Annotated in this window: 39 protein-coding genes and 3 tRNA genes (1 of these 42 running past the window's edge); 27 read left to right on the top strand and 15 right to left on the bottom strand. The window is 46.6% G+C overall.

Annotated elements, in window-relative coordinates; translation table 11 throughout:
* From AC5JLP_RS13150 to AC5JLP_RS13105, 10 genes are all read left to right on the top strand, one after another.
* Positions 1–424: the 3' portion of a phage tail protein gene (locus tag AC5JLP_RS13150; protein ID WP_496068365.1), read on the top strand. Its footprint begins 65 nt before the window's first position; 424 of the gene's 489 nt are visible here — the last part of the coding sequence; the start codon falls outside the window, past its left edge; its stop codon occupies positions 422–424.
* Positions 421–741 carry a hypothetical protein gene (locus AC5JLP_RS13145; RefSeq protein WP_496068364.1) on the top strand — a complete coding sequence of 107 codons (321 nt, stop codon included), beginning with the start codon at positions 421–423 and terminating at the stop codon, positions 739–741. The genes AC5JLP_RS13150 and AC5JLP_RS13145 overlap by 4 nt, the downstream gene beginning before the upstream one ends.
* Positions 742–747: 6 nt before the next feature.
* Positions 748–1,128, top strand: a complete 381-nt coding sequence (locus tag AC5JLP_RS13140) for a phage tail assembly protein (protein ID WP_496068363.1) — start codon at positions 748–750, stop codon at positions 1,126–1,128.
* Between the two features lie 5 nt (positions 1,129–1,133).
* Positions 1,134–1,262, top strand: a complete 129-nt coding sequence (locus AC5JLP_RS13135) for a DUF6760 family protein (RefSeq protein WP_496068362.1) — start codon at positions 1,134–1,136, stop codon at positions 1,260–1,262.
* Between the two features lie 21 nt (positions 1,263–1,283).
* Positions 1,284–1,481: a hypothetical protein gene (locus AC5JLP_RS13130; RefSeq protein ID WP_496068361.1), complete on the top strand. Its 198-nt coding sequence runs from the start codon at positions 1,284–1,286 to the stop codon at positions 1,479–1,481.
* A complete protein-coding gene (locus AC5JLP_RS13125) occupies positions 1,481–2,011 on the top strand; it encodes a phage tail protein (protein ID WP_496068360.1) in 531 nt (176 codons plus the stop codon). Before AC5JLP_RS13130 ends, AC5JLP_RS13125 begins: the two co-directional genes overlap by 1 nt.
* 102 nt (positions 2,012–2,113) lie before the next feature.
* The gene (locus tag AC5JLP_RS13120; protein ID WP_496068359.1) at positions 2,114–7,795 is read left to right on the top strand and encodes a hypothetical protein; all 5,682 of its coding nucleotides are present in this window, start codon (positions 2,114–2,116) and stop codon (positions 7,793–7,795) included.
* 249 nt (positions 7,796–8,044) lie between these two features.
* A complete protein-coding gene (locus AC5JLP_RS13115; RefSeq protein ID WP_496068358.1) occupies positions 8,045–8,566 on the top strand; it encodes a CIS tube protein in 522 nt (173 codons plus the stop codon).
* 23 nt (positions 8,567–8,589) lie between these two features.
* Positions 8,590–10,572, top strand: a complete 1,983-nt coding sequence (locus AC5JLP_RS13110; RefSeq protein WP_496068357.1) for a VgrG-related protein — start codon at positions 8,590–8,592, stop codon at positions 10,570–10,572.
* A gap of 32 nt (positions 10,573–10,604) precedes the next feature.
* Complete coding sequence (locus AC5JLP_RS13105; protein ID WP_496068356.1) at positions 10,605–11,000, top strand: DUF4280 domain-containing protein; 396 nt, start codon at positions 10,605–10,607, stop codon at positions 10,998–11,000.
* Between the two features lie 204 nt (positions 11,001–11,204).
* On the opposite strand, the gene AC5JLP_RS13100 is transcribed toward AC5JLP_RS13105, so the two are convergent.
* From AC5JLP_RS13100 to AC5JLP_RS13090, 3 genes are all read right to left on the bottom strand, one after another.
* Complete coding sequence (locus AC5JLP_RS13100; protein WP_496068355.1) at positions 11,205–11,375, bottom strand: hypothetical protein; 171 nt, start codon at positions 11,373–11,375, stop codon at positions 11,205–11,207.
* A 1,327-nt stretch (positions 11,376–12,702) separates the two neighbouring features.
* A complete protein-coding gene (locus AC5JLP_RS13095) occupies positions 12,703–14,400 on the bottom strand; it encodes a HAMP domain-containing sensor histidine kinase (protein ID WP_496068354.1) in 1,698 nt (565 codons plus the stop codon).
* Between the two features lie 853 nt (positions 14,401–15,253).
* Positions 15,254–15,327 (bottom strand) — tRNA-Asp (locus AC5JLP_RS13090).
* A gap of 116 nt (positions 15,328–15,443) precedes the next feature.
* Between AC5JLP_RS13090 and AC5JLP_RS13085 the strand changes: the two genes are divergently transcribed.
* Both AC5JLP_RS13085 and AC5JLP_RS13080 read left to right on the top strand, forming a co-directional pair.
* The gene (locus AC5JLP_RS13085; protein WP_496068353.1) at positions 15,444–16,586 is read left to right on the top strand and encodes a site-specific integrase; all 1,143 of its coding nucleotides are present in this window, start codon (positions 15,444–15,446) and stop codon (positions 16,584–16,586) included.
* A gap of 1,533 nt (positions 16,587–18,119) precedes the next feature.
* A complete protein-coding gene (locus AC5JLP_RS13080; RefSeq protein ID WP_496068352.1) occupies positions 18,120–19,277 on the top strand; it encodes a VapE domain-containing protein in 1,158 nt (385 codons plus the stop codon).
* A 237-nt stretch (positions 19,278–19,514) separates the two neighbouring features.
* Here the strand turns inward: AC5JLP_RS13080 and AC5JLP_RS13075 are convergent, their stop codons facing one another.
* Both AC5JLP_RS13075 and AC5JLP_RS13070 read right to left on the bottom strand, forming a co-directional pair.
* Positions 19,515–20,873 carry a hypothetical protein gene (locus tag AC5JLP_RS13075; protein ID WP_496068351.1) on the bottom strand — a complete coding sequence of 453 codons (1,359 nt, stop codon included), beginning with the start codon at positions 20,871–20,873 and terminating at the stop codon, positions 19,515–19,517.
* Positions 20,874–21,029: 156 nt separating this feature from the next.
* On the bottom strand, positions 21,030–22,253 hold the full coding sequence (locus AC5JLP_RS13070) for a hypothetical protein (RefSeq protein ID WP_496068350.1): 1,224 nt from the start codon (positions 22,251–22,253) through the stop codon (positions 21,030–21,032).
* Between the two features lie 521 nt (positions 22,254–22,774).
* On the opposite strand from AC5JLP_RS13070, the gene AC5JLP_RS13065 reads away from it, so the two are divergent.
* The gene (locus AC5JLP_RS13065; RefSeq protein WP_496068349.1) at positions 22,775–23,347 is read left to right on the top strand and encodes a hypothetical protein; all 573 of its coding nucleotides are present in this window, start codon (positions 22,775–22,777) and stop codon (positions 23,345–23,347) included.
* Positions 23,348–23,401: 54 nt separating this feature from the next.
* Here AC5JLP_RS13065 and AC5JLP_RS13060 read toward each other — a convergent pair whose 3' ends face one another.
* Both AC5JLP_RS13060 and AC5JLP_RS13055 read right to left on the bottom strand, forming a co-directional pair.
* The gene (locus tag AC5JLP_RS13060; RefSeq protein ID WP_496068383.1) at positions 23,402–23,608 is read right to left on the bottom strand and encodes a hypothetical protein; all 207 of its coding nucleotides are present in this window, start codon (positions 23,606–23,608) and stop codon (positions 23,402–23,404) included.
* An 855-nt stretch (positions 23,609–24,463) separates the two neighbouring features.
* Positions 24,464–24,537 (bottom strand) — tRNA-Asp (locus tag AC5JLP_RS13055).
* Between the two features lie 149 nt (positions 24,538–24,686).
* Between AC5JLP_RS13055 and AC5JLP_RS13050 the strand changes: the two genes are divergently transcribed.
* Positions 24,687–25,187, top strand: coding sequence for a GNAT family N-acetyltransferase (locus tag AC5JLP_RS13050; RefSeq protein WP_496068348.1), 501 nt, complete (start codon positions 24,687–24,689; stop codon positions 25,185–25,187).
* A 239-nt stretch (positions 25,188–25,426) separates the two neighbouring features.
* Positions 25,427–30,073 (top strand): CHAT domain-containing protein, encoded by a 4,647-nt coding sequence (locus AC5JLP_RS13045; protein WP_496068347.1) that lies wholly within the window; start codon positions 25,427–25,429, stop codon positions 30,071–30,073.
* A 459-nt stretch (positions 30,074–30,532) separates the two neighbouring features.
* On the opposite strand, the gene AC5JLP_RS13040 is transcribed toward AC5JLP_RS13045, so the two are convergent.
* Both AC5JLP_RS13040 and AC5JLP_RS13035 read right to left on the bottom strand, forming a co-directional pair.
* Positions 30,533–30,958, bottom strand: a complete 426-nt coding sequence (locus AC5JLP_RS13040) for a hypothetical protein (protein WP_496068346.1) — start codon at positions 30,956–30,958, stop codon at positions 30,533–30,535.
* Positions 30,959–31,051: 93 nt separating this feature from the next.
* Positions 31,052–31,414 (bottom strand): hypothetical protein, encoded by a 363-nt coding sequence (locus tag AC5JLP_RS13035; RefSeq protein ID WP_496068345.1) that lies wholly within the window; start codon positions 31,412–31,414, stop codon positions 31,052–31,054.
* A 193-nt stretch (positions 31,415–31,607) separates the two neighbouring features.
* On the opposite strand from AC5JLP_RS13035, the gene AC5JLP_RS13030 reads away from it, so the two are divergent.
* A tRNA-Cys gene (locus AC5JLP_RS13030) sits at positions 31,608–31,678 on the top strand.
* A 507-nt stretch (positions 31,679–32,185) separates the two neighbouring features.
* Here the strand turns inward: AC5JLP_RS13030 and AC5JLP_RS13025 are convergent.
* Together AC5JLP_RS13025 and cas12k are read right to left on the bottom strand one after the other, a co-directional pair.
* Positions 32,186–32,854: a TnsB C-terminal domain-containing protein gene (locus AC5JLP_RS13025; protein ID WP_496068344.1), complete on the bottom strand. Its 669-nt coding sequence runs from the start codon at positions 32,852–32,854 to the stop codon at positions 32,186–32,188.
* A 1,537-nt stretch (positions 32,855–34,391) separates the two neighbouring features.
* Positions 34,392–36,992 (bottom strand): type V CRISPR-associated protein Cas12k, encoded by a 2,601-nt coding sequence (gene cas12k, locus AC5JLP_RS13020; protein WP_496068343.1) that lies wholly within the window; start codon positions 36,990–36,992, stop codon positions 34,392–34,394.
* 1,075 nt (positions 36,993–38,067) lie between these two features.
* Here cas12k and AC5JLP_RS13015 point away from each other — a divergent pair.
* Entirely contained in the window at positions 38,068–38,718 is a 651-nt protein-coding gene (locus AC5JLP_RS13015; protein ID WP_496068342.1) for an XRE family transcriptional regulator, read from the top strand.
* 19 nt (positions 38,719–38,737) lie between these two features.
* Here AC5JLP_RS13015 and AC5JLP_RS13010 read toward each other — a convergent pair whose 3' ends face one another.
* Positions 38,738–39,751 carry a tyrosine-type recombinase/integrase gene (locus AC5JLP_RS13010; protein WP_496068341.1) on the bottom strand — a complete coding sequence of 338 codons (1,014 nt, stop codon included), beginning with the start codon at positions 39,749–39,751 and terminating at the stop codon, positions 38,738–38,740.
* Positions 39,752–40,318: 567 nt separating this feature from the next.
* Between AC5JLP_RS13010 and AC5JLP_RS13005 the strand changes: the two genes are divergently transcribed.
* The 5 genes from AC5JLP_RS13005 (at position 40,319) to AC5JLP_RS12985 (ending at position 47,581) form a co-directional block, all read left to right on the top strand.
* Positions 40,319–40,849: a hypothetical protein gene (locus AC5JLP_RS13005; RefSeq protein ID WP_496068340.1), complete on the top strand. Its 531-nt coding sequence runs from the start codon at positions 40,319–40,321 to the stop codon at positions 40,847–40,849.
* Between the two features lie 8 nt (positions 40,850–40,857).
* Complete coding sequence (locus AC5JLP_RS13000; protein ID WP_496068339.1) at positions 40,858–41,529, top strand: hypothetical protein; 672 nt, start codon at positions 40,858–40,860, stop codon at positions 41,527–41,529.
* A 262-nt stretch (positions 41,530–41,791) separates the two neighbouring features.
* Positions 41,792–44,458 (top strand): NACHT domain-containing protein, encoded by a 2,667-nt coding sequence (locus AC5JLP_RS12995; protein ID WP_496068338.1) that lies wholly within the window; start codon positions 41,792–41,794, stop codon positions 44,456–44,458.
* Between the two features lie 10 nt (positions 44,459–44,468).
* On the top strand, positions 44,469–45,293 hold the full coding sequence (locus AC5JLP_RS12990) for a hypothetical protein (protein WP_496068337.1): 825 nt from the start codon (positions 44,469–44,471) through the stop codon (positions 45,291–45,293).
* Between the two features lie 23 nt (positions 45,294–45,316).
* The gene (locus tag AC5JLP_RS12985) at positions 45,317–47,581 is read left to right on the top strand and encodes an NACHT domain-containing protein (RefSeq protein ID WP_496068336.1); all 2,265 of its coding nucleotides are present in this window, start codon (positions 45,317–45,319) and stop codon (positions 47,579–47,581) included.
* 13 nt (positions 47,582–47,594) lie between these two features.
* On the opposite strand, the gene AC5JLP_RS12980 is transcribed toward AC5JLP_RS12985, so the two are convergent.
* Positions 47,595–49,796, bottom strand: coding sequence for an NACHT domain-containing protein (locus AC5JLP_RS12980; protein WP_496068335.1), 2,202 nt, complete (start codon positions 49,794–49,796; stop codon positions 47,595–47,597).
* 128 nt (positions 49,797–49,924) lie between these two features.
* Here AC5JLP_RS12980 and AC5JLP_RS12975 point away from each other — a divergent pair, with 128 nt between their 5' ends.
* From AC5JLP_RS12975 to AC5JLP_RS12965, 3 genes are read left to right on the top strand one after another with little or no spacing between them, the layout of a single operon-like run.
* Positions 49,925–51,196: a caspase family protein gene (locus AC5JLP_RS12975; RefSeq protein ID WP_496068334.1), complete on the top strand. Its 1,272-nt coding sequence runs from the start codon at positions 49,925–49,927 to the stop codon at positions 51,194–51,196.
* Between the two features lie 8 nt (positions 51,197–51,204).
* Positions 51,205–52,128: a hypothetical protein gene (locus AC5JLP_RS12970; protein ID WP_496068333.1), complete on the top strand. Its 924-nt coding sequence runs from the start codon at positions 51,205–51,207 to the stop codon at positions 52,126–52,128.
* Positions 52,129–52,139: 11 nt separating this feature from the next.
* Positions 52,140–53,162: a hypothetical protein gene (locus AC5JLP_RS12965; RefSeq protein ID WP_496068332.1), complete on the top strand. Its 1,023-nt coding sequence runs from the start codon at positions 52,140–52,142 to the stop codon at positions 53,160–53,162.
* A 14-nt stretch (positions 53,163–53,176) separates the two neighbouring features.
* Here the strand turns inward: AC5JLP_RS12965 and AC5JLP_RS12960 are convergent, their stop codons facing one another.
* On the bottom strand, positions 53,177–53,344 hold the full coding sequence (locus tag AC5JLP_RS12960) for a hypothetical protein (RefSeq protein WP_496068331.1): 168 nt from the start codon (positions 53,342–53,344) through the stop codon (positions 53,177–53,179).
* Positions 53,345–53,513: 169 nt separating this feature from the next.
* On the bottom strand, positions 53,514–53,696 hold the full coding sequence (locus AC5JLP_RS12955) for a hypothetical protein (RefSeq protein WP_496068330.1): 183 nt from the start codon (positions 53,694–53,696) through the stop codon (positions 53,514–53,516).
* Positions 53,697–54,014: 318 nt separating this feature from the next.
* On the opposite strand from AC5JLP_RS12955, the gene AC5JLP_RS12950 reads away from it, so the two are divergent.
* A complete protein-coding gene (locus tag AC5JLP_RS12950; RefSeq protein WP_496068329.1) occupies positions 54,015–55,220 on the top strand; it encodes a hypothetical protein in 1,206 nt (401 codons plus the stop codon).
* Entirely contained in the window at positions 55,217–57,580 is a 2,364-nt protein-coding gene (locus AC5JLP_RS12945; protein WP_496068328.1) for an nSTAND1 domain-containing NTPase, read from the top strand. Before AC5JLP_RS12950 ends, AC5JLP_RS12945 begins: the two co-directional genes overlap by 4 nt.
* The last annotated feature ends 91 nt before the right edge of the window (positions 57,581–57,671 follow it).

Below are 57,671 nucleotides of genomic sequence, written 5' to 3'. Positions count from 1 at the left end.
CAGTGACGATCGCATTGACGGTTACTTCATGGAGTGCCAGGGCTTTGAACGCACTCAAGAAATGATTGAATTTTGTCAGGTCACGCCGCAGAAGTGGGGAAAAGACAGCAACGCCGTTGGCAGAGTGATTCGGAACAAAGTACCGGGTAATACCAAAAGCAGTAATCTAACCTTGCGTCGCGGCATGACCACCTCCAAAATCTTTTGGGAATGGTTTGCCGCTGTCGAACAAGGCAATTGGGCAAAACAGCGGCGCAATGGTGATTTAACGCTTTATAACCAGCACGGTGAGGAAAAAGCTAGATTTCGCTTTTTAGGAGCTTGCCCCGTTAAATACAAAATTGGTGATGTGGGAGCCAGCAAAGCCGAGTTTGAAGTCGAAGAAATTGAATTAGCAATTGATGAATTTAGGCGGATTAAATGATCCAAACTGAGTTTGAATTTACCTTGCCCAAAGGCTACGTGGATGAGGATGGCAATCTTCACCGCATGGGAGTGATGCGTCTATCACGGGCGATCGACGAAATTGTGCCCTTACGTGATCCGCGCGTAAAGTCAAATCCTGCTTATGCCACTGTCATTATTCTGTCGCGTGTGATGACAAAACTAGGGGCTTTAGATGAAGTCACGCCTAATGTGGTCGAAGGGCTATTTGCCTGCGATTTAAACTACCTGCAAAAGCTTTATCGTCAGATTAATGAACTAGAGTCAGAAGCATTAATTGAAGTTGGTAAGCAGTAAGGAGTAATGATGATACCGACTGAATTTGCCTTTAGGCTACCGCGCGGTCTGGTCGATGAATCCGGTGCTGTTCATCAAACTGGCATTATGCGGCTGACTACAGCCAAAGATGAAATCGCTGTGCAAAGAGATCGGCGCGCTCAGGAAAGCGAAGCTTATCAAAGCCTGGTGATGTTTTCACGAGTCATTACTCAACTCGGACATTTAAGCACCATTACACCAGAACAATTAGAAAATTTATTTACTCACGATTTGGGCTACTTGCGCGAGTTTTATAACCAAATTAATCAGCAGGGAATAGCCGAAATAGCCGTTCATTGTCCGGCCTGTCAACATGCCTTTGCAGCGGAGCTAGAGTTTGCGGGGGAGTTGTTGGCTACCCCTTAGACCAGTTGCATGAGGAGGTAGCCTGTATTGCATTTGAATTTCACTGGTCGCTGGAAGAAATTTTGAGCCTAGAACATCGCGATCGCCACCGCTGGCTCACAGAAATTGGCAAACTTCGAGAACGCTTATCCTAGTTAGCATCCTGGAGGACAATAATGGACTTTGATATATTGCCCCCTTCAATACGTTCTGTGCTGACCGAAACTTCACCACAGATTTCCTCGCAGATGTTAAAGCAAATTCTCGCTGATCCAACACTGCTTGAGCAACTGAGCGATCGAGTCTATACCCTGTTGAAACATGAATTGAACCATCAGCGCGAACGGAGTCAAGGCTATGGGAGACGCTTCTAATGCCAGCTAAAAATACTGCTGTCGCATCGACAACTGAACTCAATTTTATTACCGCAAATCGCTTTTATGTCGGCTTAGAAAGCACCATCTCGGCCTCTTTTACGGAGTGCCAGGGACTAGGCGTTAAGGTAAAATATGAAACTTTTTTGGAAGGTGGCGTTAACGATCAGCAACGGACATTACTAGGGCAGCCTGAGTTTTCAGAAGTGACTCTCAAGCGAGGCTTAACCGATGATCTCGTCTTTTGGGATTGGCTCAAGCAGGTGCTAAAAACAGATGGGAGTGCAATCACACGACGAAACGTCAATATTGTAGTGTTTAACCAGGCAGGCGAAACTATGCAGTGCTGGACACTCATTGGAGCCATTCCTGTAAGCTGGAAAGCCCCTGCACTCACCGCAGATGCCAATAGTGTAGCCATTGAAGAACTGACGCTCATTCATGAAGGCATCAAGGTTGCTAAACGGGCGGGTGCTGCCTCTGCAACTTCACTTAAAGGGCGCAAAAACGGCTATTTTGTCAGCAATTAAGTAAAGTGATCCCATTTGGTAGTAGCAACAAACGTTCAAAAGCCTTATGGAACGATAGAGCCTATCACCGCACACTTCTACTACTAGCTTGCAACACGATTTATGGCTGAACCTGATGTCTCCCAGTTTAGCGATCGCTCCAAACCAGAATCTCTGGACGATCTCGCGGTGCCACCCCCGTTGCTAGTTGCGCCGCCACTAGGCATCAATCGTCAATTCTTAGTGCCGCTAGGGGCGCGATCGCTCACGGTTCTAGAACCAGATCTGTTTCAACCGCGATCGTCGCGTGAGGATATCAGCATCTTTGGAGATTCTCCCTTTTTCAATGATCCTTTGCTGACTACAGGATCAAAGCCCATTGTTCAACTATCATCATCCGCAAAAGGTTTAAGCCCCACCGCAGAAGCAGTACTTCAGCGATCGCCAGCGGCTCCTGCTCTGATTACACAGCACACAACTGATGCACATCCACGTCCATCGTCACTGTCAATTGAAGCCGCCAATCAGTCAAATAAACCGTTTGAACCAGTGTTGTCCATCCAGTCCTCAGACAACACTGGTGAAATACAAGCAAGTAAAGCAGAGGGGCTTTCAGATCATCTACAGGAATCCCCTGATCAGGCCATAGTTTCTAAAGAGATCGGACTTCATACATCATCTAAATCACCTGAAATTTCTTCAACAATTGAAACCGTAGAAGATTTATTCCCTCACGATTCTCTTTCATTTAAAGAGTCAGAAAATTTGTCAACGATCGCAGCAATAGCCGTACCCATTCCCTTTCCTGCAAACGACGTTCAGCGTCCTACGGCAACTGAAGCCCAATCTGACCCACTTTCCAACCCTAGGCTTGAGTTAACTACTGACTCCAGACCCGATCCAGCGATTGAATCGGAAGTGGAAACAGCGTACATTTCTCGATCAGAACAAATTCCTGAATCGAAAGTAGAATTAACACATATTTCTCGATCAGAACAAATTCCTGAATCAATTTCTGAATCGGCATCTCAATTAACTCCTAACGTTCAACCTCAAGCAGCACGCATCGTTCAACCTGAATCAGTCGATCGCGCTGGAATTGACTCAACGCTCAAACCTGTCTCTGCATCCAGCACTGATTCAACGGCTGCATTTAGACCAACTAGAACTGTTGAATTAGCCTCTAACGCCAGAGTTGAAGCCGCTTCTGATCCCCAATCTGAATTAGCAGTTGTCTCTACAGACGCGATCTCTAACCCAATTGGAGCGATTGAAAAGCAAGGAACAGTCTTCTCTCAATCGATCGCATCCGAAGTCACATCATCTCAGTATAGTCAGACCTCAGAGCCATTCAGTACTTCCACAACCGCATCATCTGAAGAACCTGAGATCATCACCAGACAAGCAGCGCAAGAGAACCCATCGATCGAGGTAGCTGAGCAACTGCAACGTTCGCTTGAATCAACCGTACAACGGTCGCCCGATGTCGATCTACCACCACTAATTCCCTCAAATGAACTTGCACCAACTCCAGCAGAAAAACCAGACTCAGAGATTGACCATGCAGCCGTTGAGCCTCTTGCGTCGCAGCCTTCAACGAATGAAATAACAGCCACGCAACAAGCTCAACTCAGTTCTACCGCATCGGTTAGGGAGACAACGTTTGATAGCGGGAATGTGACGATCGATGCTCCAGCCCCGTCTTTACTTTCGCCAACACCATCCTATTCTCTTCAAGCAAAGGGACTTGAATCGTCACCGCAATCAACCACTGACTTAGCCGCAACTGAACGCCATTCTGCCTCTAATGCACCGTCCACACTACCGTTGGAGCAACCCAATCAATTCCTTCAAGAGAACTTTGTAGCAGCAGATCCGGAGCCCAAAACGAACTCACAAGCTATTTTCGAGTCCAATCCTCAAACCTTACAAGCCTCTCTTGACCCGCAGCTTACCTCATCAGCAGATGTCACTCCGCTTACCCAAACAACTCCAGCACGAGAGAGCGTCACATCACAAGTTGCTCAAGTGCTGCTACAGGCAGAAACTACAACCTCGATCGCTCGATCGCTCAATCAACCGTCGGCAGAAGCATCCTCGATCGCGCATCAATCCAAGCATGAATCGCTGTTTGAGCCGTTACCTTCCTCCAATCCTCCATCATCCATTCAATCAGATCTACAGTTAAAAGGCACAGAAACAACACCTGAAATTGCCTCTGTTGATCATCGAACAACAATTACCAATGCAAACTTAGAGGTTTTTCCTGAGCTGAATACCGGGCAAAAAGCAGAAGCATTTAACCATGTTTTAGGGAGTAACGCATCGGACGGTCAAGCGCAGAATTTGGTGGAGCGATCGCAGTCATCAGAGCATACCGCTGAAGCATCGCCCTCCAAAATTGAATCTTTAGAAAATGTTCAAATAACTCCTGAAGTACCCATTCAGCGAACATCAAGTACTTCGTTGGAGTCTCGTATAAGCGTTACAGCATCTCCTGCACCAGACATATCAGAATCACGACCATTCGATTCACAGTCATTTAGCTCACATCCAAATTTAGCATCTCACGCACGTTCGACTGAAAGCAGCCAACTTGAAGCGAAAGCATCGCAGCTAAATTTAGAAAATCAAACATTAGCTATCCCTGAGAACAAAGAGGAAGCCTTTAAAGCCAGTACTTCAGTATCGGATAAAACTGCTAAATTAGAAACATCTCTAGAATTACTTTCTGAGCAAAAGCTGAATTTAGATCAAGCAAGTTTAACTAGTGGTATCATTATCGGCTCTGATTTTGATTCAAACTCTATTTCAGATTCTCAATCTAAAGCTGGCGTCATACAAGCAAAAGAATTAGCAAGCAGTGAAAGTGATTCTTTAGAAAGTGTGGTTTCAGAAAAGCCTGACAGCTTTGAAATAAACTCTACTTCTGAACTAAACAAAAAAACCTTTAGTACAGAAATACAACCAGTTGTTAACTCTTCATCTCCTTTAAAGGGGAAGACCACAGGTAAGCTTGAGTCACCATTACAGTTAAACGAACAAAGTATAAACGTAAAAAATTTAGAAGTACAAAATCTAGAGAGCCAAAGCCCAGACATACAACGTCTAGCAATAAAGAGCCTAGAAACACGAAGCCTACAAGCAAAAGGTCTGGAAACACAAAGCTCTGAAAGACAAAGTCAAGAGGCACAAAATCTGGGAACACAAGGTCTAGAAGCACAAAATCTAGAATTACTATCAAAGCCAGAGGTCATCAACCAATCTACATCGTCCCTTACTCAAGCACAGATCGATACGCTAACGACAGAAGTAACAGAGTCCTCAGATACGATCGCTCGTACTTTAGAAGAGACGAATCAGAGCAACAGTTTAGCAGAGAATACGGTTGATTCAGCGAATACAGAAGCACATCTTACTCATTCCACACCTAAGCGAACAGCGGTCAACCTGGAAACGGCTTCTAACCAGAACGCAATTCAAACTTCTATAAGTGATCCAGTAACGGTTAACTTGGGCATGATTTCTAACCAGGAAATAGCTCAGAAGCAGGATGAGCCGAAATCGCCTCTTCCGTCTATCGATTCACAAACTTTAGATACGCTACAGAAAGCACCAGATACTGCGATCGCCCCCACCTCTCAATCATTTGTCGTACAACAGCCTGAACCGCAACAAGCAACTTCTGAACCGGACAACGAGCAATTTGTATCTGTTGCTAACGAAGGAGAGATTTTTTCTAGCTATGCAGCGCCGATTCAGCGATTGGAGGATTCAACTGTTTCCAGCACTGTGATTGCTGACAACACAACGTTTGACACATCAATTTCTGGATTAACTGAGCCTTTGCCGCACGTTCAAGATCTGCCTGAAGCCCAAAGCTTGCCTGCTATTCAAAGCCCGGTTCAAGCTGCCTCTGCTGTTGTACAAGCCCAACCCGCTACTCAGGCACAACTGACCTCTGAAATAGAACTATCACCTTTTGATGCTGGTTCATCAGTTGCCCCGGTTAATGAGATGCTTTCAGATGCGGCGATCGCCCAGACCTTTTCCCCAGCCGCCGACGGGACGAGCGCACGTTCCACCCCAGTCCTGCGATCGCCAGACTCATCACACCCTGAACTTAAGGCTTCATTCTCCCTCGAAACGTCTCCTGCACTGCCATTAGAGTCTGAACAGCAGGAGCATTCAACCAACAGGCATGATCCAGCACAAGCTTTCTTAAGTTCGCCGCTGTCATCAGAGCAAGGGAATGAACCCGATCGCCCCCTTTCATCAAAGTCTACCGCTGCACACTCCAAGCATGGAGAAGTATCCGGAGCAGGCTTGCTATCAATTAAGGATATACCGAGCACAGACCTTTCAACCCTACGCCTTCAACAGGCAGCACAGACTGATGCCATACCGCAGGCTGCGATCGCCCCCCTTCCTACTGCTACTCCGTCTTTTGCAGTAGAAGCGCCTATTCAGCGGCAGGTTACAACTTCCGCAGACACAGCGAGTCAATCATTGGCGGCAAATTCGTTAGAAACGCAGCCTAATAGACCTTCCGCTTCACCTCAGATTACGCCGCCTACAACCGTAGCAATTCAACCATTAGAAGTAGATTCGCTAGAGGCACAGAGCGACGAGTCTTTCACTTCACGTCAAATAACGCCTCTTGCAGACACAGCAATTCAAGCATTTGCAGCAGATCCGTTAGAACAGGAGCACAGCGAGCCTTTGACTTCGCCTTCAGGAACAACAGAGACAGATAGTCAGGACTTACGCAAATTCTCTAAAACTAGCCCCCCCGCCCCCAACTCTGGGGGAGCAAGCACTCAAAGGCCCCCAGAGTTGGGGGATTTAGGGGGCGACTGCGTAAGTCCTAATAGCCTTGCTGCCCAATCGCCACAAATTACTGAACCCAGCCTTACGCCATCAGCCCAGGCAAATCTACCGCAGTCATCAGATCAGAACGCACCGCTTTCCAATGCATTACGTGAGAATCCACTCCTTCAGAGCCGATCGCTTCAAAACTTGGAGGAGGCGATCGCGTCAGAAATGTCTTCCCAGGCTGTAGTTCGCGACATCGAGCCTGTTGAACCCGCCCACGAGACGGTATTCCCTGCGATCGTGCAGCGTATGCCAGGTGCGGGGCAGGCATCAGCACTGTACTCTTCTAACGTAGTTGATGATGAAGCATCCCAGCCAGCAGTACCTAGAGAAACGAAACTAGACAATCCTGCTGGCAACCTAAGTGAAGTTAGTGGAGACACAGCCGAACCAAAAGCACCAGAACCACTACCACTCGTTTTGCAACCGCTCTCGACATTGGAACCACTTACAGCTTCAGCTAGTTTTTTCAGTCGTGCTTCTGCAACCGCACCCAGTGTTCAAACCTCTCGTCAAAGCACACCGTCATTCACTTCAACTCCTGCGCTAGAGCAACCTCAGTCTAAGTCGATCGTTAAGGTCGATCGCCCAACCACGCAATGGTCTAACTTTAGCGATCTGGTACAGAGGCAGATTACGCCTTCGCCACGATCGTCTAACCGCTCCCACGACACCGCTAAGCATGCAAGCGCTCCACACTCAGTGGCAACCGTCCTTGCCAATACGAGTGCAATGATTCAACGCCAACCTGATCAGCCAGAGACGGTACGAATTTCTCGTCATGACCAATCCCCCTCTACGGCAGCAGAACTATCTGATGTAGTGGACGCAAAGGACTTAGAACAATTAGCTCAAGTGATTTATCAGCAATTACGGCAACGGTTACGCATCGAGCAAGAACGTCATGGTGCGGGACGTTTACCCTGGTGAAATCCGTTCTAAATTACACGCGCCCTTTAGTTTTGCAGAGAAGTGGGAAGTCTAAGAGGAACCCGACAGCGGCTATGGCTGGGATGCGCTACAACTTTTGCCTATGAGTATAGGTTATAGCGTACCGGGTGTGGTGAAAGCCGATAACAAAGACTGTCATTTAACGCGGATGATGGCTATAAACCGACGGCAATGAATGAACTTAATGGTTGCTATTAATCGTAATGGCATTTTGCTGGAGAATCCACTATGCAATTCGTCAAAGCTCAACTCGTTTCTACAGATGGTGGCGGGACGATCGAGTTTATGTTTAACCCTAGTCAATTGGCGTTTAAGCAACGGTTTACGCTGAATGCCAACGGTGGATCACGCACAGAAGATGGCATGCCAAAAACCAGCTTTGGGCATCCAGAGCCGTGCAGCCTCAGCATTAGTGACATCATGCTCGACACCTATGAAGAAGGCGGCAGCAAAAGTGTGATGACCTACGTGAAAGAGTTTGAAAAAGCCGTCACCTTTGCCAAAAGTGGCGACGCCAAGGGAAAACGTCCGCCCACCTATGTTTTTACCTGGGGCAAGCAAAAATACATCCGCTGTTTTGTGACAGAGCTTTCTTACACGCTGACGATGTTTCTTGCCGATGGCACGCCTGTCAGAGCCAAGCTGAGCCTGCAATTAGAGGAAGTTGACGAATCGGTTTCTCAGCCTGGGATGGGAGCATCCTCTTCCGTCGATCGCGAGGGTGATTCGCGCAGTAGCCGTAAAAAATAATTTTTAAGGATGAGTGCCCCATCATGTCTGCCAGTTACACTGCCCAACCAACGCTAAAAATTGACGGACAAGCTGCCTCTGCCAGTCTTATGGAAGATATTCTGCAACTTTCAGTAGAGGAAAGCTTGCATCTACCAGGCATGTTCACGCTCGTCATTCGGAATGACTACTACCCCGCACGCAGCGGCGAAAAGCCCTGGCAATATGAGAAAACATTGACGATCGGCAAACCGATTGAAATTGGCTTTACCTCTAGCACAACGGACGATCGCCAGTTCAGTCAGGCAAAAAACAGCACCCTGATCAAAGGCGAAATTACCGCGATCGAGGCTCATTTCAATGCAGAATCGCAAGCGCCGATCGTGGTGCGAGGTTATGACGTGAGCCATCGCCTGCACCGAGGACGCTACAATCGCTCGTTTCAAAATATGAAAGACAGCGATATTGTGCGTCAGATTGTCAAAGAAGCGGGTGTCAGCGTCGGAACGATCGACGATACGGGTGGCCCTTTTGGCTTTGGCGATCCCGTTGGCTATGTGTTTCAAGAAAACCAGACCAACATGGAGTTTTTGCGCGAACGAGCCGCTCGACATGGGTTTGAGCTGTTTGTGCAGGATGGCAAACTCCATTTTCGCAAACCCACTGCTGGAGCATCACTCCAACTCAAGTGGCTGGAAGCCATTAGCAGCTTTCAGGTGCGTGTCAGCAGTGCCGAACAGGTGAGTGCCGTTGAAGTGAGAGGGTGGGATTACCAAAACAAAAAGCCGATCGTCTCGACCAGGAGTAGCCAAACCGAGGAAGTGGTGACCGCGATCGATCAAGGTAAAGGTAGTGCTGCCAGCACAGCATTTCAAGGCAAACCCACGCTGGTTGTCGTCAATCAGCCTATCGCGTCCAGCCAAGAATCGGACACGATGGCTCAAGCGCTCTACAACGAACTGTCAGGCGAGTTCATTCAAGCCGATGCCAAAGCAGAAGGAAACCCTGAGATTCGCCCCGGTAAAGTCATCAAGCTTTCTGACTTAGGCAAATACAGCGGCAAATATTACGTCACCGAAACACGCCACTTCTTTCAACAACGCATCTACACAACCGAGTTCAGCGTTCGAGGACTCCGCGACAACGACTTGTTGACGGCCATCATGCCGCAGACACGCCTGCAACCAGGGCAAACACTCATGATTGGTGTGGTCACCAACAACAAAGACCCCAAAAAGTGGGGACGAGTGCGGGTAAAATTCCCCACACTGACTGACACACACGAAAGCGATTGGGCAAGAGTCATTTCAGTGGGGGCTGGCGCGAACCGAGGGTTTGATTGCCTGCCCGAAGTGAATGATGAAGTACTGGTTGGGTTTGAGCATGGCGACATTCATCGTCCGTTTGTCATTGGTGGCGTGTGGAACGGCACAGATGCACCGCCCGCCAGCGTTGATGATGCTGTTGTCGATGGCAAAGTCCGATTGCGTACCCTGAAAACTCGCACCGGCCACACCTTACAGTTTGTCGAAGAAGACAAGGGTGAGAGTAAAAAGGGCGTTTATTTAACGACCGTGTATGGGCACACGTTACAGCTAAAGGACACTGAAAAGGCGATCGCACTCAAAACGAAAGAAGGACATCAACTGCTGCTCGACGACCAAAATCAAAAGCTAGAGCTAAAAAGCAAAGGGGGGCAGTTCTGCAAAATGGACGACCAGGGGCGCAAAATGCAGGTTAATGGTACAGGCGAGATTGAGGTCACAGCGGCGCAAAAAATTGAGCTTAAGGTCGGCGGCAGCAGTATTGAGATCACGAACACGGGCATTGTCTTAAAAGTAGGCGGCAGCAGCATCAACATCTCGAATGCAGGGATTGAGCAAAAAATGGGTGCCAATAAAATCAATATCTCTGCGGGCGCGATCGATGTCTCTTCGGTCGGTATGACGACAGTCAAGGGTAGCGCCACGACGGTTAAAGGCGATGTTTCCGTGGCGGTATCAGCACTATCGATTTCACTGGGTTAACGCTTCGCTCACATTCACCAGGAGTCAACAAGATGCCAATGCAAGTTTGTATGGGAGCAACACTACAATGCACGCCCTTTGGGATGGCTCCCAGCACCTTAATGGTGGTTCCCAAAGGGCCGCCCGTCACGATCAATGGAATGCTGGCAGCCTCAATTATGGATTTTGCACCGTTGGTCAATATCCTGCCGTTTAGCATGTGCACATCCCTGGCGAACCCAACGGTTGCCGCTGCCACCACTGCCGCGCTTGGCGTTTTAACCCCAATGCCCTGTATTCCGGTGCTGATCGGACCGTGGGCACCCGGAGCTTTGAAAGTCAAGATTGGCATGTTTCCGGCTTTGCCTAGTACCGCCGTCTGTAGCTGCGCATGGGGTGGCATGATTCGAGTGGTGACACCCGGACAGTTCAAAGTTAACGTGACTTAAGTGTTTCAATAACGCAAGATGTTAAGACTGAAAAGATGATGCATCACATCAAGGTTCACCGATCTTCTCCAGGGAACTGAAACCTATAAGCCACCCAGAAAAACTGAACCAGTACAGCGCATTAAAAGTTTCGCAACGTCGGTTGAAAGAGTGCTGAGGACTGAGTAGCGCTCAAGCATGTTGCATCATTTCTATTTCAGAACACTAGCTCAAATCCGGTAATTCATTCATCGTCGATTGAGACTTAAGCAGAGTACTCTCCTCTACTTCTCGCTTACCAACAGTAGGTTTTTTTTGAGTTTGCTTAGCCAGAATGGTAAGAATTGCTCGCACGTCTGTTAAGCTGCGACGAGTCAGCATTTCATCATCATTCATATTCTGACGCAGCTTCTTACGAAATAAAAGTATTTAGCAGATGCATCCTTTATTGCTTAGATTGCTGCTAGGCCCTGTTTTCGTCGCTTATTTTGAGCCTAATTTATTTGGCTCAAAGGCTTGATTTTGAGGCTGAACCTGTCTAGCTAAGATGCTCAAAATTGCTTGAACATCCGTCAGGTTATAACAGGTAACTGGCTGGGTGCGATTCATAGTATTGAAGTACTCCACTGTACAGGGATCTAATGCATTCAAAAAGTCAGCTTTCAGTTCAATCTAAGACTCAGCAGTCAAGCGCTCCAGGTGACTAAAGCTACCGTGAGAACCTTCTCAGACAGGTGGTGAAACGTGCTGGGAGTCGAATGAACCACACAGTAGATATTGAGTCTTAGAGGGGCATGGGGATTTGAGTTCTTTAAGGCACCTTTCAAGAAATCTCCCAGTTGAAAGATCAGCTGACATTATTGAAAATGGCTTCTACAGAGCTTTTACTTCAAACATTTTGTAGAGCCACATCTAGGTGGTGGAGGTTGCTTAGAGAAGGCAGGCATTGAATTAATTGTTAGTACGATGAGAGAGCCGATCGTAATCAGAGCTACTGTTTTCTGGAATAAGTTAGTCATTTGCTTCGCTGTTCTCCACTTAATAAAGATCCTCTAGCTAAAACATCTCAAAACTGAGCTAAAGGATAAAACGATAGCAATGCACCGCAAGAAAGTAGTTGCCCCAGTCGGCAGACTACGCAAATCAAACTTTTGCATAGATGCTTCCTCAAGTTAAGGAGGCTAGCTTATGCTTTAGCAAGTAATTCCTACAGAAGTTGTTTGTTAACGGGCAAGCCTGAGTCACTATGGCAGCCACGTTCCTGATGGGCTTATATATCGACAGTAATCCCTTTACCGAGAGCAATCTAGCGCTTTTCAGAAGCATAACCAAAACAATATTTTCTAGACTATGCAATTCTGAACATCTAACAGCCAAAGCATTGAGTACACAGGCCTTTGGACAGATCGCGCTCAGAAGTACATGTGAAGCGTGTGTAAATAAAAGCACTCAAAAGACGTTTGGTTTACGTACTCAAAGTCTTCCTTGTAGAGCAGTTCCGTTTGCATGGTCGGGCTTAGCGCGGAAACTTAAGTAAACGCTAGATAAGAGATAGAACTACAGCGCCCCTGTAATTATACGGACACGGAGCTTAAAGGCGCATAGATTTACAGAGTGAATACAGTGTCTTCATTGTCTCTTAGTCTTCTAGCTTGGCAATAGGCTGAGAAGCAAAGAAAATTTATTTTTCTGAAATTACATGAGAAGTTCTGCTGAATGGTTCTTATGACAGATGTGGCTCTAAACCAAACGGTAAAGTCGCACAAAACGTTGTACCAATATTCTCTTGGCTTGTAAAGGTAATTTGTCCGTGATGTATTTCAACACATTGCTTGACAATGGCTAGTCCTAATCCGGTACCTTGAATCTTATTAGTATTACGAGCACGATGAAACAACTCAAAGAGTTGAGGCTGATCCTCCAAGGGGATACCAATCCCCTGGTCTTGAATTTCAAAGCTAACTGCCTGCTCTAGATAAGAGCAAGCGAATCTAATAACACTACCTTGAGCCGAGTATTTTACAGCATTCGACAATAGGTTAAGCAAAATGGATCGTATTAACTTTGGATCAACATACACTTGCTGGGAACGACCGGAACATGTAAGAGCGATCGTATGACCAGCGCCAACACCCAATTCAATCTCTTCAAGAATTTCTTGGCATAATGCTTCGAGATCCAGCCATTGAGGATTAAACTCTAATTTTCCAGATTCCGCTTCGCCAATGATCAGCACATCTTCAACTAATTGGTTGATATTCTGAATTGCTGCTCGGATTCGCTGAAAATACTCGCTTTTTTTAGCTTCGCTCGCGACATCTCCGTAACGCTCAAGGATTTCGATCGCTGTTCTGATTGTCGTTAAAGGTGTACGAAATTCATGGGATGCCATTGAAACAAAGCGAGACTTGAGTTCTCCAAGCTCTTTCTCTTCCTGTAGAGCGCGACGGATTTCGTCTTCTGCTTGTTTGCCTTCCCGAATCAATTGTTCACGAGTGCGAATACTGTCGATCATGACCTCGAACACTTGAGCAAGTGTGTTCATCTCATCAGGAAATTGACTTCGATTTGAGAAAGACAAAGCCTGATCATAGTTGCCTTCAGCAATTCGTTCAGCAGATCTAGTAAGTTCGGTTAAATGTTTTGTTAAAATACCAGACAGAATATAAATTAAAACAAAAAGAATGGCATAGGTTATAGCAAATGTAAGCCATACCTTGTCCCGAATCTCCTGCTGAAGGCTACGAACATAATCTGCTTGAATATCAATGCCTAAAACTGCTCTAACTTCGCCATTTGAGTCCTTTAATGGAGCAAATGCAGACAGCCAAGTACCCCATTTATCTGTATAAATATCTTTGTTTTCAACGATCTCACCGCGCTCCAAAACCTGCTGAGTTACCAATCCAGGGACACCTGATTCAAGAAATCGAACTGATTTAGATGGATTGTATTTTGCCCAAAGATCTACCAAATAAATGATTTCTAGCTCATTCTGTCTCACGCTGGATACCCCAACGCGCCGATTATTGCTGGCTTTGCCAGCAACATACGTGTAAAGCCAGGCGCGTGGTTCTATACGGTGAACAGTTTCAAACCATGCCAACTGGTGCTGAAACCGTTCATCATCAGAAAAACCTGAGGCATTGGGTTTGCCTTCGTTATAAAGTGCTAGTAATTCCTTCGTATCTACACCTCGCACGGCACCTATCAGTGTTGATTTCATATCTGCCCGTAAACGCGAGAGGCTTTTCTCTGTAGAAAAATTATAAAACCAGTAGAAAGCGCCAGCAAAAACAATGCTAAAGACCATACTGAAGCCGAGCAAAATTTTTACTCTTAAGCTAACTAATTTGCCTTGATTGTTCGTTGCGCATGAAGGCTGATGGTTTTGATTATGTTGATGCTGCGGTAAATCCACCTTGTGCAACCTCAGTTGATACATCCTGTCGGTACTGAAGCTTCTGAACAAAGTCTGAGCGAGGACAAAATAGTTTTTGTAAGAAGTCTCTTAGTTTTGGGTGTCAAGAGAGAATATATTAGCAATGCATACTTGGCGTATGGTTGGCGAAATGGCGATGCATAGGATTACTTGGTCAGCGTTGGTACTTACGTTATCCAGAGCACTTAAAGGCAATACAGCTACCGTTTTGATCATTCGGTATTTTGCGAGGCTATTACCGACAAAGGAGCGAAGAACACCAACTGGAGTCATGCGGCTATGTCTTCTCCGACAACCGTCAGTTTCACCAGGATAAAGCAAAGACTGCTGGATTGCCCTTCTGAATCATGCATGCTTAGTGGAGTGCTCCGGTAGCTTGGGATTAGGGAAAGGAAAATGATAGAGGCTGAACTGCGTAAGTGTTAACAGAAAAACTCAATTTTGTGCTGCGGGGTTAGGCCCTCGGTAAGAATCAAGCTAGCTGGCTTCTGATTTGGCTGGCGCTTAATTTGTTCTCAAGGGTTGATGTTATGTTTTCCAAACCGCTAGTTGCTCAATCCGGATTTTCTACCGTGTTTGAGCATTGTTTTAGCCATGTTTTAAGCTTGATGGTGTAGCATTCAAATAATCTTGCAAAGGAAAAATTGCTCGAACTGTTTTAGAGTTCCCTACGCTGCTGACATCCAACCAAGCTACAGAAATTTTTAGCTTGGTTAAAAGACCAGCTAGAAGCTAAAAGGTGGCTACAGCCGTTGGCGTTTGCATGCTGCTCAGATACTAGCAAACCCAAAGTTTGCTTTACAACATCGAGGAAGCAACACAACGTTCTCTACGGGACTGACGGGGCTCGAACCCGCAACTTCCGCCGTGACAGGGCGGTGCTCTAACCAATTGAACTACAGTCCCTCGGTGCCTTTTTAGAGGCGATCTTCATTGCCTAGAGCGTGTTTCAGAGCAGACGACTAACCAAGACGCTTTTCTATTGATGCCCCTAAGCACTCGTTTAGGACAGATTTAGGACAGTGCGAGAAATCATACCACTAAACAACCACGGCTCGATTCAACTGAAATTTACTCTCAACGGTAAACGCTATAGCTTCAATCCTCTGCAAGGAGCTAACTATTCTAACGAGCGAGATCTAGCACAAGCTAAAACTGTCGCTACCAGGATTCGGAACGATATTCTTGCTGGCTACTTTGACCCGACCCTATCGAAGTACAAGCTGAATCCCACTGAGAACACGCGGCTAACGCAGACAGCTAGTAAACCTTCGTCTAAATCATTGCTAGAGGTTTGGGACGCTTGGGTAGATACTCTCGATCTATCACCAGCGACAAAAGCTGACCATTACGAGATGATCAGACGAATGATGGTCAAAGCTAGATCAGGGCTAACAGACACATCTTGGTTTACTAACGCTTCTATTGCAGCTAGTACTTTCAATAAGCGCTTGGGCTACCTTAAGACCTGCCTCTGTTGGGCAATGACTGAAAAGCTAGTAGAAAGCAACCCGTTTGAGAAGGTTAAGACCAGAAAGGCATCGAAGCCAGAGATCAAACCGTTTACGCTTGACGAGATGAAAACGATCCTTGCTGCCTTTGAACGTCAGCATAGCCATTACTCGCCTTTTGTGCAGTTTATGTTCCTTAGCGGTGTGAGGACATCAGAAGCGATAGGGCTGCAATGGAAGCACATAGACTTTGACCGCAATGAAGTCGTTATACGTGATTCTTTATCAAAAGACCGCACAGGAAACGGCTATCGAAGGGTGAGAAAAGAAACAAAGTCAGGTAGCATTCGTTACTTGACTATGACTGGAGACCTATCTAATTTGCTCTCAAGCATTAAGCCTTCTAGAGCTACGCCAGATGACTTAGTATTCAAATCTGCTAGAGGCTGCGTTATCGACTCAGGTAACTTCAGAGAAGATTGGAAGCAGCTTTTGGCTGACCTCGGTATCGAATATCGCAAGCCCTATACAACACGCCATACTCTGTTATCCCACGCCATCGAACAAGGTATTCCTATCACTGGGGTAGCTTATATTGCTGGTCATGCTGATACACGTATGGTCATGCAGACTTATGGGCACATGATTAACAGACCATCCTTACCAGAAATCTCGCTAACCAGCAACGGAAAAGAGCCGTCGAAAAAAAGATAGCTGTGATTTGCTAAAGCTGAGTCATCTACTCTTCGATGTCATCTAATCTATGGCGTTCCCTAATTTTTAGCTGATCGTCCTGATTTACCCAAAGTTCTAATGCTTGCTCTACGACTGCTGAGAGGGATTCACTTTTAAGCACGGCGATAGATCGTACCAATTTGTCTAGGTCTTTAGGCACGTATCCACGGATCTCGATTTTATCTGTACTCTTCTTCGCCACGAAGCCAACTAAAGCAAGTAACCTGTTAATCGTCTCATAAGGGAAAACCAAAATACGACAATACTTAAACACTGCATTGCGCGTATTGTCGCAATTTGGGTATAATCCTTTCAAATTAAAGGAGGACTCCTACTTATGCTCGTTCTGACCGATTCACAAGCGGCTGTTATGTCGCAGCTTCTCACTAAAATCCTGATCAGGGAAGCTTACAGACCGTCTGAAGTAGAAGAGTGCCTCTCATGGTTACAAGCTCCTGGTGATCAGGCTGTTTCTTGTCCGCTAGAACGCTGGTCAATGTCACAACTAGCTAATGAGATCTTGTCTGCAATAAGGAGGGATGCAAGCAATAACCCTTAAATCCCGCTCAGATGCCTTCCTGTAAGGGTTTCAAGCTATTTCCGTTACAGCATTCATTAGGTGATCAGATGCCAGAAAAACCTTTAGCGATAGAAAAGACTGAAAGCAACCAATCTGAATCAGGCAGAACAAGAATCAAACATCTCCTAATTGGCTCTAGAGAGACTGTTAGAGCAACGATAAATTCCCTACACGTTGTGGGTTATTCCGAGACAAGAGAGTGGTCTAAGCCTCAATCAGCAGGCATTCTAGGCGAATCTGGAGAGGTAGTCAGTGTGTTAATTCGTTATATGTCACCAGAGTGACAGAGAGTAAACATGGTTGACAGAGAGCGTTAGGTTCTGCGCCTGATGCTCTTTCTTCGATGGCAAAGTATTTCACCTGCTGGATGAAATAAACAGATATCCGCATGTCAATGCAAATTTTGCTTCTTCATCAATTCTTTATAAAGGAGCCGTAAATCGTTAAATGTTGTGTTATACTTAGTGTAGTACCTTGACAAACAGGTCATCCTCTCCTTTGGGGTTTGTGCGCTTTCCTACATATTGGGCAAGATCGCAAGCAAGCAAAGGGAGAACAGATGAACTCATACAGCTAGATCTGCGGCAATCAAAGTCCCGTCCAGCGATCAATCCCGTTAAATTAATTTTTATTAACTATGACTTTACAAACAACTGAACCATCGATTGACTTGAATGAAGCTTGCCAACGTCAAGTGCGTAGCAAAATCTTGGGTGTCAAAATGACTCCTGATGAGATTAGCTTCATTACAAGCTTTGCTAAGGGGAGAGGTCGGAACATAACGACTTTTACTCGTGAGGCTTTACAAGCTCACATTAAGCACTTACTCGAATAAAACAGTAGGCGTTTACTATCAATTAAAACTAAAAGGCACCAGCTATAAACTGATGCCCTAAAAACAATAACGAACTTATAAAACTAATAATCTACTCATGAATAATAATATTGTAGCCGAAAAGAATGATACGAAGCAATTCTCAGTATCTACTCTTGTGCAATTACATGATCTACTCGAATCAGAGTACGCTGATCGAATAACGTGGGACACGCATAGGTGCGAAATTAGGCTTGATGGAAACCAAATAAATCTTACTCAGCTAAGAGTAACCATCGAAAAAAATAATGGATTGATTGTTTCTAATCAAGACATTAAGGATCTCATTTATAATTTTGCCTGGGAAAAGCCCTACTCTGAAGTTGCTAGTTACCTAAGCAGCATTTACGAATTATACAAGGATAAAGTCAACGTTGAAATCCTTGATTTTCTAGCTAAGAATGTTGTTGGCGCACAGACTGATCTAGAGGTAACGTACTTGACTAAGTTCTTAGTTGGTGCCGTTGCAAGAGCGCTAGAACCTGGCTGCAAGCAAGATACTGCTTTAATTCTTAGTGGAAAGCAAGGCTACCGCAAGACAACATTCTTTGAAACACTGGCTCATCCTTCAAGGTTTGTTACTATCAACCATTCTGCCAGTAATGACAAAGCCTTAAAAGACTCCTATAAATATTGGATTATTGAGTATGGCGAATTGGACAGCAAGCTGACATACAACAATCTGAATCATCTCAAAAACTATATGAGTACGAGACGAGATGAGATTAAGCATCTCTACGTCAATATGTCTGAAACAAAGGAAAGGCATTTTACGTTAGTAGGAACTACAAACAAGGATGATTTTCTGATTGACGACACTGGAAACAGAAGATTCTGGGTTGTTAAAGTCCTTAACCCGATTGATACAGATTGGGTTGAACAAAACAGAGATCTAATTTGGGCTTGTGCTGTTAGCCTTTATAAACAAGGGCACATTTGGCACTTAACTCCTGAAGAACAAGCGCTGAGTGATCAGACGAATGCGAACTATGATGTAAAAGATATTTGGGACAGTACTGTTCTAAGTTGGGTGCAGACTCAAACTGAACCATTTACTATTGCAGATGTTTTGTCGATGGCTCTAGGAATAATTCCAGGAAAGCAAGGGATAACACAAGAGAAAAGAGTGTCTAAAATTCTTACTCAAGCTGGATACCAAAAAAGTAGAATGACTCCCGTAGGTAAAGAGCGTACCTACTACTGGACAAAGAATTAAGTTGTAGTCAGAGAAGTAGTCAGCTCAACACCTTACTTGGCGATGGGTTGACTACATTGACTACATTGACTACATCTTTTTTTAAGAAGAGTCTAAAGAAAATAAAGCGTTTAAGCAAGGAAGATAAAAGTAGAAAATCATCTAGTCAGAGTAGTCAAGCTCTGAGAGTCTCTCTCAGCAATGGTTTTGACGATTTCTGATTGACCATATCGCTAATTGTGACTATTTTAGGGTTTATTACTGGCTGGCTGTTCTGAAATAATCAAAGTAGGTTGATGAGTTTGTATCTAATGCTGACAGCCTTCCAATCTGAATGCTCCTAATCTCATCCCATTCAGTATCGATCTTTTTCCGATTATGAATAAGTTTTTCAGGTGTCTTATCCCTTGAAACTGTCTGCGCTATTTTTATACTTTCTTTCAAGAAGAAAATCCACTGTGGAAGATTTATTGCTAAAGGATTACCACCGTATGCGAACACTTTGAGAGCATTTCCACTTGCTGCTACAGCGTGAGCTAGGAAAAGCATCTTATGAAGTTTAAGATTAGATTCTATTCGGGCTATTTCTTGAGTTGCAATAGAACTATGAATTGAGCCTTGGAGTTTGTCTGGGCTATCTACAAGTGAAAGATAGTGATAGCTTCTTACGATAATTTCAATCACGGCAACTGGAATAGACATTGTGACAAGGTGCCTTATGTCGTATCCGTTTAGGTACATCCATTTAGAGATTTCTGCAATACTCCTACCCTTTTCACCAAAAGAGCCAAATTGAAGTATCTGAAGGAATGCCCATCCGGGAATGGGAATTCCCATTTTTGTACAGACATCAGACACAATATGTCCTATCCAAATTAATGGAGAAAATACTTTATCAGTTAAGGATGGATCAAACGTCTTGATTATTTGAAGACTACCGTTAGTGCCAAAAGCTGTTATTGATCCATTAAGAATATCTAGAATTCCAAAGATCAAGCCAAATAACGGATCATGCCCAAGGCTCAAAAGTCTATGTGTTTTAGGGCTAAATCCCTGGATATTAGAATTGACGCTCTGATCATAAGGAACTTTGCAGACTTGCTCACACCATTTGAGAAACGGATTTAATTGGTTTTTATCATCAGTACCTAGTGTCCTTAACCAACCTGTAAAACTGCTCCCTTCTTGGCGGAATTTTCCTAAGTAGTTTATGTCTTTTGGAATCCTAACAATCAAAAAATCAATGATACAAGCAGCTAAACCTGAGATGCCAACAATTGCATAATCTAAGCCTGAGAGAGGAGGAAGAAGCTCTGGATTTCTGAAGATCTCTGCTTTGATTCTAGCTTCTGCCACAAGAGGGTTATGTGTTAGGAATAATTGATCATCCCATGTAAACGTAGATAAGTCATTAGGTTTTTGAGGTGAAAGATTGTTGTTGAACTCTGGTGACAATCCAACCTTACTGTATATTTCACGTAATTCAGAGGCTAAGTTTTCTAATTCGTCAGTATCCCTTCTCTGCTCCTTTCGGATTTCTGCAAGGTCAGAGTGAATATTTAGAATCTGCTTTCCAGACTCCTGCAACTCATCATCAAAATTGAATATTCTGGTCATAATGAAAGTCAGAGTTGATATTAGCTGAATGAGAACCTTTCGTTTTCTTCTAAAACTTCCCTTAAAAAGAAGTTAAGCTAATTCAAGGTAAGTTTAAGTTAACGGTTCTGCATCTAATGCAGGTAGCTTCTCCGTTCCAATGTTTTTAATTTTGTCTTATTTATCTTGGTTGGCTTTATCGTTACTATCCTTAAAAATAATTCCTTTGTCACCTGGGTAAAGTTTACGATGATCATTCTGTCCTTTCCAAATCTCATCTGGTATTTTTTCAAAAGCTTTGCAACGTCTGCGTCTACCTGATTCAAAATTAGAACTTAGGTGAGTACAAGAAGAGCAAACTGGACTTTGAATATAATTGTTTATGTCTGAAGCTAACAAGTTTTGATTTATTTCAAGTGCTTTCTTCAAAAAGTTGATCGATTTTGCCAGGTTATCTATTTCTTTTCTATTTTTTTCTTTATCAAAAAGCAGCTTGTCTCTCTCATCTTCTAAAGAACGAATCGCGTTTTTTTGCTCTTTCAGAATATCTTGAACTAATCGGAAATCTTTTTGAATAAAAATAAGTTCCCTCATTACTACTTCAAGTTTTGCCGCCTGTGATAAAGCCGTATCAGGTGATTGAGCAAGTAAAGCGCCTATTCCGGCACCTGCACCCGCACCAAGAATCGCACCGCCACCAACAATTACTGCAAAACCACCTGCCATTCCAAAACCGCCTACTGCTATTGCGCCTCCACCAAGAGCAGCTAAAACGGCTGATATTGCTGCCGCACCAGAAAGACCAGGAGCAAGGATAGGGGCAAGTAAACCTGCTACAAGTGGTGTCGCAAACGCTGCTACTACAACTAGGATGAGCGTTCCAACCAGCCCACCTATTAAAAGGTTTGCCCCCTTTCCGCTTATCTCGCTAATGGCTTTCTCATAGTTTGACTTATATCGATCAACACAATCTTGCTCTATTCCAAGAGTAAAAGCAAAGTATTTTAGCTTTTCTACCCATTTTTTCTTGTCAGCTATCTTCAAATCCTGAAACTTTTTATCAATAGGACTTCCAAGCTGATAATAAGGTATGAAAAACACAATCTCTAGTAGGATTATGCGAAACGTAAGCTTATTTGCTTTCTCTGCTTTGATTGCGTCCATTACTGACTTAAGTAATGAAAGCTCAATAATCAGATGGGAAGAAGAATTAAGAGCATCTTCTTGAGTAACTTGGCTTTTCAGAAAAAGCTCTGTTGATTCTTTCCATTTAGATAGCCATTGCTTTTTAAGAATCTTTTTCTCATACTTCGATTCACTATCAATCTCTGCCAGTACCAAATGATATTGGTAACTGAACAGAACTCTGGTTTGTTCTAAGGTTAATCCAAACTCTCTCATGCTCTTCCTAAAGGCTGTTTTCAGCAACTAACACTATAAGTCTGTCAGTGAACGAGCAAATAATGGGTATTGCTTAGACTAGACAGATTGCTACTTTGCCACTCTATTACTGAGCTTGCCCTAGAGTTCCCGGAAGGAAGCAGAAATAACTATAAGTTTTGGCTAAATCTTCTTAGCATCTACACTCAAGCTTTTTATTTTCGACGGTTCTTGAGTATTTATACTCTTCGTGCTGTGCGATCCTGATTGATTGCTACCGATTTGCATCTAGAATTAGCAGGCAGGTAGGAGAGAAAATTGCCTCGCCTGCCTCAAACCTATACGCCGCAGATAACACAGCCTCATTAGTGGCTTGTATAAAAGCATCTTAAACAGTCGTGTTAATTTATGATAGACAGTAAGAGCCTGAAATACTAACGAAACTCTTTTAGTATAGGAAACCCAGACAGATAAGCATCACTTGTGTCTGATCATGCCACCGATAATTTTAATAAACATAAGAATGTGAGACTGTTTCTCGTATGCCACACAACCTTCAAGAGCTTCGCTTACTTTTGGAAAGCACTTCACAGAAGCATCTTAATGCCTTGGGAAGCATTATTGGAACGCCTTTTGGTAACTCACCTGAACTAATTTGTGATCACGTAAGCTTTTTACGTCACGGAACTATGGGGCAGCTTTTCGATAAGCGAGACTACAAGCAGTTAGTTACTGATGTAGCTGACAGAGTGCGAATAGATTGGAGTAGGGTTATTCAGGGGACTACTTGGGCGGAAATCGATACCGAACAAATAGAAAGTGCTATTGTCCATCATGTTGATCCAGAGCTAGTTCAGAGAGAAGACCAACAGCATCATTTAGATCCCCCCGTATCTGCTGAGCTGAAAGCCTTACTCTTAAAGCTCATTTCTAACTGCATCCCAGTTGCTTCTTTTGCCTCGCCTCTGCTCGATCACGGTATCGATTATACCTTCTCGCTTTTATCAACTGACTGGCAGAAGCTTTTGGCTGCGCTTATTTATATCAACGAAGTGATCAGACCGAGCCTAATATCTAATACTTTCCAGTCTAAAGGCAGCGGTATAGAGAACTAGAGGCTTTTACAGTAGCTTTATGAGGCTAGAGATTTAGGCAATGACATCACAGACTCACTGCAACCCAGTCTGTGCTTTCGCAGTTACTCTGTTGTTCTCGAATGTTATTTGGATGTCTGATCCGTCAGAATTTTCCCAAATGTATGAACTCAATTTCGAGCCTGGTGAGCCAGAACTAGATACTTCTGTGCCTGGAGCGCCCAAAATCTGCACGACACGAGTATAAGTAGATCTCAGTCGGATTTGCTTATACTGGCTCATTGTGAAGATACCTGATGGCGTAGTAGCTGCTGTATTTTCACTTAATGTGGTTGCACTCGATGGGGTTGCAGGCTTATCGCCACAGAGTGAACTTAAATTCAACACTGATCCGCGTGGACTGATCATGTAGCAAGGGTAGTCTGGCACCTTTGACATTGCTAGGGCAGAAACAGGCAAGCAAAGTGAAGCCAATCCCATACATACCGTGAGCAAAGACTCTTGCATAGCTTTCATAAAGTCAAAAGTTACAGTACTCAGATAAATACTGAATATCTATCCCTAGCTCAGGTAGATACATAAAATCTTTATGGAAATGAAATCGTTCAACGAATGCTATGGAACTTTTTTCGACGGCTCTTGAGTATTTGTACTCTTCGTGCTGTGTAGTATAAAGTGTAGTATCTTGTAGGGGGTAAGGTGTCTACAAAAGGTTGATCTACTAGTTCACAAGCCCCCAAGAACGCAGTCAATGTGTGGATTATCTAGCCTAAAGCTTTCAACCCTACTCCATCGCCGTTAAAGGCGCTAACCCCTCATTGCTATCTTGTAGAGGTAGACAGCTTCAGAAGCCTGATACGAGTCTCTGAAGGGCACAGCACTCAGTAAGAGGATAAAGCAGTGAGTAAAGAGATTTTTCTACTTGTCAAAGAGTTACGGAAGACTGCTGAAGAGATCTTGCATTGGAGAGATCTGCTAAGTGGCAGCAGCAGTAAGCAAAAGCGTAAGAAGCGCAGATGACTGCGGTTAGCTTCCACAGAATCTTACTTACTATCGGAATGTACAAGCTTAGGACAGATTTAGGACAGCTTAATCTGGTTACTCCTGCCTAACACTGCCTTTAATGCAACTCATCTACGGGACTGACGGGGCTCGAACCCGCAACTTCCGCCGTGACAGGGCGGTGCTCTAACCAATTGAACTACAGTCCCTCGGTGCCTTTTTAGAGGCGATCTTCATTGTGATGATCTGTGACACTTTTGTCAAACATTTTCTGGAGTTTTCTCAAGCGATCTTGGAGCACTGACGCAGAAAGCGACTTTGTGATAAGTTCCAGCCAACGTGGACGCGAGGGAATAGTATGCACATTCGGGACGCAGTGGAAGCGGATTTAGCCGCGATCGTAGCTATCTACAACTCAACGATCGCCTGTCAGGCCGTCACCGCTGATCTGTCTCCTGTGACGGTAGAAAGTCGCCTGCATTGGTTTCATACGCACAGCTCAGACAAACGACCACTGTGGGTCGTGGATGCAGAAGGCGAAGTAGCAGGATGGCTGGGCTTTCAATCCTTCTACTATGGACGACCTGCATACGATGCTGCCGCGGAATTAAGCATCTATGTTTCACCAGCCTATCGTCGGCAAGGCATTGGGCAGGCGCTTTTGAAGCAGGCGATCGCCCGTAGTTCAGCCTTCAACATTAAGACGCTGTTGGGCTTCATCTTCGCGCATAATCACCCCAGCCTGCGGTTGTTTGAGCAGTTTGGCTTTCAGCAGTGGGGCTATTTGCCTGGCGTAGCAGAGTTTGAGGCCGTTCCCCGTGATTTGGTGATTGTCGGGCTACAGTTTAACGATCATTAACACTTCAGCCATACCGGATGCAGGGAAGATAACTTAGTGGTCTGTCGATCGTTTAGCGCGATTCATCAGAGCTGGTACGGGGTGCTTTCGTTAAGGTTTATACCGTCTTCAGAATCAGTACTGAATGCGTTCACCGCTTTTCTGAAGATACACGCTTTCACCGACACTCATGGCAGCGTAGCGAGTGATCGCGTCAGGAGGCATTACGGTCAGTGATTGGTTCTATTTTAAGGCGCACTATGTCACCTCTGATTTCGATTGTCATCACCACCTACAACCGGGAAGCTTATCTTGGGGGCGCGATTGAGAGTGTCCTGCAACAAGCGTTTACTGACTTTGAGCTGCTGATTTGGGATGACGGGTCTGACGATCGCTCGGTTGCCATCGCTGACCATTATGCCCAGCATGACGCGCGGGTACGGGTGATTGCCGCCGCACATCGGGGACGAGTCGCCGCGCTCCAATCAGCGATCGCCCATACCACAGGTACCTACCTTGGCTGGGTCGATAGCGATGACTTGCTGTCCCCCACGGCGCTGGAGCAGACGGTGCCGATCTTGCAGCAGCAGCCACACATCGGGATGGTCTATACCGATTACCTGGATATGGATGAGCAGGGCTGCGTGATTAGATATGGCGATCGTTGCCGCATTCCTTACTCCAAAGAGCGACTGTTGCTCGACTTCATGACCTTTCACTTTCGCTTGCTCCGGCGATCGGCTTTTGAGCAAGCAGGCGGTATCAGCGACGCGTCAGACTATGTGGAGGACTATGATCTCTGTCTGCGCTTATCCGAAATCACGGCGATTCATCGGGTAAGGCAACCACTTTACTACTATCGCAATCATGCAGGCAGTGCGTCTCAGCAATGGCGGTTAGAACAAGTGTTGCGATCGCGAGCAGTCATCACCCAGGCGTTGAGACGGCGAGGTTTGGCAGACCAGTTTGCGGTAGAAGTCCGGTTTCCCGAAGGACGCTTTTTTCTGCGTCGCAAGACGGTACCCACTGCCGCTGCACCGACGTTGGTGGCAAAAATGGGTTCTTTGCTCGCTGCCCTGCCCTTACTAGGACTCGCCACTGGGTTGCCAGTCCGCGCGCAATCGATCACTGCCGCACCCGATGGCACCAATACCAGCGTCACCCTTAGCGGCAGCCGTTACGACATTGGTGGGGGTGCCCAGTCAGGCACAAACCTGTTTCAGAGTTTCCAGCGGTTTGGAGTGTCTGCGAACGAAACGGCTAATTTTCTGGCTAATCCCCAAATTCAAAACATTTTGGGGCGGGTGGTTGGTGGCGAAGCATCCATCATCAACGGGCGGCTCCAGGTGACAGGCAGTAACGCTAACCTGTTTCTGTTAAATCCGGCTGGCATTATTTTTGGTGCCAATGCTAGCTTGAACGTGCCTGCCTCATTTACTGCCACAACCGCTACGGGTATCGGCTTTGGTAGCCGTTGGTTTAGCGCAACTGGCACCGATGATTATGCGACCCTTAGCGGGACACCAGGTAGCTTTGCGTTCACGATCGACCAACCCGGTAGCATTGTGAATTTCGGCAATCTAGCCGTCACAGCGGGACAAACTCTAGCGTTACTGGGTGGCACGATCGTTAGCACAGGCACCCTTTCCGCACCCGGAGGACAACTGCTCGTCGCCGCTGTACCTGGTCAGAGTCTGGTCAAGCTCAGCCAACCTGGAAGCCTTCTGAGCCTAGAAATTCAGTCCATTACACCCGCTCAGCCAGCGACGTTGCCGCAAGTTTGGAATCTGCCGATCGCCGCTCTCCCTCAGCTGCTGACCGGAGGCAACTTTGGCAATGCGACAGGAGTCAGCACGAATTCTGATGGCACCGTTGTGTTGACAGGTTCCACCACATCGATTCAGTCAGGCGATGTGGCCGTGCGTGCCGCTTCAGCACAGACTGCAACCCTATTCGCTAGCCGCAATCTCACGCTGGTCGAAAGCCAACTGCAAACCACAAGCGACTTAAATCTGTTGGCACGGGATACGGTGTTGATTCGCGATAATGTTGCCAATCCGTTTAACGCCACAGCAGGCGGAAAGTTGACCATTCAGGGCGATCGAGGGATCGATATTCTGGCACTCAACCACCTCCAAACTGCACCCTTTCAAAGCGGTGGTGATCTGAGTCTCATTAGCGATGGTGTGATTTCTGGTGACTCGCATTTCACCAGCGGCGGCAACCTGTTTGTACAGACTCTATCAGGCGGCGCAAGCAATTTCACCAGCCTTTACGACCCGATTTTTACCGTCGCTGGAGCATTTACAAACGGTGCCTATACAGGGGTTGCCCTCAAAGTGCAGGCAGGAGGAGACATTACCTTTACAGGGCCGATCGTCATTACAGGCGCGGATGCTACCGCAACGGGCGATCCCGATTCGGGCTTGCTGACGACTAGCCGAGCGCTGATTTTACGCACGACTGCTGGCAATATTACGACGGGTAATATTACGACGAGCAATACGATCGACAGTGGCGGCCCCGTGATTCTGTCTGCTCCTGGCAACATTACTACGGGGACGATCGACTCGTCGTCTACAACTAACGGCTTTTCGGTGATCAGCGGAGGGGCTGTTAGCCTTACGGCTGGCGGATCGATTACCACAAACGACATCAGCTCGTTCTACACAGGTGGCAATGGCTATGGTGCCCAAGGTGGTGCTGTCACGCTGCAAGCCGGAAGCACCATTACCACTGGCACCATCAATGCCTCAGCCATTTCAAACGCCACGTTTGCGATCGGGACCCCGGCCTATCAGGGAGGAGCCGTTACACTCACGGCTGGCTCTGTTCCTGGCAGCAACATCACCTTTACGAGCATTGATACACGTGGCACTGAAAACCTGGTTAACGCTACAGGTGTTGGGGGCAATGTGGCGGTAACGGCAACGGGGTTAGTGCAAGGCACGCAGGCAGGCACCACGATCGACACGCAAGGGTCAAATACGGGCGGCACGATCGCTATTCAGCACGATGGTGGCCCTAACAATGCGCCCTTCGTCGTGGGAACTGCCACCACCAACGGCACCGCAGGCGCAATCAACCGGGGTGGTGGCAACGTCATTGCCTCTGGCATCTTTCCAGTGCAGGCAAATACCATCACCGTCGTCCCCGCGACTGGCATCACGGTGACCTCGCTCAACACACCACCGTCCTTAAGCGCCAATACCACCCTATCAGGTGCCACCCAAAATACGCCGTTTACAATTAGCTATGCCGCGATCGCTCCTAGTGTCACGGACGTAAACCAGGATGTCACTACGCTGACGATTACTTCGATCGCTCCCGGTGCATCTCTAACGCGCAACGGTAATCCCGTCATTCCAAGTTCAACGACCCTGGTTCCAGGAGATGTTCTGGTCTACACACCACCGAGCAATGCCAGTGGACTACTCGGTGCGTTTACACTCAGAGCTAGTGATGGGGTTTCCATCTCCAACTCCGTACAAGTGCAGGTGAGTGTTCAGGCTCTGACATCGACTTCACCCCCAGAGACAATTACCGTTTCCGATCCCTGTGCGCTGACCATCTGCTCCACACCGGATCTCAAGCCAAACGTGACTCCGCTGCCCACCTTTAAGCTGACACCCGACACGCCCGAAGACCGTTTCACTCGCGATTTTGAGTCCTACCTGGGGCTAGACGATACGCGCCCCAAAAAACGTGAAGACCCGCGAGACATCGCTCAACGCATTGAACAAGATACTGGCGCAAAGCCCGCCTTTATCTACATTAGTTTCGTGCCTGCGTCTCTAGAACGCGCGGAAGAGACCCAAACGAAACAGCTCCAGATCGATGATGCAGCCGTCAATCGCAGCACGGATCAGCTTGAACTGGTGGTGATCACCGCGAAAGGCGATGCCATCCGTAAACGGCTACCCGAAGCAACCCGCGTGAAGGTCTTAACCCTGGCACAGCAATTCCGCAATGAGGTCTCCGACCCACGCAAAACGCGCGCCAATACTTACATGGGTATGAGCCGAAAGCTTTATCAGTGGCTCATTGCCCCAATCGCGCCTGCTTTAGAAACGAGAGGCATCAACAACCTCGTCTTTTTGCTGGATGCGGGGCTGCGATCGTTGCCAGTGGCGGCCCTTAACGATGGGCAAATCTTCCTGATTGAAAAATATAGCGTTGGTGTGATGCCCAGCTTGAACCTCACCGACACCCGCTACCGCGACATTCGTGATGTGAAAGTTCTGGGGCTAGGCATTTCAGAAAGCACTCAAGATCAGCCGCCTTTACCAGCAGTCCCTGTTGAAGTCTCCATCCTCGTCAATCAGCTCTGGTCAGGGCGACTCGCCTTTAACAACAACGTCACCCTCGAAAACCTCAAAGCCTTTCGCAAAGAGCAACCCTTTGGCATCATTCATCTAGCAACCCATGCCGACTTCTACCCCGGCGCACTCGACAATTCTTACATCCAGCTTTGGGATAACAAACTTCGGCTCGATCAAGTTCGCCAGCTTGGTTGGAACGATCCACAGATTGAACTCCTGGTACTTAGCGCCTGTGCTACAGCATTGGGCGATCGCGAGGCCGAACTGGGTTTTGGTGGACTAGCCGTACAAACTGGGGTGAAAACAGCCGTTGCCAGCCTCTGGTACGTCAGCGATGCCGCCACCACTGCTCTCATGACGGGCTTCTACAAAGACCTCCGCACGGCCCGCATCAAAGCTGATGCTCTCCGACAGGCGCAACTCGCGATGGCAACGGGCAAAGTCTTTCTGCAAAACGGTCGTTTGCAGGGCATTGAAGCAGGCGAAGGCATTCCCTTACCACCCGCTAGCCTTGCCGTCCGCGATCGCCAACTCTCTCACCCCTACTACTGGGCCGCCTTCACGATGGTTGGTAACCCGTGGTAGAACACTAAGCGTCCTGGCTGCGTACAAACTCGAATCGGTTAAGCCAAGCGTGCGCTGACTCAAAAAACAGGTCGATCGTGCCAATCCAGGCGTGTTTGTCTTTACCGCACTTACTGAAGAGCTTTCCATAAATGAATTTACCCACTAGCAGGTCGAATCAGGATGTTCCATTTGGGCAATTCTTGACTGCGTTCCAGCCTTTCTTCAATGCTCCGCGTGTTCATCTTGGCCAAAGAGCTGCCTTTTGAGTAATACCCATTCCTTAAAGACCAGCTATAAGCACGTTTAGTATGGAGTGCTAGCCCACAAGCAGAGCAATCACTGTTTGGGTCCTCGCTTCTAACCGTGCTCACATGAGCAAGCGCAACGCCTCCAGGTCTTTGGGCTACTGCCTCTTAAGCCCAACTTCAAAGGCGGCCACACGCGCTCCAGGGGATGGGTTGCGGGTGCCTGGGACGGCTAGCACAGCAAGATGATGTCGGCTGGCAGCTTGCAGCGCTTGGCTTGAGGTGCGCCAGCTTGAGCCAACTGCATGATGAGCATGCTGTCGTGGAACAGCTCACTGACCAAATTGAGAAACACCTGAAAACAGTTACTGTTGAGATGCGTCAACGCATAGCAGCAGTGCTCTCCGGTCGCTGGTTCGACGCGGCCGTACAGGTAAGTGGACGGCCACGGCCACGGCCCCTGGCCTTGCGGCTGGACACCCTGGGCTGTGATGTTGCGTCCACTGAGCGTCTTGAGTCCCCTCCTCGTCTCCTCCTCGCAGACATAGTGCACGCGCCCACTGAAGCCCAGTACGACCACGGCAGACCAAGCCAGCCGTGCGAGTTGCTCAGCGAGGGTTTGGCTCTGCCTCCACGCGGGCAGCGGTATTTGCTGCACTCAGGGGTCGAGCCCTCGCGGTGCGGCTTGAAGGCGGTCATGCACTAACTGCTGCACTGTTTTGTAGGGAGCAGTGATGCCCAGTGGCGGCGCTCACCACGGGCAACTTTCGCCGTAGATCGGGCAACCCTCACGTTCGTGCCACTGTTGGTTGAGTGCCGCTTGGGCCCCTTGTGGCAGGCTTTGCCGCCGCCCAGTCCGAGACGGCAAAGCCTGCCGTGTCTGCAGCCCACCACGGCGATCCAGGCGTAGCCAATCCGGCACCGTGACGCGAGGGCAACCGAGCACGGTGCCAGCAGACTGGGTCGTCGTCGCTTGCCCACTTTGGAGCAGAGCAAGCCTTTGCAGCCGCTCTGGGTCAGAAGCGGTCTTTGCCTGTCTGAGTCGTTGCTTAAGGTCTGCTGCGGTTGCGGTGATCGCGAGCTTGTCAACACCTGCCATGTTGGCTGGTTGCATCCAATCGCTACTTTAGAGCAGCTGTCGCTGAAGCTTGAAGAATTGGTATTACCTTTATGCTTGAGGGTTTAAAGCTCGATATCTCACTCAACGCCAGTTGAATTTTCAAACTGAGAATGCTGGCTAGATGCACCTTGGTAGATCAATGGTGCATGAAATTTGGTATAGTCTAGTTTCTGGAAGCTTACATTTCGGCGGCATCGCCAAGTGGTAAGGCTAGGGTCTGCAAAACCCTCACCCCCGGTTCGAATCCGGGTGCCGCCTTCCGAAACTGTACAGTTGTGAATAACCAAAAAATATGGCGCAATTCGCAAATAGGTGGCGCAATCGGTCTTTTTCAGACTATTTAGCCACTTGCAAATAAGTGGCGCAAATTTAGCTCAGTTCTCAAATGAGTGGCGCAATTACTCGCCTACTCCTTTGAATGCACCTTAAACAAATAAACTATAGGTATGGTAACTGAATCTAGCGATTCAGTACATAGCTTCTTGTTTGCAAATAAGTGGCACAGATTTTGGATTCGCAAATTGCTGGCACAGAATCCGCCCGAATTCGTAAATGAGTGGCACGATCCGTCATAACTGAGCATCTAATATTACGCAATTTGCAAATGAGTTGTGCAATTGCCTCTTTTTGGCAGCTTTGCTAAGAGCATAAGCAAATCGGTTGCTAGCAGGGTGTGAAAGCAGACTGACAAAAAATAGCGGGTGGGAGCTTATTCCCAGCCGCTATGACGCTGACACTAGCTATGAGATTGCCTACTGCTGCAATTTACACCTCAAAGTCCTGCTCTGAGAGCACTTTGGGACTGGAAGCGAGTCCAGCCTGCCATCGCTCTAAGCGCGTTTGGCTGTGAGCACGGGGATGCAGCGATTGATTGTATTCGTCCGCAATGTACCGCATTAGCAAGCGATCTAATTGTGCAAGGGTGAGACGAGGATGTCCTTCTACCGCTGCTAAATGCCCAGTGCTCTTTAGTGGGAGAGAATCAACTCTACTACTGAAGCCCTTGAGCAACCGCTCGATGGTCGTGCCTGCTGATAGTGCTGTTCGCTGAACTAAACCAATGCCAAGTCTCTTGAGCAAATGATGCAGAGGAGCGAAGTTACTTGAAGTCCAGCGTGTAGAGGCATCAACCAGCAGTATTTTAGGCACGCCATAAATAGACCAATTCCCCAAAAAACCATCTTCGAGAGGATAATTCTTACGAAGGATAGCGTGCTTTAAGGCTGCAACTGTCATACGCAGATTTGGTTCTCCAAGACTCAAGTGGTACCCTGAAATGACCGATGCATAAACATCACAAAGAACTGCCAGCATCGGACGACCAAGCATCGTGCCGTTCTCATCCTCTACAACAATATTAAGAAGTGAGAAAGATAAGCACCATGTCTGATTGCTGCACGATGCGATGTCTGGCTGGCTGAGGTTTTGCACCATAAATTTCTCCTTAAGTTTCTAGAACGTTTTCCTGTCGCTGCCATAGTGACCAATTGCCTGCAAAAGCATTGGAAATGAGGCAACCAAGGCTTTGGCAGCCATAGCTTGATTGCTCTCTGAAACGGTTCTACAAAAAGAATTTGCAGACCCTTGCCTCTTTCAGCCTACCCTTGACTAAATAACCTCTTTGATTAGCAAATCCGATATAGTGATAGTGACCAAAATACGTGCGAAATGGATTTTGCCCGTACAAATATTTAGTGAGCTTTTGGTCCGCATCGTAGTAGGACAATAGAAATATCAGAGAAGAATGGCTGACTACATTTCACCCACTTTCAGCCCGCTAAGTGCTAGGAGAGCAGTGAGAACACTTGCTCCCTCACAAGGACACCGAAAACCAACTCACCTTTCAGCCCACCATAGGTCAGGGGGGAGTAGAAACCTAGATGCAGAAAGTGCTGGCCGATGAAAGTTAGCTCTTTATGCTCACCATAGGTCAGGAGGGCTGTAAAAATTTGTTTCAGTCGACCCAGCGAAATCCGTGTCGCTGGGTCGAACCCAACGACTTCCAGCCACCATAGGTCAGGAGGGCTGTAGAAATTTGTTTCAGTCGACCCAGCGAAATCATTTCGCTGGGTCGATTAAAACACCGTAAGTTAGGGGGGCAGTAGAAACCGTTGTCGTGCCATGTGAAAGGTGAATAAACTTCTACTTTCAGCCCACCGTAGGTCAGGAGGGCAGTAGAAACTTCACCCCATTATAAAAAGAACGGGACAATTGTTCTTTCAGCCCGCCGTAGGTCAGGAGGGCAGTAGAAACCACTCCGGCTGGGCAAATGAAAGAAATCATCAAGTCCTTTCAGCCCACCGTAGGTCAGGAGGGCAGTAGAAACAGTGTGGAGCCATGCCTTCACGGCACTGACGCGCACTTTCAGCCCACCGTAGGTCAGGAGGGCAATAGAAACCCTCCAAGTTGAATCGCTTGCTGGAGCGGATTTTTAGAACGAGTTTTGGCAGACTTCAGTGCTAGTGCACTAAAGCTGGTTTCACTAAGGTAACATTTGGCTACCTCTATCGCTAGAAATGGCTCCAGCGGGAGATCTACAAATTTGGCAAACCTGCCACGAAAATTGTCCTCGCTTCGGTTTGCCAAATTTGCGATGAAGAAAAAGGGTAGGCTCAACCCTTGCTTGGGGCGTTTAGTAGCTGTCCACCTGCCTACCAATGCACCTCTCTATTAAATAGAAAGAATTTACTGGCAGGCAGCACCTGTAATTCGGTATCCTTGTTGCTAGGTTAATAGCTCTAGTAACAAAAACTGCTTCCTGATGTAAAGTGGCGCAACCGTACATCTATGAAGTGAGCTATGTTCCTGCACAAGGCAGGATGTCGCTTACATCACTTACCAGAAACGGACAACTACCTGGGACGGAAAGCAAATAAACTGACCCAGTATTTTTAGCTGCCGAAGCAGCGCGCCATGAAGTCTCTCTTAAATTGTCAAGGTACAAGGGTGAATCATTTAGGTGAGGACAGGGTTATACAGCGATCGCCATTGCTAGGGCTTTCTCTCGCAGTGTCCCTTGACTAGGTTGTTGTCCAGTTTTCACTGGAATGCCCATTGAGGCAGCACAACTGCATATAGCCTGAGACAATCCTTTGTGATTCCACCGATGAAACGCCATGCGTAAGTGCTTAGCATACTGTTTCTGAAGCTTGACGTTGTCATCGGGAAACTTTCTTTTTGCCCGAGCTTGGATTTCGCATTCAACGCTTTCCCTTAAATCTCCAAAATCTGGCAGAATGATGCTGCCTACTTGCCACTTCTGACATAACTGTATGAGTCTTCTAGCTATGAGTCTGTTGAGATACTGTGCTTGGTTTGACTCTTTCCTACTTTCGGCGTATAAACCTCTTTTTTGCTCCTCTTTTCTCCCACTCAAGTTCTTTCTTTGCTCATTTTGCCACCGATTAAACAAACGATACTGTTCCAAACTAAGCTGTACAACGCTTCGCCGAGCCTTTCTTTGAACTTTAATCTTTCTCCTAGCCTTAAACTTTGCAGGGTGTTCTGCGGAGTGCTTCACAATGGTTCGTCCTTTTCTACTTGTAATTTTTACTGCCCGTCGCTCTAAGACTTCGGTACGCTGATTAGTTAATAGAGTTCGGAGATTCTGGTATGCCAGCACAGTTTGTGATCGCGTGTTAATTACTGCTATCCCAATAACGTTAAGACGGCTAAAACAAACACTAGCAACAATATCGCAGTTTCCGTTATAGGAAATCATGCTAGGACGAGTCGGTGTAGAGTTCTCCAAGCGATCCAAAGTAGATAGAATACGTATTCTTGCCTTTTGGCGGTTAATCAGCTTCTGATTTTTCTCTTCTTCACTGGGTGGCTCAGCCAATTCTTCTGACTCAGTTAAATTGTCGATACTTTGAGCTTCACTGTTTTGGCAGCTTTGGATCTGCTTTTCAGAAATTTCCAAGGATTTTTCTAAGTTGTCAAGCTTCTTACGAACCAGAGTGAGTTTTTCTTGCCGCACCGCCTCTGTTCCTTCAGCTAATAATAGGCGTGGATCGAAGGTGCATTGAAGATGTAAACGATGTGTCTTCCAGGGTAATCTGATACTGATTTCGAGATAGATAAGGCTTCTGCACCATGAATCCATGATTTCGCCTTCCAGACTACTATTGTGTAGCATTGCGCAATACCATTTCAGCCAAAGATTTTGCAATCGCCAATGCTTCTTTCTCTCTAATCCTTGTTTATCTTCTTTCCACAATAGATGGGCTGATCTCAGCGCAAATAGACCAATCGAGAACTTATCTTCTTTGGGGAGCGCTCTGTATGTCTCAAAATCAGTAACGAACTGGCGAAAAACTGGTAATTGACGGCGATCGCAGTAAAGTTTGAATCGAAAGCACTTTAATCCCTTGCTTTTGAAGCTCACACAAATTCGCTTCTCTAGTTGCCTTTTTCTCTTGCGAGTCCGATGCCTTTTTTGCTTCAGATCTTTTTTACAGTTTTTGCTAGTACTCTGGTTCTGAGCTCGTGTTTGGTCTTTTATTTCCTCTTTCTCCCATGACCAGTACAGATCATCAGTACTCTCAAAGAGAAGAGGATATGGCAAAGACGAAAAGCTGGTTTGAAGATTAGCAGCACGCCTTGATAAATCTTGTTCCCAAGCCTTAAACTCAGCGGCATTGTTCCAGCGATAATAAATTAGAAAGAGAGTCCAATAGTTCAAGCGTTCTGCGTCTGCGGGGTGTCTGCTTAGAATGGTTTGGTGCCACTTAAGCCAAAACCAATTCTGAATAACGTATGAGTAATGCTCAGCAAAGGCGATCGCTTCTTCTAGAAATTGCTGCGATCGTTCGCCTAGTGGATCACGTCCCTTTGGTAGTCTACTCTTCAACCGATCTTCTAAGCGCTGAATTTCAATTTCCTTCCTTTCAAGGCGTAGAGAAAGTTTGTCTGGGTCTTCCTCCTCGCTATTCACCTGACAATCATTTCTAAGGAGATGAGCAATGGCGCGACGCTCTAGAGAACTTTCAGCAATGTCCCACTTCTTAAACAAAAAGCTCATGAGAGAATTAGAAGCTAGAGACGTGCTATTATTTTGCTCTTGAGGTTCGCTTTGTCTATCCTGCTGATTACTACTTAAACTTCGTTGAGCTTCTATTTCTGTCAAAATTTCTGCAGCTCTAACGCGGATCAAGTCAGAAGTAATGTCGGTATTTTTGGCTAGCTCAAGGTCTGTTTCCATCACCTCCAGCCATCGTTGCTTTCCCTTAAGCTTGAGCTGGAGATCACTTTGCATTGCAAAGTAGGCTTTGAAAGTATGTGAAACCAGTAAAATAGCAGAGACATATACGCGTTTTGGAAGCCCTGTAAACTCATCTTCCTCTAGCTTCTTGCAAATCAACTTCACAATGCCTATAGGAAGCTTGCCTTGGTTAAGCCATTCCAGAAATTTAGGATGTTGGGCTACTCTCTGAAAGATTTCATTGATAAGGAGCGTATATGCAATGCACATATTCCAGAGGTACTGGCGACTGTCTTGATCTATCGTTAGGAGTGCCAAAATAGTCTGCATAGCTTTCTCAAAAGGTATGGGTTTTTCTGAGGAACTCATAGATATGACCTGTTTTGACTAAAATTCAGAAATCAAGCTAGTACTCAGAGGGAAGCAATATTGTTGTGTAGTGTTTATTTCTACAGAAATCACGTACAGTGATGATCCAAATTTTGGTGCTATCGCTTAACTTATAGCGGCTCATAATCGAGCCATTTTCTTTACGCTTCAGAAGCAACACGTTGAGTTTTCCAGCGTCCTCCATACATCCTTTCTGAATCTCCGTCTCGGACAATTTAATTTCTGAGTAATTACCTACTTCCCCCCAGCAACCAGAACAATGTTGAACGAGATAATCACGGTAATCAACGTTGTTTCTTTCAAATGCTTGTATTGCCCTTTTGGTCAAAAAGATTTCCCCTGAAGCGAACAGAAGATGTCCCATTGTGTGCATCCCCATGGAGCAATCCGCCTATAAACTGGATTACCTTGGAGCAGCATTCTGCTCAGGAAGCAGCACTCTATATGCTTTTACGAGGGAAATAGTACAAATGTGACTACGCATTTTTTCTTACCTTTCTTAAATTACTGATTTAGACGTTTTTAGTTGCTTAGACCTCTCTCAGCACCCTCTTATGTCTCCTCTATATGGAAGACTTGAGAGGATGGGCGAAATCTACGCCTCTACCGCCGGGAAGTGGGTCAATTCCGCAGAGGTTACCTAAGCAGAGTAGTTATACCCACGGCTAAAGTTTTGACAAGGAATTAAGCCTTGTTAACCAAGCATTCGGTAACTTGAGATGTGATTAGTCACACCACACGCAGAAAGGTTAAAATGGGCGCTATGTCGTCACAGTTGTGGGTAAGTCCTACATATCTGAGAGACGCTAAAGCGAGTTAGCTACGAACTTAATTGATTCGTTTTTCAGTTTGTGAAAACTGAACTGTTGTGTTGTTCGCATTTTCTGCAAAGAACCAAGCATCTAATGTATGTTAGGTGCCTCGTTGCTTGCCATGGCTCTCGTATCTGCGAAAACCATGGCAAAAGTATAGCATATGTGTAAATAAAGTCAACTACCCTGGAAAATCTTCAGAGGCAGAATGAATAGAGTATTTGTATTACTTATTACTTAGTATGCGAAGTCAGGAGCCTAACGAGCAAGATAGAAAAGAACTCCAGAAGGAACTTGGGCAACGAATCGCTCAAGTTGCTGAGGGTTTGGGAGGAAAAAGGGCACTGGCTGAGAAAATAGGTCTATCGGAGGGGCAAATCTATAGATACATCAATGCTCAAAGCGATCCAACTTCAAAAGTATTGGTGAGAATTGCAGATGCGGCAGAAGTTTCCTTAGACTGGTTACTCAAGGGTAAGACAGCACCCTTAAACTCTGACCATTCAACTAATGGCAGCTCTAAGGTGAATAATACGGTTCGTTTAAAGGGCTCAGCAGTAATTTCTTTTGAAGCGGAGTGGCTCTTGAGTCAAAAATTTGGTGGCGACCCTGCCAACCTTGAAGTGATTCAAATCGAATCTGATCAGGGAATGAAGCCTACCCTAGGGATTGGTGACTTGATCATCGTTGACTTAAGCAAAAGAGAGATTGGATCTGGAATCTACTATATTCGGTTAGAAGATTCTAGAGACATGGTAAGAAGGTTGCAGTACATAGATAGGCATACGGCTAAGTTAATCAGCGATGATCGCGCCTACGAGCCAATTTTACATCCAATTGAAAAGCTGGAAATTCTGGGGCAGGTTGTGTGGATTGGCAAAGAATATTCGTAGAAGCTATACGGACGTGCTTCTATTTTGCGTTAGTTGCATTACTGTCATTAGGGACTTCTCCACGCATCTGGCGAAATGCACGTTCTGCTTGTTGCTCTCGTGCTTTGCTGCTGTAGCGTCGGAAGGCAGACAGGGAACGATGCCGAGTTAATGCCATTGCTAAGTAAGCATCCATGCCGCCTAAGACTAGATTAGAGGCGAAGGTGTGGCGCAACTGGTGAGGATGAATCTGTGCTAAGGCAGCTACTTCCCATCCTACGAGATCCTCGACGCTATAATCTTCAGGCTTCTCTGAAAGTTGCGCTAGCGCAACCTCGACTGCCAGTTGACCAAGTTGCCTTACCACTAAATAAATGCCGTCGTAACTGAGCCGATTGCCTTGCACACTGGGGTTACGGGAGTAATTAATGAATAAAGGTGTATCCGCTACCAACCGATCGCCCTGCTCACGTCGCCACTCCAGATAGGTATCAATTGCAGTTTGAGCGGCTCTATCTACAGGCACTTTGCCAGTAGAGCCATGTTTTGCCTTCCGAATATGCAGGCGATCGCCATCGTAATCTTCAACATTCAAGTGGCTGGCTTCTTCTGCACGTAAGCCGTGGCTCAGCACAGCCAACAGTGCTGTATCGCGCAGCCTCAGATGACCGCGTCGCTCCAAGGCAGCATAAAGCATTGTGACCTGAGCATCAGTAAGTTCTTTTGATTCTGGCTCTGGCACACTTGGCGCACTCACGGCAAGCGTAGGATTTTCTGTGATGTAGCAGGCATGCTGCATCCAGCCAAAGAAGCTCTTGAGTGATCGCACAGCTAGCGCCACAGAGTTTGTGGATAGCTGCTGCTTTGTTGTGCCAGTCTTCGTATCGTGAACCGTTGCTTTCTCTAGATAGTCTTTGTACCGCGTCACGTCCCAGGTTGTTATCTGATTCCACGGCTTCTCTGTCCAGTGCCAAAAGCGTTTTAGCTCCTTGATGTAGGAGCGCTTAGTATTTGCTGCTAAAGATTTGGCGGCTAACCATTGCTCAACTCGCATCCACCGTAGATCTCCTGCAGGAGGTTCTTTGAGGTTAGCGTGGAGGGGCTTTTGTAATTGCCGGGTAGTAGTTGTGAGAGAGATAGACGGGTTCGGAAGTTTAAAGAAATTTAGATTGGTAGTGTCCATAAACCGCCATAGATTTAGACAAAACCACCTCAATAGTAGTGCAACTGCTTAGCCTTGCTGCCCATTGAAGCGAAGTTGTGGAGGCGTTTACCAAACTACTCGTTTTAAGAAGTTTGAGGCAGTGAGTAATCCTAGTAAATCTTCCAAACCAGAGCTGTAGTAGTCGTGTTAGCTCTCTTGATGAAAGCCATTGAGGGCACTTTCTAATGAGTTTTAGGCTCTGTAGTCCACCTACAAGCATCTATAAGCTAAAGATAATTAACCATTATCCGTATCTAAGGAAACTCTGACTAAATTAGCCGTAAGCCGCCGACTTTAGCGGTCATGCAAAGTACGTTGAGAGCGCTTGCTGTGCGGTAGCCTGTAACAGCCGTATTCCTTACACTGAGAGCCAGAGAGTCATCGTGCATGGGGAAGCGGTGGGCAATGGCGAGACCTGTGAATCGTAAATGTATCGAGTGCGCTCAACTCACGATTGAGCAAGCGCGGCAGCGCTCGTGCTGGACGGACGAACGGGAACTTTGCCATAAGCGTCGATCGCACTATCTCAAGCGGGGCGATCGCAACACCACTCGTCGCATTCTCTACAAGTCGAAGCGAAGCATCTTGCAGTCAGCGCCCTTCGCGCTTCCTCACCAAGCCTCGTCTGCCATAATTTTGGTGATCTACAGCGAACAGCCTGCCACCTTTAAATCTGGCGAAACACCCGTCCATGCCATTGGAGCCGAGTTATGGGTGGGGACGGCACTACAAGAGCAGATGGTTCCGACCCTTTGCTACGGTAAACGGGGTGATGAAGTAGCGGTCCTGCTGCCATTGATCCTGGACGAGTTTTCCAGACGGTTTGCTGAACCATACAACCAGGGCAAGAAGTTTCACCGCTTTGCCGCCAAGGTGCACCGTCATATTTTTGAGTGTCCTGTCGCCAATCCGTTTCAAGCGGCGTCACTCAGCAATTCCGCAGGCTGATAATGGTGATGCAACCACTGGAACAAGACCTATGGCAAGCACTTAAGGATGCTCTTGCACTCCCACAATCGGCTGACCTCAAACGGCTTTGTCACCTTTTTGATTGGGCAATCGCGCAATTGCCAGAAAGTCAGCAACTCGATGCAGCAGGCAAGGCGATCGAACAAATTTCGGTAGTGTATGCGTTGAAAGCCGATTGCTTGCTGGCAAGGTGGGAGGCAACTCATGAAGCGCCAGAATCTTCTTTACCAGTTTTAAATGCTGAGGCACTAGACAAATGGCTTCGGCAGTCAATGTCGATTGACCTGGATGTCTTCGTTGAGCAGCCCGTATCAAAGCGCAGCAAGAGAAACCATCAGCCTCAAGCAACTGACTCCATTGCAGCAGTCGTAGAACAAGTGTCTCTGCTAGAGATGCTTGACCAGATGGCAGCGGAGCCGGACCCTGATCAAATGATGCGGCAGCTGGCAGGCGAGGAAGATCCCGTCAAGTGGTCAATGGCGATCAGGCAATGGCTACGAGAACATGCGCCAGCAGAATCTGTTTGCCTGCCAGACCTATGCTCTGGGTTAGGGATGCCGTGGGTTGAGGTTGTATTAGGACTGTTGCTGGGTGAGTTTATCTTAGAGCAACGAGGCGATTTCTACAGCACTGGTGATGTTTGGATCACGCTAAATTGATCAGGCAATTGCCTCGATCGCCCGTTCTCTTAGCGGCAATTAATTAGATGGGCAGGCAACAGATATCACCGCTGTTCTACCTGGGATAGGGTTTCATTTACTTCAAGCTAGAGGATATTTCCTTCAGCCAACTCCGCTAACGCGTATAAAGCTGTCGAGTCAACTGTCAAAAGTTGGGCTATACCGCTAAAAGCAGAGAGACTTCCTCAACGATTTCCTCTAGGCAGGGCATGATGGAGGGTAAGAATTGTTGACTGGGATTATGCGAGAGGACCTTCAAGCAGTCGTTAAGCGGATAGAGGCAGACAGTCAAGATGAGGCTGCTTGGAAGACGATCACGGCTGCACTTCAGGCTGGGCAAGTTTTAGCGTTTGGAGAACGCTCTGTTGCAGTGGGTGGTAGTGCTAATGAGGCAGTAATTGTACCTGGTGACAATAACCGGATTGTGATTCATCAGGGAGCAAGTGTTGAGGAGATGCGACAGGTCATCTTGGAAGTCATGCAAGCATGGCAAGGAGTGACGATCGCTCCAAAACCGCCGACTGAAGAAGAAGCGCTGTCTAGTCGTCTGAGCCGTCTAGAGAAGCTATATCAGAACTCCCGAGACTTGTGCATTCAGCGTTTCTGGACTGTACTTTTGGATATTGATGAAGCAACGAACCTTGCAGATGATCCTTCCATTGGCGTTCTTCCCGACGAGTTGAGCCTTGTCTCTGGAGCGGTCGTTCTACTGGTTGGCGAGTTGGGCATTGGTAAAACGCTGCTTGCACAACGGCTTTTTCAACAGGTAATCAAACAGGCTCAGGAAAATGAAGCTGCTCCCATCCCTATTTATTTGGAATCAGGTGAGTGGAAGCAGGCGACTTCCCTCAAGCAAGTTGTGGAAAGTGCTGCTAGTGATTTGGGCGACCCAGCGACACAAGGAGCAATCGTCATATTAGATGGACTTGATGAGGTAGATTCTGTGCTGGCAAATCAGATTTTGGGCAAAGCCTGTCTTCTGGCAACAAACTGGCGAAACACGACCGTGGTCATTTCCAGTAGACCGACTCGAATTACAGATGATGTAAAAGACAGTAGCCAAATACAGCAACTACAAGTTCAACCTCTATCAGAGCTAAAGGCTCATTTGTTAATTGAACGAGTCTCCAAACTGCAATTAACAGCAATGATTTGTTCTGGCTGGACTAAATCCTTGCGAGATGCAATTCGTCGTCCCCTATTTGCTCTAATCCTGGCACGCTATTTGGGCAAAGGGATTGTCCAGTCTCCCCGATCAACAGGCGAGCTATTGTCCTGGTTTGTTGAAGATGCGCTTGAGCAAGTTAAAGCCGACTACAGTACGTGTTACCAATTTTTAAAGCAACTCGCAAGTTTATCCATTGATCGCGGTGGTGGTTGGATTCGAGCCACTGATGTAGATTCCACAGGAGGCGCATTGCGACCGCTCTTAAGCTCTAGGCTCGTCGTCGAACGATCTCGTGGCTTACTTTCCTTTCCCCTACAGATTTTGACAGAATGGTTTGCTGCAAGAAGTCTAGCAGACAACCCATCCAAAGTTGAAGCGTTGGTCACTCATCCTCAACAGCTTGAGAATTGGCGCTATCCCCTAACGATAGCCATTGCGTCCTTTGGTGAGGAGATTGTGTTCAAACTCCTGCAACCTATTGTTCAGAACTATCCAACCTTTGCGGCTGAAATTATTCTCAAGGCTTCCACGCGCTGGGGCGGTAGAGAAACGCCATTACCGCCGTTCAAAGCATGTGGTGAGCAAATTCAAACTGCTATGAAAGCCTGGGTGCAGGGACTTGGACCTTTAGCTCCACTGATTGCACCGATTCGCGAGGATGGTGCAGTGCGATCGTTGGGTGTCAAGACAGATGGCACTCGCCTCGAAGCTGCTTGGTATAGAGGAAGCGAGGCCTTGGAAGCGATTGTTTTACTACCATCTGGCTGGTCCAGCCCCATGTCGAGAGAACGAGACAATTGGCTAAGCGGTAGCAGCTCACATCCAGGTGGAGAAACAGCTTGGGCATGGCGTTGGACATTGAGTAGTCTCGTCAGCAAATTGGAAAGGAGGCTGGAAAGACCGACACTACTAGTCGAAAACGAATCGCTGAACCGGGAAGCTGCTTGGCGAGCAGCTCTGGCAATTATCCGGCATGGAAAAACAGCTAGTTACAACCATCAAAAGTGGTGGGGATTAGAAAGAATCCCCTTAGTTGAGCTGGAAGCACCACTTGCTTTCATTGAAGATCAAGCGGCAACTTGTTGGATTGTGTTGAGTGACATTGCCGCTGACAGTGAGGAACAGCAGAAGTACTACCTCAAGCATCTCCGCCAAGAAATCACCCGGCTTCAAGGTTTGAAAGCATCAGAGCTTTGTTATCCCTGGATTGGTCCAGATTTACCTCAGGGGCAGCGGCTGTGGGAGCTGTATAGCCCGCAGCAATTAAGCGCACGTATTCAAGAAATCTACAAAGCCGCACTCGATCTTTACCAGCAGATGATCGAAACCTGGTTTCAAGCACTCAAGCCAGGTTTAGAAATAGCCGCAATGCTCCCTGCTCGCCTTGTCGGCAATGTTTCACCTACGCTTCGTCAAGGTTTCGCTGGTACAGATCCTCCAGACTTCTACTGGTTCCTGGAAGCACTTCCTGAAGGGCAGCCTAACGACGTTGAGATTAATATCAGCGAAGACTACATATACGAAAGCGAGCATGAGCGCATGGAATCTGCCTTAAGGCAACTTAGTTTCCTCAGACCAAAGTCTACTATGTGGATTAGATACCTTCCCCGTAATAGCTATTTATCGAGAGAACATTTCTTTAGCCATAGCCCGGCTACAGCATTGGCGTATTCCTGGCTAAAGGATGATTTGACAAGAGTTTTTGGCTTTGGAAGCTTTGTTCGCCAGACTCGGTTTTAGGGAATTGGCCATGACTGAGAAGATTCAAGAGATTATTCAACGAGTCGTTGCTGGTAAAGGGGATGAGGCAGATTTGCAGGCGATCGCGGCAGCCCTCCAGAGTGGTCAGCTGGTGCTTGTAACGGGGGACCGCTCGATCGCTATCGATGGCAATGTCTCAAACTCTGTCATGGTAGCTGGAGACAACAACCAGGTGATTCTGTTGCCGGAGGAAAATGCGCTCTCCCTTGAGCGCATTTTGCAACGGTGGCAACCGAAGCAGGGTCAATATGTGCAGCCGAAAGGGTGTCAAAAGCGGCAGGAATGCGATCGCTATCTTGAAGTCGCGCTACAGCGGTTGGAGCGTTTGGGGAGTCCAGAAATCCTTAAAGATGAAGTCTACAAGGGGAGACGCTTCAACTATATTGCCAGAATGGTTGATTTTGAGCCAGGATTAGGGATGCGTGGAGAGGCATTCTTTTTGTTTTCTGAGTTTGCTTTTATCAATCTGAAGGGCTTGAAACCGTTCTCCAATGAGTCTTCACAGTGGGCGAGGGCACAAGTCAACCCAGCGGCAGCGGGTCAGGCGTTTTACAACTTTCGGATGCCGACGCATTTCTGCTTTGCAGTCGCTCTGGTCGATCAGGTTGAGGAAACAGTGGCTGTTGAAATCCAGACAACCAACTCCTTTGGGCACCGAGTAGACTTGCTGTGGTATGAGATTCCTGTGGTATACGAACTGAGTCAACAGCGGCTGCTTTACTACAACAAGGCATCGAGTTTTTGGGAAAACTTTAGAGGCGAAGTTGTCTGGCAACCGTTACGCACTGTGATTCAGCAAGTCTTGGTGCCTTAGTAAAAAGTCGTTGGACTGGATCGATGTCAGAATACCTTCAAGCAGCCGTTCAGCGTGTCTTAGCAGGAAGCCGAGATGAAGCCGATCTGATGGCGATCGCTACTGCCATTCAGACGGGGCAGTTCACTTGGGCATCAGACAAGGGTGCAGTTGGGGTGGGTGGCGATGTTGTGAATTCGCTGATTGTCCCTGGCAGCTACAACATTATCGACAGCACGATTGTGCTTGAAGGGGAGGCTGCGATCGCGATTCAAACGCTCCTAACCCAACGCTTGGGCGTAACGCCAACAGCAGCGATCCCTTTGGATGCACTGCTTCAGCAGGTGCGATCGCGGGCTTCAACCAAAATTCTCAATCTATTCAGCCAGATTCAGTTGTTGAACAAACGGCAATTAGCGGTGGATCAGCTGTATGTGGATGTTTATGTGCTGGAGGTGCGGAATTTTCGTGCAACGATTCCAGGGCTGTTGGAGGGGCAGGATGCGCGGGAGCAGTTTGATCGCTTCGGTTTGGGTAAACGAGGGGAGCGATCGCCGGGATTAGCGATCGCAGCGAGTGAGGACTTCCCCCGGTTAATGGTGTTGGGCAAGCCAGGGTCAGGCAAGAGTACGTTTTTGCGCCATTTAGCAGTTAGCTGTGCCAAAGGTGAGTTTCTGGGTGGTTATATCCCAGTTTTGCTGGAATTGCGAGATGTCGATGAAGCAGCTTTTAGTCTGTTTCAATACCTTCATGGGGAATTCGGACTGGAGCAGGAGTCCCAGACAGAGCAGCTTCTGAAGCAGGGACGGGTATTGCTTTTACTGGATGGGTTGGATGAGGTGCCCAGTTCGTTGCGGCAGGCGGTGCAGCATGAACTGCGAAAGTTTGCGAAGCGGTATGACAAAAATCGTTTCATTCTCACCTGCCGCACGCAGACGACGGAGTACATCCCGGAGCAGTTTCAGGCAGTGGAGGTAGCGAATTTTAAGCCAGAGCAGGTGGAGTGCTTTGCGTTGAATTGGTTTACGGCAATGGCGGGAACGTCGGAGCAAGGAATGGCGTTGAAAAACCAGTTCATGGAGAAGCTGCGAGAAAGCCCTCAAACTGCTGAACTGGCAGTGACTCCGGTGTTGCTGAGTTTGACCTGCTGGATTTTCGACGACATGAAGGGCTTGCCGCAAAAGCGATCGGACTTGTACCGAGATGGGCTGGATTTGCTGTTGCAGCAGTGGGATGAAGGACGAGGCATCAGTCGAGATTCGGGGTGCGATCGCTATCATCAATTAACCACCGAGGAACGAAAGCGGTTGCTGAGTTATGTCGCGGTTCGCAAGTTTGAACAAGCGGAAAATTTTGTGCTGTATGAGGAGTCGGAGCTTTGTGGCTACATTGTCGAGCATTTGCAGCTTTCGGTTGAGGAAAGTCGAGACGTGTTGGGGGCGATCTCACAGCAACATGGCTTATTAATTAAACGAGCGCCAGGGATTTGGTCGTTTTCACACCTGACGTTTCAAGAGTACTTGGCGGCAAAATGGTTTTGTGATCGAACTGATTGGCAAAATCTGATTGAGTATCTATGGATATCTCATTGGCACGAAGTTTTTCTAATGACAAGCGAAATGGCAGAGTTCGCGGATGAATTACTTTGTAAAATAAAGCAAAAGATTGACTTTTTTCTACATCAAGATAGGTTTCAGGCTTTCTTGTCTTGGGTCTATCAAGATACCCAAACTATAGAAAGTGCCTATAAACCTTCAGTTGTTAGAGCTTTCTATTTTTCAGATTTTGATGATGATTTTTCTGAAAGCCTTAGTCTGAGACTTGATGACAGTCTAAGTGTTGCAAATGACCTTCGTGATAGCGTGTCTTTTTCGCTTGGGTGTGACCCGGATGATTGCTACAGATCTTCAGATAGAGCTCTAGCTGAGTACGAGCGAAGAAATGTTTGTTTTGCTATTGCTCGTTCTCTTATTTTTGATATTCACATATGTCAAAAACTGAGATCAATTGATCAACTTGATTTAGGAGATCTCGATGAGACAGCTGATAACGATTATTTTGTCCGATTAGAATCTTGGCAGGATGAGCTTTATAATGCTATTGAGGGATATGAAAGTTGGGTTCATGACTGGGAGTTTGAAAATAAAGACCAAGAAAAATTGCGTAAGTATTACAATGCCAACAAGCTATTGGTTGATTGTTTGAATGTTAGTTCTTCAAGTAGTGACGAAATCAGAGAGCAAATTGAGGAGACACTACTATTACCGATCGCCGAAATCGAAAAGCGAAAAACCCAAATTTCAGATTAGCGATCGCAAGTTACTATTTCTCCAAGAGCATTGCCGCAAAATGATCCTGTAACAAACGGTGAATAAAGCGGTAACGACCACCAACTTTCTGAAGAAGGAGACATTCAGTACAGTAATCAAGAAATTGAATATAATTGTTTGGGATAGTGCCTTCTTGCCGAAGAATAAATCGAAGAAGATAGTGTTGGATAACGGCTTTGCCACCATTATTTAAGACAAAATTAAAACAGCGAAAGCCAGCCCAAGATAAACCTCCAATCAATCCTAGAACCAAACCATTCTTGATACTTAAAATCGTCATTAACAAACCAGATACAAATCCAATAGACAGCCAGAAGACAAACTGAAATAGACTAAGATACAAACAATTCTTTATTAATCTATTGATACTAAAATTAGGGAAACTTCTTTCCTTTATATCTGAAACGGATAAGTAGATACATAATCCACTACGGAAACTAAAGCATAAGCCGTATAAAAAACCAAAAACCACGCTGAGAGTAAAACCTGAGGACCCTGAGGGATGATTTTGAATAAACAGTCCTAAAATTGCTCCCGAAGTAGTCCATGCAACTATTTGAATACTTGTTCTTAATTTATTCAATGACAATTTCATGGTGTCAAAAATCTCTATTTCGTCTATAAATTCCTTTGTAGCAATTTCAGTTAGCATTAAGCTTGCTAAATTCTCGCGTAGTCTCTGAGTTGGTTGGTTACGCAAGTAGTAAATCAAGAAAAATATGAATTCAAGAAAATCCGCTAGAAACGCAAGAGCCAGGTTGCTATGCATGAGCTGATAACCTGGCATTCTTTTTAAGCTAAATCCAAATTTTTTTCTTAATTTCTCTGTTAGTCCATAGAAAGGACGTCCAACCTGTACATTAAGTAACAAATCAAACCATATATATGTAAGGATTCCACTGTGGCCTTCTATATGGTGAGGTTGCAATCTCTCAATCAAAAACTCAGTTTGAGACTCTTGTTGCATTCGTTTTGCCATTTGACATAGCCAGTGTTGAGTTTGTTCAATCGTTGGAGCCTGCTGCTTAAAAAAGTTAAGATCATTAGTTCTTCGTAACAGCATCCGCTGCACATATGCATCTAGTAACAATCCCAGTCGCTTCTCCGTTGACATTAGCGGTTGCATTGGTAAAGCTAAATTTTCATATGACAAAACCGCAACAGCAAGCAGAAATGGATTGCGTGAAAGCTCAAGTAGTGCTGAATCCTGCTGCATTTCTCGCCAAAATTCTACTTGATTCAGGTCTGCCAGATACTTTTGAATCTGCTCACTTGTCAGTTCGTGAAGTAAGACGGCTTTGTTTAATCGCAACCTGATTTTATAAATGTTGTATTCTTCTTGTCGACTGCACACTACCAAATACTGAGGACGATATTCATCTTGCATGAGTTGGTTGATTGCTTGTACACAGAGCTCCTGCTGAGTGCTCTCCAATTCATCTAACCCATCTAACATCATCAAAAGTTTCTGCTCTTTGAACCACTTTTTTCCTAAATCCCTCTGTATTCCATACTTGGACTTTAGCTCTATTACTAGCCAATCCTGAATTGATTGCTGATTATTTCTACGAGTTGAAAGGTTAAGCAAAACAGGAATTGGAACCTCTACCTGCTGCTGGGCACGCTCACACAATTCCCGTGCCAGTTCAAGTAGCATTGTCGTTTTGCCTACTCCTGGATTGCCCAGAATTAGTAGTTTGCCATAAGCCTCATCAAACACCTGCAAAACGCCCCAATCATCTGGAATAGGCTCAGCTGGTTTATCACCAATTTTGACATCCAAATCCCAGGGACGTTGTACTTTACCTGGTTGTGCTTCCATTCGTAGTTGAATCAAAACTTGACTATGGAGCGATTGCTTTAAACGTGAGGAGACTTCTTCTTTAACTGCTTGCAATAATACCCTCTCAGTGGATGAGCGAGTTCCCATCAACTCACGGATGGCTTCAGCATCAGCTCCAGTAATAATAAAGTTCCGATCGCCCGTCACAATCACCGCACCATCGGCACTGCCACCAACGGCAACTGCGCGATCGCCTGTCGCAAGCGTTACCTGCTGCGATCGCACGGCTGTCACCAAGGTTTGTAAGTCTTGCTTGCTAAGACGTTTTCCTGCCTCAAGTCGATCAAAAATGGCTTCTAAACCTGTAGAGTCACCCATTGCTAATGTTGCTGCCAGTGCTGCCAGGGGCAAATTTCCAATAAGATAACCTTTCTGTAACGAATACCGCAGTCTTGAAGGAAAAAACTTTGCTTCCCAAGACAGACGGGTTGAGAGCGGCTATCTTGGAACCAGGTGAATTTCTCTAGCCAGATGAAGCCATGACTCAAACCGCTACCTTTACCCACGGGTATGCCCTCCTCATTGGTGTCGGTCAGTCTGCCTGGACAGACTGGTCGCTTCCGGTCACCGTCAAAGATGTAAAGGCGTTGCAAGCTATTCTGGTTGATCCAGCCCTCTGTGGTTATCCAGAAACCAACATTCGCACTCTGACGGACAGCAATGCCACTCGTCAAGGCATTCTGGACGGTCTGCAATGGCTCCAACAACAAGCAGCCTCAGACCCTCAGGCAACCGTCGTTGCTTACTACTCTGGTCATGGCTGGTTGGATCAGACGCAAAACCGCTACTACCTCGTGCAACACGACATCAAGCCGTTTAACCTGCCTGGGTCAGCCCTTGCCGCCACAGAATTTACTGAAGCACTGCAACAAATTCCAGCCGCACGGTTGCTCGTTATGATTGACAGTTGCCATGCCGAAGGGATGGCAACGTCTAAAGAGGCTGGGCTGGCGTTGGAACTGCCAACGGGTTTTGTGGCTCTCGCTCCCAGTAAAGGCTTATTTGATCCGCTCACCCAGCGCAAGGGCAGGGCTGTTTTTACCTCCTGTGCTGGCACCCAGAAATCCTGGATTCGCCAAGACCAAACGATGAGCATCTTTACGGATCATCTGATTGAAGCCTTACGTGGGGCAGCCAACAAGGCTGGGGAAACGACTGTCAAGGTCTCCCATCTCATGAATCACTTGGGTGAGACAGTGCCAGCCAGTGCCCGTGCGGAGTGGCAAGCAGATCAAGACCCACAGTGTGATTTCAAGACAGAAGATTTTGAAATCGCCCTGCTGCAAGGCGGCAAAGGCTTACCTGAAGGCGGATGGGATGCGGTTAAAGCCCCGCCTGCCGCTGCTGGCTCCAGAGTAACAACGGCAGCAGGGGAACGCAGCATTGCCGTAGGTGGCGACGTTAGCGGCAGTAGCTTTGTGACGGGTGATGGCAATGTCGTGGGTCGCGGGAATGTCGTGCAGCGAGGCAAGTACAACCTCAACGCAGGCTCCATCCGAGGACTGCGGGTCGGCGATACCTACGGGTCTGGCACACCAGAGGCTTTTGGAGAAGAAGAGTCGGAAGAAGAACAGACACGCACAGCGAAGGGATTTGAGCCTTTACCAGGGCAGGCACAACCACTGGCAGCCACCAAATATGTGTGCCCCGAACCGGATTGTGATATCGCCTGGGTGCGCCGTTCGGTTGGGCAAGCCATTCCCCAATGCTCCATCCATCAGGTTGCGCTTGTGCCCGTTCACCGCTCCTAAGAGTTGCTATGCTGCCAAAATTTTTGGAGAGCCTGGGGGATACCCTCGCCAAAGAGTGGGTTGCCAAGGTCTTGACGCCTGCCTTTGTCTTTTGGTTTGGTGGACTCTTGTCCTGGGTGCTCCACTCTCAGGCAAACTGGGACACCTTGGAGCAATGGCTGAACCAGAAAACGCTGGTACAACCCTTAACCACCTTGATCGTAGCCTTGCTGGTGGTTGCTACTTCCGCGATCGCCGTGCAGCAGTTTGAGCTACCCGTCCTACGTTTGCTAGAAGGCTACTGGCCCCGTTGGCTGCAACTGTTGCGACGACGACTAATCAAGGGTCAGAAGCTCAAAGCTGAAAAGGCAGAGAAACGTTTTCAGGCATTGGCAAGCATGGGCATCGAGAACCTTACACCGGAAGAAGCCGACGAGTACGTGCAACTGGACTGGCAATTGAAACAAACCCCGACACAGAGCGATCGCCTGATGCCCACCCAATTAGGCAACATTCTGCGGGCAGCAGAACGCCGTCCTCTGGAGAAGTATGGGTTAGAGTCGGTCATTTGTTTCCCTCGGCTGTGGCTGCTCTTACCAAACGAGGTGAAAACAGAACTGATGGAAGCGCGAGCCAGACTCAACACAATGGCGCGTGTTTTAGTGTGGAGTATCCTATTTGAGGTCTGGACGGTTTGGAGTTGGTGGGCGATCCCGATCGGGCTACTTTCCGCGTTCCTAGCATATCGCTGGTTACTAAACGCTGCTGCCATTTACGGCGACCTGGTAGAGTCTGCCTTTGATTTGCATCGCACCGCACTCTACAAGACCTTACGCTGGAAGCTACCCAAGACTCCGACTGAGGAACAGGCATCAGGTCGAGCGCTGACCGATTATCTCTGGCGAGGTTTCACGGAGCCAGAACCAACGTTTGAAGAGCCTGAAAAGAAGTAAGGGAGTGAGCAATGTCCGAGATACTTCAGGAAATCATTGATCGAGTCAAAAGCGGAATCCCAGCGCCAACAGATATTCAAGCTTTGGCGGCGGCTATTCAATCTGGGCAAGTAACGCTTGCAGCAGGACAACAAGCCGTAGCGATTGCGGGTAATGCGGCTGAATCTAACATTTTGACTGGAAATAACAACTACGTTAATAGTGGTTACCAAGGATGGAGTGTGGAAGACATTCGAGATATCCTAGAAATATTTAAGCAATCAGAGACGGCTAGCCTTTCTTCAATTTCGACTGCCGTGGAAAGTGGTCATCTAGGAAAAATAACCTTAGAGGTTCAGGATATAGATTTTATCAATTCAAAATTAGCGGTTCTTGAGGAAATCCAGCAGTTTAAACAGTTGTCGAAAATACCAACAGATGAATTTAATCTTTTAAGACGAAAGATTCAAGCTATAAGTAGTTCTAGCCGAGAATTGAAAGAAATTGAGATTATAGCTGGAAAGCTTCTTGAACAGTCCGTCTTGGCGCTCACGGAAAAAATAAGAACTCTAAAGCTAAAATCTAAGCATGAGCTGGCAGAGCCTCATTTACATAGGGATGATGTAAATTGCCAAACAGATTGTCTTGAAAAGCAGCTTCAGTTGCTCAGAAAATTTGAAACTAACTTAGAGTATGGGAAGCAAGGAGCTGATTGGCTTAACCTTAATATTACCGACTTTGCAAAAAGTATGGGGAAATACGCGTTATCCCAATGCCCAAGTGTTCAGAAAGCTGCTTCAGTAGATATGATTGATGACTTTTACTTTTCCATTGAGCAGCTTTTGGAGCGAATTAGCCACTGTCTAATTTGGGGAAGATATAGCATCTTGGACTCATTTGATATTCCTTTGATTTTTGATCAAAGAACTCATGAGTTTGCCTTCTCCTTCTTTCAAGAGACAATTATTCCTTCCCATTTGCCTACAGAAGTGAGGAAACAGATACACGACTATGTAAATTATCTTGTAAAGAGACTACCACTTTATTCTTGCTAGCCCTTCTAATATGACTAATGACGCATTTTTCTGGCGATTCGCTGTCGGATTTTCAACAACTCATCAGCTTGAAGAGCTAGATGAGCATAATTTTGCATTGCAAGCTCCATAGCTTGATCCAAACTGCACCCCTGACTTACCAAACTCTCTACATCTCGCTCAAATTGATCGTTAGGAGCCATAAGACAGGATTCTTTAATTGTCAGTGGTCACTTAGCTATACATTTCTGCTAAGGAGAATCAGGACAATTAACTACTTTAAAAAACAAAACCCCAGACATTTGCTCACTGCCAATAGCTTCTGCAAACATCTGAGGATTCTATATTGCTGAACACAGGAAAGCTGAAAAGTTACTGGTTTCTTCTCGAATTACGCTCTTCCCTGGCGCGAGCTTGTTTTTCCTGAAATAGGCGGTCTGCCTCATTTGCCTGACTATTATGGTCTCTAGTCACCTTTGAGATTGCTGGATCTACTTTACAGCCCTGAGCTTCGATGCTTTCCAGGTCATTCTTAAACCAATCGAAAATAGCCATGTTTTAGCCTCGCCATCAAGTTACGTCTAGATGAATCATTCAAATCAGTTGTTCATACATCAGTACGAAAAGCACTGAGATAGACGCACCTTGAGCAGAGCAGTGACTTCATCTCACAATTATATAGTACAAAAGAACTAATTTAGCGAGGATAATGATTTTTTATGAATCGGATTAGAGCTCAAGGCTGTTTGCTACAAAGCTTTGTTGGGCTGCTCCATGAGGTGACAGGCTTAAGGCTTAAAAAACGAGCGGAATTTGAATTTTTGGTGTTGAATGATTAAAGAGAGACGATCGTAATCCCCTGGTGACCTCTCTATGCCGCTAGAAGAAACGACCCCAAACGTCACGCAAGCTTTAGGTGATTCTGAGCCAGTCCACGCCTCTCAGCAACCTCACTCGGTTGACCAGTCTGTGCAGCAGTCGGGCAAGTTTGGGGTGAATGTTGGGCAGGGGCAAGGTGTGCATATTGGTGATGTCTATCAGGCAGATCCCGAAACCATCAAGCGGATCGTTCGGGAGGAGCTACGTTTACCGCAACGAGAATACAGCGATCCCGTTAGCCTCGGTCTGCATGCTTTAACTGAGTTAATGCAACATTCTGAAGCAAGATCAGCCGTAATTACCTTTCGGGTTGATTTTCAGGCAGCCTGTGATCAGATCAACATCATCGCCAATTACAAAGAGCTACATGACCTGCTCCACACCCTTGAGTTCCAATGCTATAGCGGCATTGTTCAGGAAGCGAAGCGATTTCCAGATGATGAAACCACGTTGGACATTTTGACCGATCATGAATTCACGTTGCAGAGAATTTTGAGAGAAGTCCAAGAGGTGGCACAGCGAGAAACCATTGCAACGAATGAGGTGCTGTGGCTAAAAGACCTCGAACGTGCTCAAGTAGAATTGCACGTTGCAATTGACGAACTAGATACCAGACGGCTCCAGAGAACCATCTGGTTGTTGAACCGAGTGCTGGCAATTCAACCCTCTCGCATTAATACCAATCTCAATTCAGCCGCTCGAACCCTAAGGCTTCCAGCCCTCGTGAACGCTATGAGCTCCATTTGGGAGAGCCTAGCGAAGTCAAACCTGAACCAGGAAAAAATTAAGCAGTTCCAGGTGGGTGTAGAAGTTCTAGCCGAATTAAACGAGCGCTTGGCGGCACTGGTTATTGGTCATGACTACTGGCAAGAACTGGATTTAGAACTGCGCCGGATTGAGGCTAATTTGGAAAAAGACTTAATTGAATTAGAAATGTCTTGGGCTGACCTCAAAGAACGAACAAACATCTTGTTTAACCCTGCCGGAGATCAATGGACTATTTACTTCCAGCAGGATAGCCACAATTTAGATATGGCGCTCGATGTTCAAAATCCAATCAAGGTTAAACGTTACTTCCGTATGTATCGTCGCCGCGCGAGTGATCGCTTTTACCAGGTCGATGCCACCTTACTGAGGCTTTGTGGCGAACTGAGAGAGGTGGGTGAACCGTTAACGTCGGTTTTGAGGATGATCGAATGAGTAATGCGACAACCACGCTAAACCTAAAAGCGGATGGCGATTGCTTCCCATCTCTAGCATCACTGAGAGCAGCTCATAGCGATTTACTCAAGCGCCACCGCGAGCGGGGTAATGAGCCAGAGCTTCTAACTGACATAGAGCAGTTGATTCACAAAGGGTGTGCCACAGGTGCACTGTTAGACAGTGAGGACGATCGCTGGGCAGCTCAAGGTCTACTGGATTACTGGAGCTCTTTACTCTACCGTGCAGGGCAGGAACCACCGGAGGCGACTCTGATTGATTTTGATCCCTCCCTTGCCCCAGATTTAAGCGATGACCTCTGCCCTTATATCGGTCTGGAGGCATTTCGGGAGAAGAATCAAAATCTGTTTTTTGGGCGGCAACGGTTGATTGATAAGTTATTAAAGCACCTGGAAACCAATCGGTTACTCATCGTCGTTGGCTCTTCCGGTAGCGGTAAGTCTTCAGTAGTCTTGGGTGGTTTGTTACCCCGCTTGCTAGCTGGCGCACTACCTGGTAGTCAGAAATGGTTCTATTACGCCCCGCTTGTCCCTGGTTCCGATCCATTAGCAGCTCTGGCTCGACGGTTGAAACCTCCCGATGCGATTGCCACAGAATGGATTCCCAAACAAGTTTCAGCTTTTCAGCAAAATCCAAATCATCTGAAGCAACTGGTTGAGCAAGCCGATCACCAACATACTGTGCTGGTGATCGACCAGTTTGAGGAAGTATTTACTCTTTGCCAAGAGGACAAAGTTCGACAGGCGCTAATTAGGAATTTACTAAATTTTGTCCAAGCCCCTGATGCTCGAAATACGTTGATTCTGACAATGCGAAGTGACTTTGAGAGCCAAGTTGCCCGCATTCCTACACTCAAAGAATCATTTGAATCAGCCAGCATTCGGATGACCGCATTAGATGCTGGTGAATTGCGAGAGACAATCGAGAAACCATCAGAGTTAGTAGGACTTAAGTTTGAGGATGGACTGGTTGATGCACTACTGAATGACGTTTTAGGAGAACCTGCGGCTTTACCTCTATTGCAATTTACCTTACTTAAGCTATGGGATAACCGGGAACACAATCGAATCACCTGGAAAGCTTATTCCGAGTTGGGGGGTGGTCGTCAAGCCCTCTCAAACTGTGCTGACCAATTCTATGACCACCTAATCTACGAAGAGCAAAAAACAGCAAAACGTATTCTGCTTAGAATGGTGCGTCCCACAGAGGGATTAGAAGTAACCAGTAACCGCATTGCACGTAAAGACCTCTATCTGGAAAGTGAGGCGCGCGATCGAGTGGATCGAGTTCTAGATAGGCTCATTCAGGCTCGATTAGTTCGTCAAACAGAAGGCGACACACCAGAAGATACCCAAATTGAAGTTGCACACGAAGCGATTATTCGTAACTGGTCTCGGTTAGTTGGCTGGCTAGACGATGAGCGGGTAAGACTTCGCCAACGTTTACATCTGAGAGCTGTAGCAGAGCAATGGCAGTCACGGGAACGCGATCGCAATTTGCTGCTGCGTGGTGCCATTCTGGAAGAAGCACAGCGATACGACGATCTAAACAGATTGGAAATCAATTTTGTGCGACGTAGCCAACAGGCGGAGCAACGTCGCAAAATTCGTCAATCCTTTACACAAATTCTGATTGTCACACTGGCAGTAACAGCGCTAGGTAGCTCTATTGCTTGGTTGGCATTAGCTAACCAGGACACTAGAAAAGAGCTTAAAAAGACTCAAAACCAGCTTGAAAAGACTCAGAAAGAAAAAGATATTGCTTTGCAAGATAAGGATGCTTTTTCTCGCCACAAGGACATATATTTATCTCTAGGTATTGATTCTGAACGAGCCAGAAGAAAAGCTGAAAAAGACAAAAAAGAGGCAAATGAAGAATCGCAATATAGAGAGCAGCAGTATCGAAAAATATTAAGTGAATTACAAAGTAAACTAAACCGTACTCAACAAGAGCTAGCCAAGGGAGATACTAAGCGAATTTCAGATAGTTTGATTGCTCTTAGTAGCCAAATACAAAATACATTACAGGCAACATCCGGCTTAGATGATACAACTGCTAATGCCAGCGAAATAAAAGGATTTCAAGCATTACTAGAGGAAGATTTAGCAAATGCTAGAAATCACTTTGAAACAGCTCGTAACGCCTTTCCTACTTATCACAGCGTAGATGAGATATCCAACAAGGTTCTGACGCAAGATTTAGTTGATCGTTATAACAATGCTAGTGCTGCTGAAAAGCAAGTCATTCGGAAGAAAGTTTTCAAGGACATCGTTGAAAAGTATAACTGGGGCGCTCCACCTGACCTTTTGCAACAAATGAAGGATCGCCTTAAATCCTAATGAGTATGGGAATCGCCCAGTAGATGACTAGGAAGACTGATTGACTGACAGAAGTAAGGGCTTATCGGCGGAAAGTCTTGATGATTGCAGC

The organism is Stenomitos rutilans (assembly GCF_059505485.1).
This window is presented reverse-complemented; position numbering and strand designations above follow the sequence as displayed.

Coding starts and splice junctions, on each gene's coding strand:
- AC5JLP_RS13070 (WP_496068350.1), bottom strand. CDS start 22,253: ATGAGAGAGTTTGGATTAACCTTAGAACAAACCAGAGTTCTGTTCAGT.
- AC5JLP_RS13060 (WP_496068383.1), bottom strand. CDS start 23,608: ATGAGCCAGTATAAGCAAATCCGACTGAGATCTACTTATACTCGTGTC.
- AC5JLP_RS13110 (WP_496068357.1), top strand. CDS start 8,590: ATGTCTGCCAGTTACACTGCCCAACCAACGCTAAAAATTGACGGACAA.
- AC5JLP_RS13075 (WP_496068351.1), bottom strand. CDS start 20,873: ATGACCAGAATATTCAATTTTGATGATGAGTTGCAGGAGTCTGGAAAG.
- AC5JLP_RS13105 (WP_496068356.1), top strand. CDS start 10,605: ATGCCAATGCAAGTTTGTATGGGAGCAACACTACAATGCACGCCCTTT.
- AC5JLP_RS12945 (WP_496068328.1), top strand. CDS start 55,217: ATGAGTAATGCGACAACCACGCTAAACCTAAAAGCGGATGGCGATTGC.
- AC5JLP_RS13115 (WP_496068358.1), top strand. CDS start 8,045: ATGCAATTCGTCAAAGCTCAACTCGTTTCTACAGATGGTGGCGGGACG.
- AC5JLP_RS13015 (WP_496068342.1), top strand. CDS start 38,068: ATGCGAAGTCAGGAGCCTAACGAGCAAGATAGAAAAGAACTCCAGAAG.
- AC5JLP_RS12975 (WP_496068334.1), top strand. CDS start 49,925: ATGACTCAAACCGCTACCTTTACCCACGGGTATGCCCTCCTCATTGGT.
- AC5JLP_RS13065 (WP_496068349.1), top strand. CDS start 22,775: ATGCCACACAACCTTCAAGAGCTTCGCTTACTTTTGGAAAGCACTTCA.
- AC5JLP_RS13100 (WP_496068355.1), bottom strand. CDS start 11,375: ATGAATGATGATGAAATGCTGACTCGTCGCAGCTTAACAGACGTGCGA.
- AC5JLP_RS13120 (WP_496068359.1), top strand. CDS start 2,114: ATGGCTGAACCTGATGTCTCCCAGTTTAGCGATCGCTCCAAACCAGAA.
- AC5JLP_RS12965 (WP_496068332.1), top strand. CDS start 52,140: ATGTCCGAGATACTTCAGGAAATCATTGATCGAGTCAAAAGCGGAATC.
- AC5JLP_RS13125 (WP_496068360.1), top strand. CDS start 1,481: ATGCCAGCTAAAAATACTGCTGTCGCATCGACAACTGAACTCAATTTT.
- AC5JLP_RS13010 (WP_496068341.1), bottom strand. CDS start 39,751: ATGCGAGTTGAGCAATGGTTAGCCGCCAAATCTTTAGCAGCAAATACT.
- AC5JLP_RS13050 (WP_496068348.1), top strand. CDS start 24,687: ATGCACATTCGGGACGCAGTGGAAGCGGATTTAGCCGCGATCGTAGCT.
- AC5JLP_RS13045 (WP_496068347.1), top strand. CDS start 25,427: ATGTCACCTCTGATTTCGATTGTCATCACCACCTACAACCGGGAAGCT.
- AC5JLP_RS12960 (WP_496068331.1), bottom strand. CDS start 53,344: ATGGCTCCTAACGATCAATTTGAGCGAGATGTAGAGAGTTTGGTAAGT.
- AC5JLP_RS13080 (WP_496068352.1), top strand. CDS start 18,120: ATGAATAATAATATTGTAGCCGAAAAGAATGATACGAAGCAATTCTCA.
- AC5JLP_RS13000 (WP_496068339.1), top strand. CDS start 40,858: ATGCAACCACTGGAACAAGACCTATGGCAAGCACTTAAGGATGCTCTT.
- cas12k (WP_496068343.1), bottom strand. CDS start 36,992: ATGAGTTCCTCAGAAAAACCCATACCTTTTGAGAAAGCTATGCAGACT.
- AC5JLP_RS12955 (WP_496068330.1), bottom strand. CDS start 53,696: ATGGCTATTTTCGATTGGTTTAAGAATGACCTGGAAAGCATCGAAGCT.
- AC5JLP_RS13130 (WP_496068361.1), top strand. CDS start 1,284: ATGGACTTTGATATATTGCCCCCTTCAATACGTTCTGTGCTGACCGAA.
- AC5JLP_RS12970 (WP_496068333.1), top strand. CDS start 51,205: ATGCTGCCAAAATTTTTGGAGAGCCTGGGGGATACCCTCGCCAAAGAG.
- AC5JLP_RS12985 (WP_496068336.1), top strand. CDS start 45,317: ATGTCAGAATACCTTCAAGCAGCCGTTCAGCGTGTCTTAGCAGGAAGC.
- AC5JLP_RS12950 (WP_496068329.1), top strand. CDS start 54,015: ATGCCGCTAGAAGAAACGACCCCAAACGTCACGCAAGCTTTAGGTGAT.
- AC5JLP_RS13145 (WP_496068364.1), top strand. CDS start 421: ATGATCCAAACTGAGTTTGAATTTACCTTGCCCAAAGGCTACGTGGAT.
- AC5JLP_RS12990 (WP_496068337.1), top strand. CDS start 44,469: ATGACTGAGAAGATTCAAGAGATTATTCAACGAGTCGTTGCTGGTAAA.
- AC5JLP_RS13035 (WP_496068345.1), bottom strand. CDS start 31,414: ATGCAACCAGCCAACATGGCAGGTGTTGACAAGCTCGCGATCACCGCA.
- AC5JLP_RS12995 (WP_496068338.1), top strand. CDS start 41,792: ATGCGAGAGGACCTTCAAGCAGTCGTTAAGCGGATAGAGGCAGACAGT.
- AC5JLP_RS13025 (WP_496068344.1), bottom strand. CDS start 32,854: ATGGTGCAAAACCTCAGCCAGCCAGACATCGCATCGTGCAGCAATCAG.
- AC5JLP_RS13140 (WP_496068363.1), top strand. CDS start 748: ATGATGATACCGACTGAATTTGCCTTTAGGCTACCGCGCGGTCTGGTC.